54 protein-coding genes, 1 tRNA gene and 1 other RNA gene (2 of these 56 running past the window's edge) are annotated in these 56,241 nt (G+C 65.1%); 31 read left to right on the forward strand and 25 right to left on the reverse strand.

The window, feature by feature from the left end; translation table 11 throughout:
* The 4 genes from XI03_RS17305 to XI03_RS17320 form a co-directional block, all read right to left on the reverse strand.
* On the reverse strand, window positions 1–956 hold the 5' portion of the coding sequence (locus tag XI03_RS17305; RefSeq protein WP_271592773.1) for a hypothetical protein. Its footprint begins 604 nt before the window's first position; 956 of the gene's 1,560 nt are visible here — the first part of the coding sequence; it begins with the start codon at window positions 954–956; the stop codon falls past the left edge of the window.
* Window positions 957–1,039: 83 nt separating this feature from the next.
* Window positions 1,040–2,179 carry a glycoside hydrolase family 5 protein gene (locus tag XI03_RS17310; RefSeq protein WP_271592774.1) on the reverse strand — a complete coding sequence of 380 codons (1,140 nt, stop codon included), beginning with the start codon at window positions 2,177–2,179 and terminating at the stop codon, window positions 1,040–1,042.
* Between the two features lie 2 nt (window positions 2,180–2,181).
* The gene (locus XI03_RS17315; protein WP_271592775.1) at window positions 2,182–4,338 is read right to left on the reverse strand and encodes an exopolysaccharide transport family protein; all 2,157 of its coding nucleotides are present in this window, start codon (window positions 4,336–4,338) and stop codon (window positions 2,182–2,184) included.
* Window positions 4,339–4,465: 127 nt separating this feature from the next.
* Window positions 4,466–5,122: a LysR family transcriptional regulator gene (locus tag XI03_RS17320; protein WP_271592776.1), complete on the reverse strand. Its 657-nt coding sequence runs from the start codon at window positions 5,120–5,122 to the stop codon at window positions 4,466–4,468.
* Window positions 5,123–5,323: 201 nt separating this feature from the next.
* Here XI03_RS17320 and XI03_RS17325 point away from each other — a divergent pair, with 201 nt between their 5' ends.
* A complete protein-coding gene (locus XI03_RS17325) occupies window positions 5,324–6,499 on the forward strand; it encodes an MFS transporter (protein ID WP_271592820.1) in 1,176 nt (391 codons plus the stop codon).
* On the opposite strand, the gene XI03_RS17330 is transcribed toward XI03_RS17325, so the two are convergent.
* Window positions 6,492–7,535 carry a zinc-binding dehydrogenase gene (locus XI03_RS17330; RefSeq protein WP_038947359.1) on the reverse strand — a complete coding sequence of 348 codons (1,044 nt, stop codon included), beginning with the start codon at window positions 7,533–7,535 and terminating at the stop codon, window positions 6,492–6,494. The genes XI03_RS17325 and XI03_RS17330 overlap by 8 nt on opposite strands.
* 12 nt (window positions 7,536–7,547) lie before the next feature.
* On the reverse strand, window positions 7,548–8,213 hold the full coding sequence (locus tag XI03_RS17335; protein WP_028140817.1) for a class I SAM-dependent methyltransferase: 666 nt from the start codon (window positions 8,211–8,213) through the stop codon (window positions 7,548–7,550).
* Window positions 8,214–8,453: 240 nt separating this feature from the next.
* Here XI03_RS17335 and XI03_RS17340 point away from each other — a divergent pair, with 240 nt between their 5' ends.
* The 3 genes from XI03_RS17340 (at window position 8,454) to rnk (ending at window position 9,953) form a co-directional block, all read left to right on the forward strand.
* Window positions 8,454–8,780 (forward strand): hypothetical protein, encoded by a 327-nt coding sequence (locus tag XI03_RS17340; RefSeq protein ID WP_212475055.1) that lies wholly within the window; start codon window positions 8,454–8,456, stop codon window positions 8,778–8,780.
* Between the two features lie 284 nt (window positions 8,781–9,064).
* On the forward strand, window positions 9,065–9,529 hold the full coding sequence (locus XI03_RS17345) for a GreA/GreB family elongation factor (RefSeq protein ID WP_271592777.1): 465 nt from the start codon (window positions 9,065–9,067) through the stop codon (window positions 9,527–9,529).
* Window positions 9,530–9,539: 10 nt separating this feature from the next.
* On the forward strand, window positions 9,540–9,953 hold the full coding sequence (gene rnk, locus XI03_RS17350) for a nucleoside diphosphate kinase regulator (RefSeq protein WP_095425076.1): 414 nt from the start codon (window positions 9,540–9,542) through the stop codon (window positions 9,951–9,953).
* A gap of 99 nt (window positions 9,954–10,052) precedes the next feature.
* On the opposite strand, the gene XI03_RS17355 is transcribed toward rnk, so the two are convergent.
* From XI03_RS17355 to XI03_RS17365, 3 genes are read right to left on the reverse strand one after another with little or no spacing between them, the layout of a single operon-like run.
* Window positions 10,053–11,087: a tripartite tricarboxylate transporter substrate binding protein gene (locus XI03_RS17355; RefSeq protein ID WP_442869722.1), complete on the reverse strand. Its 1,035-nt coding sequence runs from the start codon at window positions 11,085–11,087 to the stop codon at window positions 10,053–10,055.
* Between the two features lie 22 nt (window positions 11,088–11,109).
* Window positions 11,110–13,197, reverse strand: coding sequence for an acetate--CoA ligase family protein (locus XI03_RS17360; RefSeq protein ID WP_271592779.1), 2,088 nt, complete (start codon window positions 13,195–13,197; stop codon window positions 11,110–11,112).
* A gap of 3 nt (window positions 13,198–13,200) precedes the next feature.
* Window positions 13,201–13,992, reverse strand: coding sequence for an enoyl-CoA hydratase/isomerase family protein (locus tag XI03_RS17365; RefSeq protein WP_271592780.1), 792 nt, complete (start codon window positions 13,990–13,992; stop codon window positions 13,201–13,203).
* 194 nt (window positions 13,993–14,186) lie between these two features.
* Here XI03_RS17365 and XI03_RS17370 point away from each other — a divergent pair, with 194 nt between their 5' ends.
* The 3 genes from XI03_RS17370 (at window position 14,187) to XI03_RS17380 (ending at window position 15,673) form a co-directional block, all read left to right on the forward strand.
* Window positions 14,187–14,957 (forward strand): IclR family transcriptional regulator, encoded by a 771-nt coding sequence (locus tag XI03_RS17370; RefSeq protein WP_271592781.1) that lies wholly within the window; start codon window positions 14,187–14,189, stop codon window positions 14,955–14,957.
* Between the two features lie 66 nt (window positions 14,958–15,023).
* The gene (locus XI03_RS17375; RefSeq protein WP_271592782.1) at window positions 15,024–15,311 is read left to right on the forward strand and encodes a type II toxin-antitoxin system ParD family antitoxin; all 288 of its coding nucleotides are present in this window, start codon (window positions 15,024–15,026) and stop codon (window positions 15,309–15,311) included.
* 5 nt (window positions 15,312–15,316) lie between these two features.
* On the forward strand, window positions 15,317–15,673 hold the full coding sequence (locus tag XI03_RS17380) for a type II toxin-antitoxin system RelE/ParE family toxin (RefSeq protein ID WP_271592783.1): 357 nt from the start codon (window positions 15,317–15,319) through the stop codon (window positions 15,671–15,673).
* Window positions 15,674–15,835: 162 nt separating this feature from the next.
* Here the strand turns inward: XI03_RS17380 and XI03_RS17385 are convergent, their stop codons facing one another.
* The 4 genes from XI03_RS17385 to XI03_RS17400 form a co-directional block, all read right to left on the reverse strand.
* Window positions 15,836–16,738 (reverse strand): hypothetical protein, encoded by a 903-nt coding sequence (locus XI03_RS17385; protein ID WP_271592784.1) that lies wholly within the window; start codon window positions 16,736–16,738, stop codon window positions 15,836–15,838.
* A 117-nt stretch (window positions 16,739–16,855) separates the two neighbouring features.
* Window positions 16,856–17,212: a 6-carboxytetrahydropterin synthase QueD gene (queD, locus tag XI03_RS17390; RefSeq protein ID WP_028140825.1), complete on the reverse strand. Its 357-nt coding sequence runs from the start codon at window positions 17,210–17,212 to the stop codon at window positions 16,856–16,858.
* An 84-nt stretch (window positions 17,213–17,296) separates the two neighbouring features.
* Window positions 17,297–17,373 (reverse strand) — tRNA-Arg (locus XI03_RS17395).
* Window positions 17,374–17,675: 302 nt separating this feature from the next.
* Entirely contained in the window at window positions 17,676–19,175 is a 1,500-nt protein-coding gene (locus XI03_RS17400; protein ID WP_038947352.1) for an ATP-binding protein, read from the reverse strand.
* 361 nt (window positions 19,176–19,536) lie between these two features.
* Here XI03_RS17400 and rpmH point away from each other — a divergent pair, with 361 nt between their 5' ends.
* From rpmH to dapE, 11 genes are all read left to right on the forward strand, one after another.
* On the forward strand, window positions 19,537–19,671 hold the full coding sequence (gene rpmH, locus XI03_RS17405) for a 50S ribosomal protein L34 (protein ID WP_008542748.1): 135 nt from the start codon (window positions 19,537–19,539) through the stop codon (window positions 19,669–19,671).
* Window positions 19,672–19,699: 28 nt separating this feature from the next.
* On the forward strand, window positions 19,700–20,113 hold the full coding sequence (rnpA, locus tag XI03_RS17410; protein ID WP_028140828.1) for a ribonuclease P protein component: 414 nt from the start codon (window positions 19,700–19,702) through the stop codon (window positions 20,111–20,113).
* A gap of 16 nt (window positions 20,114–20,129) precedes the next feature.
* Window positions 20,130–21,983, forward strand: coding sequence for a membrane protein insertase YidC (gene yidC, locus XI03_RS17415; protein WP_152102277.1), 1,854 nt, complete (start codon window positions 20,130–20,132; stop codon window positions 21,981–21,983).
* A gap of 183 nt (window positions 21,984–22,166) precedes the next feature.
* Entirely contained in the window at window positions 22,167–22,820 is a 654-nt protein-coding gene (yihA, locus tag XI03_RS17420; RefSeq protein WP_028140830.1) for a ribosome biogenesis GTP-binding protein YihA/YsxC, read from the forward strand.
* Window positions 22,820–23,185 (forward strand): DUF423 domain-containing protein, encoded by a 366-nt coding sequence (locus tag XI03_RS17425; RefSeq protein WP_038974805.1) that lies wholly within the window; start codon window positions 22,820–22,822, stop codon window positions 23,183–23,185. The genes yihA and XI03_RS17425 overlap by 1 nt, the downstream gene beginning before the upstream one ends.
* A 231-nt stretch (window positions 23,186–23,416) precedes the next feature.
* Window positions 23,417–24,304, forward strand: coding sequence for an acetylglutamate kinase (argB, locus tag XI03_RS17430; protein ID WP_028140832.1), 888 nt, complete (start codon window positions 23,417–23,419; stop codon window positions 24,302–24,304).
* A 146-nt stretch (window positions 24,305–24,450) separates the two neighbouring features.
* Window positions 24,451–25,437: a DUF1036 domain-containing protein gene (locus XI03_RS17435; RefSeq protein ID WP_271592785.1), complete on the forward strand. Its 987-nt coding sequence runs from the start codon at window positions 24,451–24,453 to the stop codon at window positions 25,435–25,437.
* 194 nt (window positions 25,438–25,631) lie between these two features.
* Window positions 25,632–26,324: a pyrimidine 5'-nucleotidase gene (locus tag XI03_RS17440; RefSeq protein WP_028140834.1), complete on the forward strand. Its 693-nt coding sequence runs from the start codon at window positions 25,632–25,634 to the stop codon at window positions 26,322–26,324.
* A 263-nt stretch (window positions 26,325–26,587) separates the two neighbouring features.
* The gene (gene dapD, locus XI03_RS17445; RefSeq protein WP_028140835.1) at window positions 26,588–27,433 is read left to right on the forward strand and encodes a 2,3,4,5-tetrahydropyridine-2,6-dicarboxylate N-succinyltransferase; all 846 of its coding nucleotides are present in this window, start codon (window positions 26,588–26,590) and stop codon (window positions 27,431–27,433) included.
* Between the two features lie 221 nt (window positions 27,434–27,654).
* Window positions 27,655–28,308, forward strand: coding sequence for a DUF805 domain-containing protein (locus XI03_RS17450; RefSeq protein WP_212475046.1), 654 nt, complete (start codon window positions 27,655–27,657; stop codon window positions 28,306–28,308).
* Entirely contained in the window at window positions 28,305–29,471 is a 1,167-nt protein-coding gene (dapE, locus tag XI03_RS17455) for a succinyl-diaminopimelate desuccinylase (RefSeq protein WP_271592786.1), read from the forward strand. The genes XI03_RS17450 and dapE overlap by 4 nt, the downstream gene beginning before the upstream one ends.
* Before the next feature lie 132 nt (window positions 29,472–29,603).
* On the opposite strand, the gene truA is transcribed toward dapE, so the two are convergent.
* The 3 genes from truA to def all read right to left on the reverse strand — a co-directional run bounded on the left by truA (window position 29,604) and on the right by def (window position 31,946).
* Window positions 29,604–30,341 (reverse strand): tRNA pseudouridine(38-40) synthase TruA, encoded by a 738-nt coding sequence (truA, locus tag XI03_RS17460; RefSeq protein WP_271592787.1) that lies wholly within the window; start codon window positions 30,339–30,341, stop codon window positions 29,604–29,606.
* A 6-nt stretch (window positions 30,342–30,347) separates the two neighbouring features.
* Window positions 30,348–31,283: a methionyl-tRNA formyltransferase gene (gene fmt / locus XI03_RS17465; protein WP_271592788.1), complete on the reverse strand. Its 936-nt coding sequence runs from the start codon at window positions 31,281–31,283 to the stop codon at window positions 30,348–30,350.
* A gap of 138 nt (window positions 31,284–31,421) precedes the next feature.
* Complete coding sequence (def, locus tag XI03_RS17470; RefSeq protein ID WP_028140840.1) at window positions 31,422–31,946, reverse strand: peptide deformylase; 525 nt, start codon at window positions 31,944–31,946, stop codon at window positions 31,422–31,424.
* Window positions 31,947–32,116: 170 nt separating this feature from the next.
* On the opposite strand from def, the gene XI03_RS17475 reads away from it, so the two are divergent.
* Both XI03_RS17475 and XI03_RS17480 read left to right on the forward strand, forming a co-directional pair.
* On the forward strand, window positions 32,117–33,316 hold the full coding sequence (locus XI03_RS17475) for a DNA recombination protein RmuC (protein ID WP_271592789.1): 1,200 nt from the start codon (window positions 32,117–32,119) through the stop codon (window positions 33,314–33,316).
* Window positions 33,317–33,464: 148 nt separating this feature from the next.
* Window positions 33,465–34,829 (forward strand): AmpG family muropeptide MFS transporter, encoded by a 1,365-nt coding sequence (locus XI03_RS17480; protein WP_271592790.1) that lies wholly within the window; start codon window positions 33,465–33,467, stop codon window positions 34,827–34,829.
* A 118-nt stretch (window positions 34,830–34,947) separates the two neighbouring features.
* On the opposite strand, the gene XI03_RS17485 is transcribed toward XI03_RS17480, so the two are convergent.
* The 5 genes from XI03_RS17485 to ffs all read right to left on the reverse strand — a co-directional run bounded on the left by XI03_RS17485 (window position 34,948) and on the right by ffs (window position 38,378).
* Window positions 34,948–35,385, reverse strand: a complete 438-nt coding sequence (locus XI03_RS17485; RefSeq protein ID WP_018320787.1) for a hypothetical protein — start codon at window positions 35,383–35,385, stop codon at window positions 34,948–34,950.
* 27 nt (window positions 35,386–35,412) lie between these two features.
* Window positions 35,413–36,015 (reverse strand): recombination mediator RecR, encoded by a 603-nt coding sequence (gene recR, locus XI03_RS17490; RefSeq protein ID WP_018320788.1) that lies wholly within the window; start codon window positions 36,013–36,015, stop codon window positions 35,413–35,415.
* 1 nt (window position 36,016) lies between these two features.
* On the reverse strand, window positions 36,017–36,337 hold the full coding sequence (locus XI03_RS17495) for a YbaB/EbfC family nucleoid-associated protein (RefSeq protein WP_028140843.1): 321 nt from the start codon (window positions 36,335–36,337) through the stop codon (window positions 36,017–36,019).
* A gap of 28 nt (window positions 36,338–36,365) precedes the next feature.
* Window positions 36,366–38,186 carry a DNA polymerase III subunit gamma/tau gene (locus XI03_RS17500; protein ID WP_271592791.1) on the reverse strand — a complete coding sequence of 607 codons (1,821 nt, stop codon included), beginning with the start codon at window positions 38,184–38,186 and terminating at the stop codon, window positions 36,366–36,368.
* Between the two features lie 95 nt (window positions 38,187–38,281).
* Window positions 38,282–38,378: signal recognition particle sRNA small type (gene ffs / locus XI03_RS17505), an RNA gene on the reverse strand.
* A 182-nt stretch (window positions 38,379–38,560) separates the two neighbouring features.
* On the opposite strand from ffs, the gene XI03_RS17510 reads away from it, so the two are divergent.
* The 9 genes from XI03_RS17510 (at window position 38,561) to XI03_RS17550 (ending at window position 46,027) form a co-directional block, all read left to right on the forward strand.
* Complete coding sequence (locus tag XI03_RS17510) at window positions 38,561–39,406, forward strand: transporter substrate-binding domain-containing protein (protein ID WP_028140845.1); 846 nt, start codon at window positions 38,561–38,563, stop codon at window positions 39,404–39,406.
* A gap of 128 nt (window positions 39,407–39,534) precedes the next feature.
* The gene (locus XI03_RS17515; RefSeq protein WP_271592792.1) at window positions 39,535–40,197 is read left to right on the forward strand and encodes an amino acid ABC transporter permease; all 663 of its coding nucleotides are present in this window, start codon (window positions 39,535–39,537) and stop codon (window positions 40,195–40,197) included.
* On the forward strand, window positions 40,194–40,988 hold the full coding sequence (locus tag XI03_RS17520; protein WP_028140847.1) for an amino acid ABC transporter ATP-binding protein: 795 nt from the start codon (window positions 40,194–40,196) through the stop codon (window positions 40,986–40,988). The genes XI03_RS17515 and XI03_RS17520 overlap by 4 nt, the downstream gene beginning before the upstream one ends.
* Complete coding sequence (locus XI03_RS17525; RefSeq protein WP_038947334.1) at window positions 40,988–41,743, forward strand: SDR family NAD(P)-dependent oxidoreductase; 756 nt, start codon at window positions 40,988–40,990, stop codon at window positions 41,741–41,743. Before XI03_RS17520 ends, XI03_RS17525 begins: the two co-directional genes overlap by 1 nt.
* Window positions 41,740–42,867, forward strand: a complete 1,128-nt coding sequence (locus XI03_RS17530; protein WP_038973187.1) for a muconate cycloisomerase family protein — start codon at window positions 41,740–41,742, stop codon at window positions 42,865–42,867. The genes XI03_RS17525 and XI03_RS17530 overlap by 4 nt, the downstream gene beginning before the upstream one ends.
* Before the next feature lie 255 nt (window positions 42,868–43,122).
* Window positions 43,123–43,542, forward strand: coding sequence for an HIT domain-containing protein (locus tag XI03_RS17535; RefSeq protein ID WP_028140850.1), 420 nt, complete (start codon window positions 43,123–43,125; stop codon window positions 43,540–43,542).
* 10 nt (window positions 43,543–43,552) lie between these two features.
* Window positions 43,553–44,491, forward strand: a complete 939-nt coding sequence (gene nudC, locus XI03_RS17540) for an NAD(+) diphosphatase (RefSeq protein ID WP_271592793.1) — start codon at window positions 43,553–43,555, stop codon at window positions 44,489–44,491.
* A gap of 5 nt (window positions 44,492–44,496) precedes the next feature.
* Window positions 44,497–45,420, forward strand: a complete 924-nt coding sequence (locus tag XI03_RS17545; protein ID WP_271592794.1) for a sugar kinase — start codon at window positions 44,497–44,499, stop codon at window positions 45,418–45,420.
* A 97-nt stretch (window positions 45,421–45,517) separates the two neighbouring features.
* Window positions 45,518–46,027, forward strand: coding sequence for an Lrp/AsnC family transcriptional regulator (locus XI03_RS17550; RefSeq protein WP_011090847.1), 510 nt, complete (start codon window positions 45,518–45,520; stop codon window positions 46,025–46,027).
* A 156-nt stretch (window positions 46,028–46,183) separates the two neighbouring features.
* Here XI03_RS17550 and XI03_RS17555 read toward each other — a convergent pair whose 3' ends face one another.
* From XI03_RS17555 to XI03_RS17570, 4 genes are all read right to left on the reverse strand, one after another.
* On the reverse strand, window positions 46,184–47,683 hold the full coding sequence (locus tag XI03_RS17555; RefSeq protein ID WP_271592795.1) for a phosphomannomutase/phosphoglucomutase: 1,500 nt from the start codon (window positions 47,681–47,683) through the stop codon (window positions 46,184–46,186).
* A 187-nt stretch (window positions 47,684–47,870) separates the two neighbouring features.
* Window positions 47,871–48,383, reverse strand: a complete 513-nt coding sequence (locus tag XI03_RS17560) for a TIGR02281 family clan AA aspartic protease (protein ID WP_271592796.1) — start codon at window positions 48,381–48,383, stop codon at window positions 47,871–47,873.
* Window positions 48,384–48,502: 119 nt separating this feature from the next.
* A complete protein-coding gene (gene hrpB / locus XI03_RS17565; RefSeq protein ID WP_271592797.1) occupies window positions 48,503–50,977 on the reverse strand; it encodes an ATP-dependent helicase HrpB in 2,475 nt (824 codons plus the stop codon).
* A gap of 130 nt (window positions 50,978–51,107) precedes the next feature.
* Window positions 51,108–52,424 carry a UDP-glucose dehydrogenase family protein gene (locus XI03_RS17570; RefSeq protein ID WP_028140857.1) on the reverse strand — a complete coding sequence of 439 codons (1,317 nt, stop codon included), beginning with the start codon at window positions 52,422–52,424 and terminating at the stop codon, window positions 51,108–51,110.
* A 195-nt stretch (window positions 52,425–52,619) separates the two neighbouring features.
* Between XI03_RS17570 and XI03_RS17575 the strand changes: the two genes are divergently transcribed.
* Window positions 52,620–53,687: an acyltransferase family protein gene (locus XI03_RS17575; protein ID WP_271592798.1), complete on the forward strand. Its 1,068-nt coding sequence runs from the start codon at window positions 52,620–52,622 to the stop codon at window positions 53,685–53,687.
* 262 nt (window positions 53,688–53,949) lie between these two features.
* Window positions 53,950–56,241, forward strand: the 5' portion of a protein-coding gene (gene polA, locus XI03_RS17580; RefSeq protein WP_271592799.1) for a DNA polymerase I. 756 nt of this gene lie beyond the right edge of the window; 2,292 of the gene's 3,048 nt are visible here — the first part of the coding sequence; it begins with the start codon at window positions 53,950–53,952; the stop codon falls past the right edge of the window.

Here is a 56,241-nt window from a genome sequence, read left to right on the forward strand (position 1 = left end):
AGTGCACCCTTCACGCTGCAAAAGATCAGCAGCGGCAGTGCTGCGAGGGCCAGCAGCGGCCGTCCCACCGAGAACAGGAACAGGGCGAGAAAGCCGACGCCGTAAGCGAAGCTGATCGGGTGCATGTTCGGACCGTTGATGCGCAGCATCTTCGACAGGCCGAACCCTTCGAGCAAGGGCGTGTTCAGAAAATCGAAGCTGAAGCGGTCCTTGAGGTCGACGGGCACGTTGCCGGTGGCCCGCATCTGGGCTTCCCAGACACCCGAATGGGTCGCCTTGAGCTCGTCGAACCCCCAGAACGTATAGCTGTTGGTGATGGCCAGCCAGAGATCGCGGAAGACGAGTTCGACATACCCGCACAGCAGAAGGATGACCGCGAGCGTCACCAGGAACGGGGTGATGCGCACCTCATAGGTCGCGGCGGTCAGAAGCGAGAGCTGGAACAGGAACAGCGGCAGCACGATATTGCGCAGATAGACCGCAGCCGGCTGTCCGTCCTGGATGAAGCCGATCGCGAAATACAGCGACACCACGGCGAGGGTGACGACACCCCAGCGCATGATCTGGTTCACCTCAGCCGAATGATTCCTCTGGCCCAGCACGTAAAGGCCGAACGTCGCCAGCCACATCACGGAGCAAACGAGGAAATTGTAGCCCTTGATGAAGTCGAGATCGGACGGCAGCGGGACCAGCGGCGACAGGATCGAGACGAACAGGTTCTGGAAGAACAGGACGAAGATGGCGATGGCCGGCGCGTAGGTCGGGACCGCCAGCACGATGGCGATACCGATGAGGACCTCGACCACGATGGCCAGGGCCGGATAGGCCAAATGCAGGACCGGAGCAAAGCCGATCGCCGCCACGGCGATGCAGAGGGTCGGAACCAGCTCGCGCCAGGCCGGCGGCGATGGCTCGGCCGGCACGGTCTGAACCTGGGTTAAGTCACCGACCCCCATCAATCGTCCTTTGGCAGCGCGCGTCGAGCACGATAGCGGGGCGATGTGAAAGGATTCCTTAACGATAGCGAACCGGTGCGATGTCAGCGCCGGCCGGGCCGGGGCGCGCCGAGCAGCGCCCGCATCACGTCGGGATCGGGCCTGCCGGTGCTGCGATCGACGAGGCCAAAGCCCTGCGCCAGCTCCCAATGCGTCCAGCCCCAGCAATGCTCCCTGGCATAAGCGGTGACGTCCGCCAGCCAGCGCAGCCGGCTTTGTCTCGGCGCGCCGGCTTTCAGCACGCCGAACTCGTTGACGATGATCGGTCGCTTGAACTGCTGCTGCCATGCGAGCGCCGGTGCGAGCCAGCGATCGGCCTGCGGCTTGTCCTTGGCGGCGGCGATTGCGACGTCGAGCATGCCGAGCGCATGGGTCGCGCCCCTCGCCTGCAGATCCTGGCGCAGCGCCTGCACTTTGGGATCGCCGGCATTGATCGGATAAGGCAGATCGATGATGTCGTGCAGCGGATCCTTCGCATCCCAGTGAGCCTGATGGGTGAACACCATGGGATCATAGAAGTGGATGGCATAGACGATGTCGGGATCCGCCAGCGGACGAAACCGCGGCAGCGAGTCCGCGCGCTGCCAGTTGACGGGGCCGACAATGAGGGTGGTGGCGGGAAGCAATCTGCGGACGAAGCCGGCGAGCGCCTCGACCTGCCTCTGCCATGTGTCGGCGTCGATATCAGGCTCGTTGAGCAGCTCGGCGAAGACGCGGTCGGCCGGATAGGAGCGAATGACCTCTGCAAGTCCGCTCCAGGCGTCCTGCATCTCGCGCAGCGCCGCATCCGGATCCTCCTTGTGCAGGCGATTGAAGCGCTCGCCGGGATGAAGATCGACTGACGTAGCGTAGCCGAGTGCGGCGAGCTGCTTCAGCGCCTTGTCGAGCACACGCAGCGTCTCGTCGCGCTCGGCCTTTGCAGCGAAACGCGGCATCACGCGCTCGGCCGGCACCGGCAGCCGGACATGGCTCATGCCCGCCCTACGCAATTGCTGCAGCAATTCGCGGCTTGGCACCTCACCGTTGATCCAGCCGTCGGCATTGAAGCCGCGCGACAATGCGGCGAGCCTCGCCGGCGCGACCGTCTGCGGCACGGGCACGCAAGTGTCGGCGAAGGCCGGCGCTCCGAATGAGATCGACAGCAGCATCGCAGCAGTCAGCCAACGACGGCGCGACGCTGTCATCGTCAAACCGCAAGACCCAATGCGCCGTCCTCGGGGTGCGGCGCCTGCGAACCCGCAGGCGCGTGATTGACGACCAGACCCGTCGGCACGGCCTCATACCGCGACAACGCCGCGGTCACCCGGCGCATCGCCGCCGAACCGAGCTCGCCGGCGCGCGCCACGAGGACGATCAGGTCCGCATGCGCCGCCAGCGCGATGGCGTCGGGCTGCAAGGCGAGATTGCCGGCATGGACGATGATCAGATCGAACTCCGAACGAATATCGTCCTCGGGCCTCGCATCTGCCTTTCGGCCGGCACTGAGAAGCTCGTCGATCGACTGAAGTCCCGCCGTGGTCGAGCCGTCGTTCCATTCGGTCACCGGCGGCTGGTGACCTGCGAACTCCGGCTGCAGCCGGATCAATACGCTCATCATGCCGCGGTTCACGGCGGCGCGATTGAGCGAGCGCGCAACGGTGTTGCCGCCGGCACTCTTGCCGACCGACAGCACGAGGGCGACCTTGCAACCGCGCACCGGCACGCGATCGATCCGCTCGAGCAGCGGCCGCAGATAGGCGCCGAGATCGAGTTCGACCGAGGCGGCGATCGGTCTTTGCCAGACGGTGTTGGTCGCAGTCCCGGACGCCAGATCAGGAATGCGGGCCCAGACGGGAAGGCGCGGCATCGCCTCGGGCCGGGGCGCGGCAGCGGCGGAAGGCTGGACTTGAGTTTGGGCCTGCTGCTGGACTTGCGTGTCCTGCGCCCCCGCATGCACGGCGGCCTCGGCAGGCCCAGGCCCGCCGGACATGCTCGTCATCGCCGCTGTGGCGGCGGTCGATGTCAGCAGCGAGCCGATCGCCAGCGCCGCCAGCAGCAAAGCGAGCGGCGGACGGGTCGAGCGCAGCGGCGGAATGGCGGGCGAAGCGATCTTGGTCTGGGAGTTTTGCAGCTGACGCTGCTCATTGGTCGTCTTGAACCGCGACAGGAACTGCTCGTAGATGTTCCTGTTGGCATCGGCGTCCCGCTGCAGCTCTTGCAGCTTCACCAGCGCCTGGCCGTCGACCAGCATCTGCGTCTCGACCGCCTTGAGCTGCTTTTCCAGCGCGTTCTGCTGCTCCAGCTGAGCCTCATATTCGGACTTGGCGGTGTCGATGTTCTTCTTCCGCTCGACCTCGATCTGCCGGTTGATATCGGCCAGCTGGCTGTAGGAGATCGCGAGGTCGGGATGGCGCTCGCCGTACACCGCCTTCTTCTGCGCGATCTGGTCGTTCAGCGTCGAGCGCTGCGCACGCAGCATGCTCAGCAGGTCCTGCTTCACGGGACCTTCGACATTGGCCTTGAGATCGCGTTGCACCTGCTCGTAGCGCGCCTTGGCTTCCTCGGTGCGAAGACGGGCGGCGGAGACCTGCTGATTGAGATCGGTCACCCGCAATTGCTGCGTGGTTGAATCCTTGCCGGCATTGAGGATCTTGTGCTCGAGCCTGAAGGCGGCGACGGCGTCTTCCGATGCGCGCAGCCGCTCGTTCAACGTCTTCAGCCGGTCCTTGAGCCAGTCGGCCGCCTCGTCCGTGGCCTCGGTGCGGACGCGGCCCTGGCTGGCAACGAACGCCGCGGCGATGGCGTTGGCGTAGTAGGCGGCGCGCTCGGAGCGGTTCGAGGTGAAGGAAATGGCAATGACGTAAGTGAGCCCGCGCCGCGTGATCTCGAGGCGGTTACGGAATTTCTCGAGCAGGCGCGTCATGTCGGTATGACCGCCCGCGATGTCATCGTCATCGGCGATCTTGAGCTGCTCGATCAGGGGGCGGAGAAAGCCGTCCGATTTGGCGATCTCGATCTGGCTCTGAAGCGCCGCGGCGTCCTGGCCGATGCCCGGCAGCACCTCCTGATCCGAGGTCACGCGCAGCTCCCGGGGATCGAGCACGACCAGGGCGGTCGCGGCGTACCGGACCGGCAGAATCATCAGAACGACGACGCCGAGGGCGAACAGCGCCACCGCCAGCGTCAGAATGCGCCGGCCGTTCTCGCGCAGGAAAGACAGCACACCGGTGACGGTCAGCGATCCCTTGATCAGCGCCGGCGCGGCGCCGTCAGGTTTCATCCGCGCAGCCCGCGGCGCTTCCCACGAAGCCGCAGGCTCCGTCGGGGCGATGCTTCGCGGAGTTGCGCGGCTACCGAACGCCATGGGCTCGACTCGAAATCAACTGACAGTCACAGTTCAGAGGCTTTCGACACCGTAAATATCCATGGTTAACCGGCGGTTACGGCCGGCGCGCGAAGCCGTCATGGCAAATGCCTGCGAACCGGCCCGTTCAGGCGGAAAAGAACGGCTTGGATGGTCTGCGTGCCGGGCCTGCCGCACTGGCGGCCAGCGGCGCCCTCGGCGCGGCCGTCCGCGCGCGCTCGACATCGCCAAGCAGGCAGGACCGCAAGGTTTCGATCTCCGGGCAATCGGCGGTGCCGAGCGGCCCGATCAGGAAGCCGCTCTGCAGGGGCTCGCACCTGTAGCCGGGACAGCGCTGCACCCTGTCCGCAATCACGACGTCGACCTTGCCTTCGAGCAGCTCGTGCAGCCCCGCTGGCTGGCTGATGCGAATGGCGAGCTGGGGCTCGGCCCGGCGGAACTGCGCCAGGCGCGCCCGCAACGCATCGATCGCAAAACTGGCGTGGAGCCCGATATGCAGCAGGCTTGTGGCGCCCTCGGGCTTGAGCTCGGCGGTGGCCTCGGCAAGACAGCGAAACGCCTCCCGGACCCGCGCCAGATAGGTTTCGCCGGCAGCAGTCAGAATGATCTGCCGTGTCCGTCGCTCGAACAGCTGCACCCCCAGCCGCTCCTCCAAGAGGCGGACTTGCTGGCTGACGGCACCGGCCGTGACGTGCAGCTCGTGAGCGGCCTGCTTGAAGCTGAGATGGCGGGCGGCGGCCTCGAAGGCGCGCAGGGCATTGAGTGGCGGCAGCAGATACGTCATGGCCGGCTCCGGGCGATGCGGGAAGCCGGCAGGATGCATGAGTTTCGCTCGCTCGACAAAAGAGAAATCCTGCTTTGTCGCCGCTGACGGCGAGCGATACCCCAGGGCCGATCCTAGCCCAGCCCGAGGAAACCTGTCGCAGTGCCACCCGAAACGCCGTCGATCGAAAACTTCTATTCCTGGATTCGCCTCACCGTCTCCATGGCACTCAGCACCCTGGGCTGCGTCGGTATGTGGTCGCTGGTCGTGGCATTGCCGGCGGTGCAGGCCGATTTCAACGCGCCCCGCGCCGAGGCAACGCTGCCCTACACGCTCGCCATCATCGGCTTCATGATCGGCGGCATCGTTATCGGCCGCCTGACAGATCGCTTCGGCATCCTGCCGCCGCTGGCCGGGGGCACGGTCCTGATGAGTCTCGGCTACGTCCTCACCGCCTTCGCACCAAGCCTGTTCGTGTTTGCGCTGATCTCAGGTCTCACGATCGGCCTCGGCGGCGCGGCCAGCTTCGCGCCTTTGGTCGCCGACGTCTCGCTGTGGTTCGACAAGCACCGCGGCCTTGCCATTTCCCTGGCGATGGCCGGCAGCTCTCTGGCCGGCGTGGTCTGGCCACCGATCGTCCAGCACGCCATCGCCGCGTATGGCTGGCGGCAGACCCATATCGGCATCGGCCTGTTCTGCCTGGCGACGATGCTGCCGCTGTCTCTGGTTTTGCTGCGGCGACCCGTCGTCCGCATGGCAGCACGCGAAGCGGCGGGCAGCGGCAGCACGATGCAGACCATCGGCCTGCCCCCTTCCGTCACCCAGGGCCTGCTGGCGTTAGCCGGCATCTGCTGCTGCGTCGCCATGGCGATGCCGCAGGTCCATCTGGTCGCCTATTGCGGCGACCTCGGCTACGGCTCTGCGCGCGGTGCCGAAATGCTGGCGGTCATGCTCGGCTTCAGCGTGGCGAGCCGCTTTGTTTTCGGCTGGCTGCTGAACCGCATCGGCGGCCTGCCGACCTTGCTGCTGGGCTCGGCGATGCAGGCCATGGCACTCGCGCTCTATCTGCCGTTCAACGGGCTGGTCTCACTCTACGTCGTATCCGCCATTTTCGGCCTGGCGCAGGGCGGCATCGTGCCGAGCTATGCGGTGATCGTCCGTGAGCTGTTCCCGGCGCGGGAAGCCGGCTTTCGCGTCAGCCTCGCCATCTCGGTCACGCTCGCCGGCATGGCGCTGGGGGCGTGGATGGCCGGCGCGATCTACGACTGGACCGGCTCTTACGCTTCGGCGCTGGTCAACGGCATCGCCTGGAACATCGTGAACATGGCGATCGCAGCCTGGCTGCTGCAGCGCCAGCGTCGGCATGTTGTCGGCGTCGTCGCCGCCGCGCTCAGCTGATGTTCAGCAGGATCCGCCCCGATGTGCCGCTGCGCATCAAATCCAGCGCGTCGTTGACGTCGTCGAGCGCGAACTCGTGGGTCACGATCCCGCGGTAGCTCACCTTGCCGGCATCGCTCAGGCGAACGAGACGCGGGATATCGCGCGCCGGCTGGCACTGCCCGCCTTCCGAGCCCTTCAGCACCTTCTCGAAATGTAACGGCAGCGTGTAGATCTCGGCCTTCTCGCGGGGAACGCCGACCAGGATGCAACGGCCTTTCTTGGCCGTGATCTCGTAGGCGAGCTCGATCAGATTCTTGACGCCCGTCGTCTCTACCACCTTGTCGGGCCCGTCCGAACCGGTGATGGCGCGAACCGCGGCAGCGACATCCTTGACCGCTTCGGAGTTGATGGTGTGGGTGGCGCCGAAATCCTTCGCCATCGCCAGCTTGTTGTCGAGGCGGTCGATCGCAATGACCGGATAGGCGCCGACCATCGCGGCGAATTGCACGATGTTCAACCCGACGCCGCCGACGCCGAACACGACGACGGCTTCGCCGATGGCGATCTGCGCGTCGTTGTTGACGACGCCGAGTGCGGTCGTCACCGCGCAGCCGAGCAGCGGCGCGCTGGTGCGGTCGATCGAGGCGGGAACGGGCGTGACACGGTTCTCCGAAACCACGGCATATTCATTGAAGGTGGTGACCCAGCCCGCATTGAGGCGCTTGCCGCGCCAGGAATAGGCCGGCGTATTGGACTGGATGCCCTTGCCGGGCCGCCAATGCATGACGACGGTGTCGCCCTGCTTGCAGGAGACGACGCCGGGTCCGGTTTCGACGATCGTGGCGAGCGCTTCATGCCCCAACAGGTGCGGCAGGAATTTGTCGACGCCTTTGACGGCGTCGATCTCGTTGATCTGCGCGCCGCAGATGCTCGACGTGTGCACGTGCGCGAGCACCTGGCCGTGTTCGAGCCTGTCGGGCAAGGTGAACTCGTCGACGATCAGCGGCTTGCCGGATTCGACGAGAATGGCCGCCTTGGCAGTCTTGATGTCCATGAGGAGCGCCGATCACTCGAAATAGATGAATTCGTAATCGCCGGTGTAACCGAGCTTGCCGTAGAGCCAGATCCATTCCGACGTATGCAGGATCGACTCCGCCGTCAGCGCCCAGCATTCGAGGTTGTGCAATTCGGCGACGTTCCGGTAGCCCTCGACCATGACGTATTTGTTCTTGCCGACCCGCTCGACCTCCTTGAGCGCCGCTTCGAGCTCGTACAGCCGAAGATTGTGCAGGGTGCCGAGCGAGATGACGAGATCGAAACTGTCGTCGCCATAGGGGTAGATGTCCTGGGCGCGATAGTTGAAGAGGTAGGGCTTCACCTGCTCGTGTGCATTTTCGAGGCCGTGCTTGGAGATATCGAAGCCGACGACCTTCAAACCCGGCAGGATCTTCTGCATCTCGTACAGCAGAAAGCCCTTGCCGCAGCCGACGTCGAGCACGCTGGAGCCGTTCTTCAGGCCATAGGTCTCGATCAGCGCCTTGGCGACCGGCGCCCAGCGCCCCTCGATGAAGCGGTAGCCGCCATAGCCGAAGCGGCGGTCGCCGTCCCAATAGTCGGCCTCGTATTCCCGCGCTTTCAGCGAGCAGCCGATCTTGTCGTCATTCATGCGGCCCATGTAGTCGCGCTTCGTCGCCGTATGCAGCGGCGTCACGATATTCAGTAGTCGTCCCATTGAGCCCTCAGATTCCAACACGCGCTGCGATTGCCGCGACTGGCTGGGGAGCCCTGAGTCGCGACTTGCGAGTCGTTCTAGCATTGGTGGTCGAGATCATCATTGCTTCAGATCAATGATGGGGAGTTCCTGCAGGGCGGCCGCGCCGGCAGCCGGCATCAGATTCTGTCGCCGGCAGCGACAGGAAGACGCATGGAACGAGACTGCGAAGCACGGCGTTCGCCTGAAAGGGAGTCCGCCATGCCGACCAGGCCGACCATCGCTCGCATCTGGCGCGGTCGCACCCGCCGCGACGTCGCTGATGCCTACCAGGCTTATCTGCAAGCCGAGGGCATTCCGCCGCTGCTAGGGACCGCGCTCGGTGTGCAGCAATTGCGCGAGGACCGCGACGAGGAGACGTGGTTCACGACCATCTCCTATTGGACGGACATCGCGGCCATGACGGCCTTCACCAAGGGCGAGCCGACCAAGGTCCATCATCTCGCGCGCGACGCGGAATTCCTGATCGAGCTGCCGGAGCGCATCGAGATCCACCGCATTTTGATCGACGAACAGGGCCTGCGGTGAACGTAAAACGAAGCTCACATCGCCGCTCAACCGCTGCCTGATGCAATGATCCAACCGCCCGCGGCTGTGCGGTTTCGCCGCAATGGTCGCCGTGAAATGAATCACTATAGTCAGGATGTCATGGCATATGTCGTCGACATAGATGCGCGCACCGCGCGCTTTGGTCTTCACGCCGGCCGCCTCCAAGCAGGCGGTTAGCCGGACGGTGCTTGCGCCGTCCGGGCTCTTTTCCAGCTTTCGTGACCTCGCCCTGAGAGGTCGTCTTGAAGCAGAAGGAGTGTGCCGTGCTGCCTCTTCCAAAAATCGCGCTCGCCGCATCGGACTATCCGCGACTCGAACGGCTTGCCCGCCTTGCCGCCCAAAAAGGCGACCTGGACGGGATATTCCTCATAAGTGAGATCAACCGCGCCGACATCGTGCCGAACGATTGGGACGATCTCCGTTCGCGCGTGACCGTGGGATCATGGGTCACCTGTTGCACGAACTGGGGCGTTCCGCGTCGCATCGTGCAATTGGCCTGGCCCGAGGAGTGTTGGTCGGATCCCGCCCGCATTTCGGTCCTGACACCATTGGGGGCAGCCTTGATCGGCCTGCAGGTCGGCGACCAAATGCCATACATCCTCGCCGGCTGCCTGAACGTCGTCAGGGTTCAGAACGTCACCCAATCAAGCCCCAACGTCGTCCCGCTCTTCCGGGCTCATCGGCGCAGCAAGCCGCGCGATGACGATCCCGGACCAACTGCAGCATAGGAGACATCAAATGCACAACTTCGAAACCGAGATTCGGCGAGACCAGCCGGCGTTGCCGCCGATCAAGATCACGGAAGACGAATCGCGACGTCTCAGCTCGCTGGCGAATTCGACCATGGATCTGTTTCCCCGTGTCGCGCAGTTTCTGGCGCGCGAACTGGAGCGCGCGTCGGTCGCCGCAGAGAACGATTTGCGCGGCGTAGTCAGGATGGGCTCCAAAGTAACCTATCGCGATGACGAGAAAGGTGCCAGCCGGGAGATCGTGCTGGTCTATCCGCACGAGGCGAACATCGAACTCAACCGGGTCTCGATTCTGACGCCTGTTGGCGCGGCCCTGATCGGCCTCTCGGTGGGGCAGCGGATCGAGTTCGAGACGCCGGACAAGCGCACCAGGGGGCTGACCGTTCTGGCCGTCTCCGAATGAGGGCTGTCATCCGACCGAGCAGAACACTCTAGCGAGGCCAGATAGAAGCGGAGCGTGCTTGCGCAATGTTTCGCAATGCGCAGGCACCCTCCTGCTGTCCTACTGCACCTCGATGTTGGCATCCTTGATCAGCTTGCGCCAGCGTTCCTCCTCCTGCGCGACATAGCGATCGAGCTGTTCCGGAGCGCCGCCGACCATGATGAGGCCTTCGTTGGCCTCCAGCTTCTTGAAAGCGCCGGACTGAACCGCCTTTGCGATGGCCTGATTGAGACGCGCAATCACCGGAGCGGGCGTCTTGGCCGGAGCGTACAATCCGTACCAGGATTCGGCGGCGTAGCCGGGCACTCCGGCCTCGGCGACAGCAGGCAATTGCGGAAATGCCGCCGAACGTTCGGCTGACGTGACAGCCAGCGCCCGGAGCTGGCCTGCAGCCACCAGCGACGCCGCGCTCGCCACCGTGGTGAACATCACGTCGATCTGTCCGCCTAAGAGATCGCTGATCGCAGGCGCCGCGCCCTTGTAGGGCACCGCCGTCATCTTGACCTTCGCCATCGCATTGAAAAGCTCGCCCGCGAGATGGGCCGAGGTGCCGGTGCCGAACGTCCCGAAATTGAGCTTGCCGGGATTGGCCTTGGCTTCAGTGATCAAATCGGAGATCGAGTTGATCTTGGATGCGGGGTTGACGACGACGATATTGAAGGATCGCGCGATCAGCGAGACCGCCGCGAAATCCTCGTGCGGATCGAACGGCAGCTTCTTGTACAGGCTCGGATTGACCGCGTGCGCGAAGGTCGCCATCAGCAGCGAATAGCCGTCGGGCTCGCTGGTCGCCACCGTCTGGGTCCCGATGATGGTCCCGGCGCCCGGCTTGTTCTCGATGATGACGGACTTGCCGAGATCCGTCTGGATTTCCTGCGCCGTCGTTCGCGCCATGATGTCGGTCCCGCCGCCGGCTGCGAAGGGCACCACGATCTTGATGATCTTGTCGGGATATTCCGCGCGCGCCGGCGAGGCGCCCAGCCCGGCGACCGCCAGCACGACGGCACAAGCGAGGATGGCGAGGTTCAGCCAGCGCCGCACGGCGAAGCCTTTCCTGCGCGCGCCGTCGTGATTGATGATTCCGCCGCTGGCCATCTGGAGCTCCATCCGATTTTGTTCAGACATCGAGAACAACCAATCCGTCTGCTGCCTTCACGCCCCGGCCCGCCGGCAGCACGAAGACCGGGTTGATTTCGGCCTCGACGAGGTGATCGCCGAATTGCGCAACCATGCGCGAGAAAGCGACGACCGCTTCCGCGAGCGCTTCGACATCGCATTTCGGCCGGCCGCGAAAACCGTCCAGCAATGGCCATGTGACGAGATCGCGCGCCATCGCGAGGGCGTCGGCATGGCTGAGGCCGGCACCCGTTGGCAGCAGGCGCATCGTCGTGTCCTTGAACAGTTCGGCGGTGACGCCGCCCATTCCGAAGAGGATGGCCGTTCCCAGGGGATCGCGATGCATTCCGAGAATGATCTCGACGCCGCCTGAAATCATCTCCTGAACCAGGAATTGGGCGGGCCGCGTCCCGACCTTGGCCTCGACCTCGTCCGCCATCTTCATCAGGCGGCTGCCGATGGCTTCGGCGGTCAGGTTGACCGCGACGCCGCCGACATCGCTCTTGTGCGCGATCTCGCGCGAGAGGATCTTGAGCACGACCCGGCCGCCGAGGTCGCGCGCCGCCTGCTCGGCTTCGCGCGCCGTCGCGACCACTTTCTCTGCCACGACCGGAACACCAAAGCGGGCGAACAGCGCTTTGGCCTGTGCTTCGTCGAGCGATCCCGCCGGGAAGTCGCTGACATCGACCGCCGTCAGGGGCGAGGTGGGTGTCTGGACCTGCTCCGGCGCTCCGGCCCGCAAGAGCCCGTCGAGCGCAGCCGTGCAGCTCTCGGCGGAGGTGTAGGCCGGGACGCCTCGGCGGGTGAGGACGGAAACCACCTTGGGCGCGTAGGGGCTCACATAGGCAATGACGGGCTTGTCGCTGAGCGGCAGGCAGTCGTGGATGGCGTCGGCCATCAGGCCCGGCGATCCCACGGCTGACGAGCCGGCAATGACGACCAGCGCATCGTAAGAGGGACTTGCGAGCAGGATGCGGATGGCGGCGCGCAGCAGATCGGGCTGCAGACCGGCCAGGGTCACATCGATCGGATTGCGATCGAGATTGGCTTGCGGACCCGACTGCAGGGCGCGCAATTGCGCGGCAGTCTCAGGGTCGGGGGCGGGCGTTGCAAAGCCGGCGACGCCGAGACTGTCTGATACGATCGTGCCGGCGCCGCCGGTCGAGGTGAGGATCGCAACACGCCGGCCGGACAGCTTCCATCCCGCGCCAAGGGCTGCGGGAATATCGAGCAGGTCTTCGAACGTCCTGGCGCGGATCACGCCGAGTTGCCTGAACAAGGCGTCATACATGCGGTCCGAGCCGGCAAGCGCGCCGGTGTGCGAGACGGCCGCTTGTGCGCCTGCCTCCGATCGTCCGATCTTGAAAGCGACGATTGACTTGCCGGCGCGTCGCGCTTTCAGAACCGACTCGCGAAAGCGAGATGGATTGCGGATCGCCTCGACATAGAGCGCAATGACGCTGGTTGCGCTGTCGCCGGCGAGAAAGTCGATGAAATCAGCGAGTTCGAGATCGGCTTCGTTGCTGGTCGACACCAGCTTCGACAGCCCGACCCCGCGCGCCGCAGCGCGCGACAGCAAGGCTCCGAGAATGCCCCCGCTCTGCGAGATCAACCCGATGGATCCCGCCGGGAAGTCAACCATCGCCAGCGCGCCCGACGCCGACAGCACGATATTGTCGGTGAGGTTGACGAGGCCGATCGTGTTCGGCCCGAGGATCCGCATGGAGCCGGCGGCTTGCATGAGCTGTTGCTGGCGCGCGGCGCCTTCCGCCCCGGCTTCGGTGAAACCGCTGGCGAGAACGATCGCGGCGGCAGCCCCCCGCTCGGACAATTCGCGCACCGCGATGTGCGCGCGCTCGGCGCCAAGCAGGACAAGACCGACATCAGGCACATCGGGCAGCGAGGCGACGTCGGGGTAGCAGGTCAGACCGCCGATGTCCGCGACCTTCGGATTGACGGGATAGATCGCACCCGCAAAGCCATGCTTCCGGAGATAGGACACCGGGCGCCCCGACGTCTTGCTCGGGTCCGCCGATGCACCGATGACAGCGACGCTACGCGGCCGGATCAGGCGTTCGATCGCATCCATGGCTCAATCCTTCGACGCGGATTGCGCAAGGAACGCCGTCACGGCGTCGCGATGCTCCGCGCTGGTGTAGCAGATGGCCTGCGCCTGGCTGCCGAGACTGAAAATGTCGTGCGCGGAATGCTCGAACGTCTCGTTCAGGATCTTCTTGCCCAACGCCAACGCGGTGGGAGAGCCCTGAGCCAGTTCGACCGCCCAGGCCTGCGCGGCCGACAGGAGCTCGCTCGAGGTCACCTTGCGATCGACGATGCCGAGCGCGAGCGCTTCGTCGGCCTCGACGACGCGTCCGGTGAAGATCAGCTCCTTCGCCTTGGGAAGCCCGACCCGGCGCGGCAGGAAATACAGGCCGCCGCCGTCGGGGATCAAGCCGCGCTTGATGTAGGACCAGGTGAACTTCGATCGCTCCGTGCCCATGACGAAGTCGCAGGCCAGCGCGGTGTCCGCACCGAGGCCCGCCGCAGCGCCGTTGACGGCGGCGATCGTCGGCTTCGGCAGCCCGAGCAGGAACGATTGCACGTGATGCACGCCCTGCTGACGGCTCCATCCGTTGAATGCAACTTCGCCCTGCGGCGCCGCGAGCCGGCGCTTCATTCCGCTGATGTCGCCGCCGGCGCAGAACGCACTGCCGCGCCCCGTCAGCACCAGGGCCTTGATCGCTTTGTCGCGAGCCACGGTTTCGAGCGCACCGACGAACTCTGAACGCATGTCGTCGCTCATGGCGTTGCGCCGGTCCGGCCGGTTGAATGCAATCGTCGCGACACCGGCCTCGACGGAAAATTCGATGAGCTGATAGGACATTGCAAGCTCCCTGGCTGGAGTCGGATCGATCGCCGCGACGCATTGCGGATGTCGAATGCCGATTTCAGGCCGTGCCGTTTCCTCGTTGAGCCCCAGCACGGCCGGGCGTTCTTCTTCCCTGGGCTGATAGCGGCTTGCGCCCGCCGTAACATCCCCCTAATTCCACTTAGTGGAAACGCTGAGCGGAGGCTGATGTGCCGCAGGTACGCAGATATGCGGGCGGGGTTGACGGCAACCGCTCACTCGAACGGGGCATCGAGATCCTCCGGTCGTTCTGGCCCGGCGTCGACACGCTTGGCAACGGCGAGATTTCGGAGCGAACAGGATTGCCGCGATCGACCGTCAGCCGGCTGACGCGAACGCTGGTCAATTCCGGGATGCTCGACGAGGTCCGTAACCAGCGGACCTACCGGCTTGCCGCATCCGTCATCAGCATCGGTCACGCGATGCGGACGGGATCACCGGTGCTCAACGCGATCGGACCGATGATGCGGGCCGAATCGGCCAAGCGCCGGCTCAACGTGGGGCTCGCGACCGCGGATCGCACCATGATGGTTTATCTGGAGTCGATCCGCTACAGCCCGCGCGCGGCACTGCGGAACGTGGTCGCCGGCCAGCAGGTCCCGATGGAGTTGACGTCGCTCGGTCGCGCTTATCTGGCCGGCATTGCCGAGGCCGAGCGCGAGCGATTGCTGAAACTGTTCAAGCGGCGCAGCACTGCGGCCACGAAGGCGCTGCTTGCGGACGTCAGGACATCGATACGCTCGGTCGAACGCAACGGCTATTGCGCGGTGTCGTGGCAACCCGGCGTTCTCGCCGTTGCCACGCCCATCGTGCTGGCCGGGCTTCCGGTCTACGCGCTCAACATGAGCCTGCAGAATGTCGATCGGTCCGAGGCGCTGGCCAGCGAGATCGGCGCGTATCTCAACGCCTTCGCGGCCAAGTGCAAGGAGGTGCTGGGTTGAGGAGATCACACGCCCATGGCATAATATGCCATAGGTAGCCTGGCTTTGAGCAACAGGGAAATGCCGATGCCCACCCGAAACGTCGTGCTGACAGAGCGTCAGGAAGAGCTCCTTGAGACCCTCGTCAAGTCTGGCCGCTACCAGAATGCCAGCGAGGTGCTGCGCGACGGGTTGCGGCTCGTGGAGCAACGCGAGGCGGAAGATGCAGGCAAGCTGAAAGCCCTGCGGGCCGCGGCGCGCGCCGGCGTCGGGGCATTGGACCAGGGAGACTTCAAGGAATTTGCAAGTGTCGAGGACCTGCAAACTTATCTGAACGATCTCTCGGAGAAGATCATCTCCCGAACCGCCGAATAGCCGTCATGGCCGGGCGGAGATGGCGCGTTCGTCTCGGCGCAGCTGCAGAGGTCGACTTCGCCAACATCCTCAGATGGACCACCGAGAATTTTGGCGCGCGACAATCTCGAATCTATCGCGATACCCTTGTTCAAACGATGGGCGAGCTTGCCGACGGTCCCAATGTTGCGGGCTCCAGGCCCCGAGACGAGATCATGGCAAACCTTCGCACGCTTCACGTGGCGCGGCATGGCCGTCGCGGAAGCCATTTCCTGATGTATCGGGCCGCGCCGGACAGCACGATCGAAATCGTGCGCATCCTTCACGACAGAATGGACTTTCGGCGCCACGTCCCACCCGTCAGCGACGAAGGCAAAGAGTAGGCTCGTGGCATTTCAGAGAGAGCTCGCGGGCCTCGGGAGACGGCAGCGTGCTCTGACGTGGAATCGCAAACTGCGCGTCCGGAACGCTTCGAACGTCCATCCTGCAGATTCCGACGCTCGATCCAGCCGAGCTACGGGCCGCTTGCGCCAGCAACGGCGCCGTTACAGTTTGCCATAGACCCGCCCCGCGACCATCTTCAGGCGCTCGACCGAGCCGGACTCCGGATGCGGCTTGACCGGCGCGAACAGGATCGAAGCCTGCCTGCCGTTCTTCCAGACATAGATGGTGACGGCGTTGCCGTTGCCCTTGGTGCAGGAATACTCGCCGAACGCTTCACTGCCGAGCTCTTGTATCGCCGTGTGCTTGCAGGGGCCTGCGCGTTTCATCATGCCGATGGCGGTGTCGCGCGAGGTCGCGATCACCGCGACGGTCATGGTGTTGGCCTCACGATCGAACATCATGCAGCTGCCCGCGCCGGTCCGCTGCACCGTAAGGGTACTCTTGTCGAGAAAGCCGTCGGCATCCGCGGCCGTGAGCCACTCGCAATTGCCGAACCGTTCGCTGCTCTTGTTCACGCTGTCTATGGCCACGCGCGCGGCTTCGGTGACCGGCCCGAGCAGCGCTTCATCAGCGCGCCGGCCGATCGGATAGACGGTGATCTGTAGAATGTAATCGCCTGACAAGGCGACGACCGAGGCTTCCTGGCGCTCGGCGCCGGCCGCGCTCGTTCCGCCCTGGCCTTCGTCGCCGATCCCCGCGACTGCGTTGAGCGGCATGCGCTCGCCAAGCGTCTTGACGAAGGTCGCGTACAATTCCCTGGCGCGGTCCTTGTCGGGATTGCGGAACACGGAGAGCATCATCGTGTCGCCGCGCCCGGCCTGGTAGATGCAGCCGCGGCCGTCCTGATTTGAAATCAGTGACCATTTGAGCGCCGGCATCGCACGGGCGAGCTCCTGGGCGCTGATGAACGGGCAGGTTTCGGCCGCGCGCGCGGGAAGCACCGGGACGGCTGCGATTGCAAGGAACAGAACGAGGCAGGAGAACAGGCGATCGATGGTACGCATGGGACGTACTTACTACCGAAACGGCGCGCCCGGAACAATTCGAACGTCCGCCCCTCAGATCCGTCGCCTGATGCTCTATCGAGCCGATGGCCCGGCCAAGTCAGCGCAGGGCCGTCGTCACTGCCCGTTATATTCGGCCCAGCAATCCGCCGTTTCATAGACCCGGACCGCCGACAGCTGTCGAAGGCTCGGCTTCAACCGGTCCCAGATCCAGATCGCAATATTCTCGGCGGTGGGGTTCTCGAGGCCTTTGACCTCGTTCAGGCAGTGGTGATCCAGCGCGCCCAGGATGTCGGCGAAGCATTTTTCGATGTCGAAGAAATCCGCGACGAAGCCGGTGTGCGGATCGACCGGCCCGTCCAGCTGGACCTCGACCCGGTAGGAATGACCGTGCAGCCGGCGGCATCGATGGGTCTCGGGCACGTTCGGCAGCCGATGCGCCGCCTCGAACTTGAACGCCTGCGATATCTTCATTCCGCTCCTCACACGGCATCGCCATCCGGTCTCGGGCCCGTCTGGCGACCAGATGCTGCTAGGTCCTGACCTTTCGGCGAAGAATGGCGCGCCCGGAACGATTCGAACGTCCGACCCTCAGATTCGTAGTCTGATGCTCTATCCAGCTGAGCTACGGGCGCGTTTTTCGCGAACAGTGCGGACCTAAGCCCGCAGGCAGCCTCCGGACAGCGCCGGAGGGGTGCGAAAGAGCGCTCTGACTAACCGCTCTTGCCCCGATTGGCAAGGTCCGGGATGGGGAGATTTTGCAAGGAAATGACGGGGTCGGTGTCATTCCGGGATGGCCCAATGGGCCAGGCCCGAAATCCATAACCCCGGCTGGCGGCTATGGATTCCGGGCCCGCGACTTCGTCGCGCCCCGGAATGACGGATAGATGAGTGCTCCAGACCCTGCAATGACGGAAGAACTCGGCCTTTGGCCGACTTACGCCCTCTGCCGCTCGTTGCGGATGGAGAGGAGCTCGACGGGGCGGTCGGGGATGACGATACGGAAGGTGGCGCCGATGGTGCCTTCGACCAGGTGGATGTCGCCGCCATGGGCGCGGACCAGCTCGGCGGCGATGGCGAGGCCAAGGCCGCTGCCGCCGGGGCGGCCGGAGGTCTGGAACGCCTCGAACAGGTGCTCCCGGGTCTTCTGGGGGACACCGGGGCCGGTGTCGGAAACCTCGAGAATTGCGACAGCACCCTCGCGTTTTCCCGTGATCCGGATCTGCTGCACCCCGCCCTCGCCGGAGGCGTGACTTTCCAGCGCCTGGGCGGCGTTGCGGACGAGGTTGAGCAGCACCCGGAACAGCTGATCGGGATCGGCATCGACCGCAAGCCCGCGATCGATCGCGGCGACCCAGGCGATCGAGGCGTCGGAGGCGAGGCCCGCGGTCTCCCGCACCTCCAGCACCACAGGCTCGATCAGGATCATGCGGCGGTCCGGTGCGGCCTCCTGGGCGCGGCCGTAGGACAGCGTCGACTGGCAGAAGGCGATGGCACGCTCGAGCGAGCGCACCAGCTTTGGCGCAAAGCGCTGCACCCGCGGATCCGGCACGCTGGCGAGCTGATCCGACAGCAGCTGGGCCGAGGCCAGCAGATTGCGCAGATCGTGGTTGATCTTGGACACGGCCAGGCCAAGGGCGGCGAGCCGGCTTTTCTGATGCAGCATCGACATCAAATCGCGCTGCATGTCCGACAATTCGCGCTCGGCGACCCCGATCTCGTCGCTGCGCTGGCTCGGCACGATGATCCCCGCCGAGCTTTCGGGGTTCTCGTGGAAGCCGACCAGGCTCGCGGTCAGCCGCCGCATCGGGCGGACGAAGAGATAATGAAGCGCCAGATAGACGAGGCCCGCGGTCAGCGCGGCGATGATCAGCGCGACCACCACGACGTTGCGGGAGAACCGGTACATCTGCTGCCGCAGCGGCAATTCGTCGGTCACGATCTCGATGAACTGGGCCGTGCCGACGCCGGGGCCGACGATGCGGATGGCCTGATTGCCGGTCTCCAGCATCATCCGGAACGAGCCGGTGATCGCGTCCCAGGCCGTCATGTCGCGCAGGTCGATGTCATGCTCGATGGCGGCCGGAATGTTGTCGCTGGCGAGCAATCGGCGCTGCTGGCCCATCTTGATGGCGACGGCGCGGGCATTGATGCTTTTCAGGATCTGGCGCGACAGCGAATCGGGAACCATGCCGAGCGGCGCCGCATCCAGCACCAGCGCCGCCGTGTTGGCGGCGGCGACGCGGTCGTTGAGCCGGTTGACCCAGAAGTTGGCAATGGCGGGCACATAGAGCAGCACGGCCGCGATCATCACCAGGGGGACGGTGAGCAGCAACAGCTTGCCTGACAGCCCGAGCCCGCGCGTCCCACGGGGGCGCATCGCCGGCGGGTCCGGCTGATCCTGATCCTGGACCGGCTGGAGGTCTGTCGTTGCCACGAAAGTCGCCCTCGCCTTTGGCGGATGAAGGATTGGCAGTATGAAGATGCGGCCCGACCTCGGTCCGGTCAAATTACGGATCGCTAATCTGCCGAGGTGGGATGTAAGCGCTGATATCGCGAGTCGCCACCTCAAGGGTTAAAAACCCCGCACAAACAGCGATATTCACCGGAATCGTGCGCTTGTGCGGCGTTGACGAAAACAAGGCGCTCGCTTATAAGCCGGCCAAATTGTCCGCGATGACCCGGTGCGACACCGGGAGCGGCTCTCTTGGGGCCGGAAACGGCCCGTTTTGGGCCGCATCTTCGGGACTTTACCATCAATTCTACAGGCAAATTGCCCGGTCAGCGGAGAAAAACCCGTGAAGCGGACTTATCAACCCAGCAAACTGGTGCGCAAGCGCCGTCACGGCTTCCGTGCCCGTCTCGCCACTGCCGGCGGCCGCAAGGTTCTCGCCGCCCGCCGCGCTCGCGGCCGCAAGCGTCTGAGCGCCTGAGCCGGACCCCCTTTTCCGGGATTTCATCATGGATCGGCTGAGGCAGCGGGCGGATTTCCTCGCCGTTGCCAATGGCGCGCGGGTGAACAGTCCCGCGTTCGTCCTGCAAAGCCGCCCCCGCGATGACGGCGGCCCGATCCGGATCGGCTTCACCGTTACCAAAAAGAACGGCAACGCCCCCGCGCGCAATCGTATCCGGCGCCGGCTTCGCGAACTGGTGAAGCGGCTCGATCCGGTGTCGATGCAGCCCCATCATGATTATGTCCTGGTCGGACGAAGCGGCGCGCTCTCGCGCGACTTCGCCACCATGCTCGACGATCTGCGCATGGCGTTCACGAAGCCGGCGCGGCATACGGCCAAGGGACCTGCGAATGGACGCAGCCCGAGGACTGACCGTACCGGGCCCCGCCCCGCTCCTGCTGCCAGCCGCAAACCGGAATGATGACGAGACCCCAGAGATGACCGACAATCGCAATACCATCCTCGCCGTCATTCTGTCGGGCCTCGTCCTGATCGCCTGGCAGTATTTCTACAATGTGCCGGCGATGGAGAAGCAGCGCGCCCAGCAGCAGACGCAGGCCGAGCTCCAGAAGACCACGCCGCAGCCGTCGGCCTCCGCGACGCCGGGCGCGGCGCCGCAGCAGCCGGGCAACGCCGCTCAGCCGGCAACGCCGGGCGCGAACCAGCAGGCCCAGCCCGTGGTGGCGCGTGAGGCCGCGATTGCAGCCAGCCCGCGCGTGAAGATCGACACGCCGCGGATTGCCGGCAGCATCGCGCTGAAGGGCGGCCGCATCGACGACATCGCGCTGGTGCAATTCCGCGAAACGGTCGATCCGAAGTCGCCGCCGATCATCCTCTATTCGCCCTCGGGCACCGCGGAGCCCTATTACGCCGAATTCGGCTGGGTGGCGGCGACGGGTGTGACGGCGAAGATGCCTGACGCCCAGACCGTCTGGCAGCAGGACGGCAGCGGCAGCCTGACGCCGACGACGCCGGTGGTGCTGAAATGGGAGAATGGCGATGGTCTCACCTTCCGCCGCACCATTGCGGTCGACGACCATTATCTCTTCACCATCAAGGACGAGGTGAGCAATGTCGGCAATGCGCCGGTTACGCTCTATCCGTTCGCGCTGATCTCGCGCCACGGTGCGCCGCAGGTCTCCGGCTACTACATCCTGCATGAAGGCCTGATCGGCTATCTCGGCGACCAGGGCCTGCAGGAATATGCCTACAAGAAGATCGACGAAAGCAAGAAGGTGGACTTCAAGGTCACCAACGGCTGGCTCGGCATCACCGACAAGTACTGGGCCTCGGCGCTGTTGCCGGATACCAATGCCCAGCTGCAGGCGCGCTTCTCGTCGAACCCATCCGGCAACGTCCACACCTACCAGACCGATTATCTGCTCGACCCCGTCACCGTCGCGATCGGCGGCACTGCGACTGCGAACGCGCGGCTGTTCGCCGGCGCCAAGGAAGCCGGCGTGGTCGGCGTGTTCCCGTTCGCCGGCCTCGGCGGCTACAACAAGGAGCTGGGGCTGAACCATTTCGATCTCTTGATCGACTGGGGCTGGTTCTACTTCATCACCAAGCCGATGTTCCTCGGCCTCGACTTCTTCTACCGCTTCTTCGGCAATTTCGGCATCTCGATCCTGCTCGTGACCGTGATCGTGAAGCTGCTGTTCTTCCCGCTGGCGAACAAGTCCTACGCCTCGATGGCGAAGATGAAGTCGGTTCAGCCGCAGCTGCAGGCGCTCAAGGAGCGTTATCCCGACGACAAGGTGAAGCAGCAGCAGGAGATGATGGAGATCTACCGCAAGGAGAAGATCAATCCGGTCGCCGGCTGTCTCCCCGTGCTGATCCAGATCCCGGTGTTCTTCTCGCTCTACAAGGTGCTGTTCGTCACCATCGAGATGCGGCACGCGCCGTTCTACGGCTGGATCAAGGACCTCTCAGCGCCGGATCCGACCAACCTGTTCAACCTGTTCGGGCTGATCCCGTTCGATCCGACCACGATCCCGGTGTTCGGCCATTACCTCGCGCTCGGCATCTGGCCGATCATCATGGGCATCACGATGTGGTTCCAGATGAAGCTGAACCCGACACCGCCGGACCCGACGCAGCAGATCATCTTCAACTGGATGCCGCTGATCTTCACCTTCATGCTGGCGGGCTTCCCGGCGGGCCTCGTGATCTACTGGGCCTGGAACAACCTGCTCTCGGTGATCCAGCAGAGCTACATCATGCGCCGCAACGGGGTGAAGGTGGAGCTGTTCGATAATCTCAAGGCGACGTTCGCGAAGAAGGCGACGTAGCTGCACACGAAGCGTGCCCGGTCATGCGGGCGCAAATGCCTCCACAGCGTCATGCCCGGGCTTGTCCCGGGCATCCACGTTTTGGAGGGTACCGCGCAGACAGACGTGGATGGCCGGGACATTTGAATGGGAAGACGCGCTTCGCGCTTTTGCCCGGCCAAGACGCGAGGATAGACTTTCCAGATGACCGATAAATCAGACGACAAGCTGATCGAGGCCGGGCGGAAGCTGTTCGCGCGCGACTGGCAGTTCATCTGGGCCTCGCCCTCGATCCAGACGCTGCCGCCGATGGCGGGGCTGGAGGTCGCCTTTGCCGGGCGCTCCAATGTCGGCAAGTCGAGCCTGATCAACGCGCTGACGGGGCGCAACGCGCTGGCGCGCACCTCGCATACGCCGGGACGCACCCAGGAGCTGATCTTCTTCGAGGTCCCCGGCAAGACCGACCTGCGCCTGGTCGACATGCCCGGCTACGGCTATGCCAAGGCGCCCAAGAGCCAGGTGGCGTCCTGGACCGAGCTGATCCACAAATTCCTGCTGGGACGCGCCTCGCTTGCGCGCGTCTACGTGCTGATCGACGCGCGGCATGGCCTCAAGGAGGTCGACCTCGAGGTCCTCAAGACGCTCGACCGCTCCGCGGTCAGCTACCAGATCGTGCTGACCAAGGCCGACCAGGTGAAGGCCTCCGAGCTGCAATCGCGCATCGCCGAAACCGAGGCGGCGCTGGCCAGGCATCCGGCCGCGTTCCCGAACGTGCTCGCGACCTCGTCACGCAGCTCGACCGGCATGGAGAGCTTGCGCGCCGCGATGGCGAAACTGCTGGAAGAGCGCGCTACGTGATGGTGGCGCAGCGCCTGCTGATCGGACTTGCCGGTTTGATGGGCGCCGCCGGCGTCGCGCTGGCCGCCGCCTCGGCGCATGGCGGCGATGCGAGCCGGCTGGCCTCGGCCAGCGCGATGCTGCTGTTTCATGCAACTGCCATACTTGCAGCTGTCGCCCTGCTGGCGCGCGGCCTTCTGCACGGCGGAATTGGCCTCATCGGTGCATTCGGCTTCGTGATCGGCGCCGTGCTGTTCGCGGGCGACCTCACCTTGCGGCAATATGCCGGGCACTCGCTGTTTCCATACGCAGCGCCGACGGGCGGGACGGTGATGATCGCGAGCTGGCTGGCCGTGACGCTGGCCGCGGTGGTGGCGCGGAAATAGGTCTCGTGTCCCGGACGCGGTGCGGCACCTAAAGCGCGTTTACGCGCGTCTTCGACGCGCTATGGTGACGCTCCGCAGAGCCGGGACCCAGCAAGCCGCATGGGCCCCGGCTCTGCAGCGCACCGCTGAAGAAGCGCTGCGCTGCGTCCGGGGCACGAAGACCACTTTGCGCCACGCCCGCCAATCGGATAGAACGCAGGCCGCTCCAGTCCCGCCAGCGAGATCCGCGACATGACCGACATCTCCCCGCTCGACCAGGCCCGCATCCTGTCGGAAGCGCTGCCGCACATGCAGCAGTATGACGAGGAAACCATCGTCATCAAATATGGCGGCCATGCCATGGGCGACGAGGAGACCGCGAAGAATTTTGCCCGCGACATCGTGCTGCTGGAGCAGACCGCCATCAATCCGGTGGTGGTGCATGGCGGCGGGCCGCAGATCGCGACCATGCTCAAGCGCCTCGGCATCGTCTCGGAATTCGCAGCCGGCCTGCGCATCACCGATGCGGCGACCATCGAGATCGTCGAGATGGTGCTCGCCGGCTCCGTCAACAAGCAGATCGTCGGCTACATCAACGAAGCCGGCGGCAAGGCCGTGGGGTTGTCCGGCAAGGACGGCAACATGGTGAAGGCGTCGAAGACGACGCGGACCATCATCGATCCGGGCTCGAACATCGAGAAGGCAATCGATCTCGGCTTCGTCGGCGATCCCGAGAAGGTGGACCTCACGCTGCTCAACCAGCTGATCGGCTACGAGCTGATCCCGGTGCTGGCGCCGCTCGCAACCTCGAAGGAAGGCCAGACGCTGAACGTCAACGCCGACACTTTTGCCGGTGCGGTTGCCGGCGCGCTGAAGGCCAAGCGCCTGTTGCTGCTCACCGACGTGCCTGGCGTGCTCGACAAGTCGAAGAAGCTGATCCCGCAATTGTCGGTCAAGGACGCGCGAAAGCTGATCGCCGACGGCACCATTTCCGGCGGCATGATCCCGAAGGTCGAGACCTGCATCTATGCGCTGGAGCAGGGCGTGGAGGGCGTCGTCATCATCGACGGCAAGATGCAGCACGCGGTGCTGCTTGAGCTCTTCACCAACCAGGGCACGGGAACGCTGATCCACAAGTGAGGGACGAGCGGACAAAGAAAACCGTCATGGCCGGGCTTGTCCCGCCTGCGAGGCCGAAGCCTCTTCGGCCTCGCAGGCGGGACAAGCCCGGGCATGACGGGCGGAGGGCTCAGCGCCCCCGCCGCTCACCCCTGACCCGCTTCCTGATGGCGCTGCCGGCCGCGGCCGTCTCGTTCGTCTTCTCCTCGGTGCCGGCCCTCGCCGATCTGAAGATCTGCAACCGCATGTCCTATGTCGTCGAGGCCGCGATCGGCATCGACGACAAGGCGGCGACCGCGACGCGCGGCTGGTTCAGGGTCGATCCCGCCACCTGCCGCGTGGTGGTGCAGGGCACGCTGACCGCCGACCGCATCCTGCTCAATGCCCGCGCGCTCGGCGTCTATGGCGCCTCGCCGATTCCGCAGAACGGCAGCGACATGCTCTGCGTCGCGCAGGACAATTTCGTCATCGCGGCGGCCCGGCAATGCCGCAGCGGCCAGACCCAGGCCGCGTTTACGCAAGTCACCCCGACGCAAAGCGCGGACGGCAACCTCATTGCCTATCTCGCCGAGGATTCCGAATATGACGACGAGCAGGCCCGCCTCGCCGGCATCCAGCGGCTTTTGGTCATTGCGGGCTACGACGCCGCGCCGATCGACGGCGTCGACGGGCCGAAGACGCAGGCAGCCCTGGCCGCGTTCCTGAAGAGCCGCGGCTTGTCCTCGGACATCGTGGGCTCGCAAAACTTCTTCAAGACCATGGTCGATGCGGTGCAGACGCCGTCCGCGACCGGCCTCACCTGGTGCAACGATACGCCGCACAAGGTGATGGCGGCGATCGCGACCGACGACGGCAAGTCCGTGACCAGCCGCGGCTGGTATCGCATCGATCCCAAGACCTGCCTGCATCCTGATGTGACCGGCCAGCCCAAGCAGATCTTCAGCTTCGCGGAAGCCGTCGACGCCGACAACCGCGCCGTCAAGCTGAAGGACCGGCCGCTGAACTGGGGCGGCGACAGGCAGCTCTGCACGCGCGAGACCAAGTTCGAGACCGTTGAGCAGACCGATTGCGGCGCGCGCGGATTCGCGGCGACGGGATTTGGTGCGGTGGACATGTCGAGCGGCGGCAAGACGCTGCGTTTTGCGGTGCCGTGAAATTGGCGTCATGATCAACACGCAAGCGCCTACAAGCTCCGCTGTCGTCCCCGCGAAGGCGGGGCCCCATAACCCCAGGGAGTGGTTATGGCGCGAAGCTGGCCACCCCGAATCTTCGCCGAACTCCTCACCGTGGTTATGGGTCCCGGGCTCGCGCTTCGCGCGCCCCGGGACGACGAGCTGAGAATGTTGATATGAACCAACCCCGCACCTTTGCTCATGTCGACACCTGGGTGTTCGACCTCGACAACACGCTGTATCCGCATCACGTCAATCTGTGGCAGCAGGTCGATGTGCGGATCACCGAGTTCGTGTCCAGCTGGCTGCAGGTGACGCCGGCGGAGGCGCGAAAACTGCAGAAGGATTATTACCTGCGCTTCGGCACCACGATGCGCGGCATGATGACCCTGCATGGCGTGTCCGCCGACGACTATCTCGCCTATGTCCACAAGATCGACCATTCACCGCTGCAGCCGAACCCGGCGCTCGGCGAAGCCATCGCAAACTTATCGGGGCGCAAGCTGATCCTGACCAATGGCTCGGTCGACCATGTCGATGCGGTGCTGGCGCGTCTCGGCCTGGCAACGCATTTCGACGGCGTGTTCGACATCATCGCCGCCCAGTTCGAGCCGAAGCCGGCGGCGCAGACCTATCAGAAATTCCTCGCCGACCACGCGGTCGATCCGACCAAAGCCGCGATGTTCGAGGACCTCGCCCGCAACCTCACCGTCCCGCACCAGCTCGGCATGACCACCGTGCTGGTGGTGCCTGACGGAACGAAGGAGGTGGTGCGGGAGGACTGGGAACTGGAAGGCCGGGATGCCGCCCATGTCGACCACGTCACGGATGATCTGACGGGGTTTTTGGCAGGGCTCTCGCCCCTATAACCGCCGTCGTCCCGGGCAAGCGTAAGCGCAGACCCGGGACCCATAGCCACAGGATTTGGTTGTCGCGCCGGATTGGTAACTCCGAATCTTCGTCAAACTACTCCCTTTGGCTATGGGTCCCGGATCGGCGCTCCGCTTCGCTGCGCTTGTCCGGGACGACAGCGGAGTATGGACGACGGCGGAGTATGCCTTGACTCCGCCCGCCCAAATCCCGAAAAAGCGCCCCAATCCGTCAAATTCCTGCTTCCCCAGAGGAAATCCCGATGTCCCTCCAAGCCCTCGAATCCACCATCAACAGCGCCTTCGACGCGCGCGACGGCATCTCGACCTCGACCAAGGGGGAGGTGCGCGAGGCCGTGGACCAAGCACTGGAGATTCTGGACAAGGGCGAGGCGCGCGTTGCCGAGCGCGGCAGCGACGGCAAGTGGAAGGTCAATCAGTGGCTGAAGAAGGCCGTGCTGCTGTCGTTCCGCCTCAACGACATGGGCGTCATTCCCGGCGGATCCGGCAAGGCGACCTGGTGGGACAAGGTGCCCTCGAAGTTCGAAGGCTGGGGCGAGAACCGTTTTCGCGACGCCGGTTTTCGTGCCGTGCCCGGCTCGGTGGTGCGCCGCTCGGCCTTCATCGCCAAGAACGTCGTCTTGATGCCGTCCTTCGTCAATCTCGGCGCCTATGTCGATGAGAGCACCATGGTCGACACCTGGGCCACCGTCGGCTCCTGTGCGCAAATCGGCAAGCGCGTGCACATCTCCGGCGGCGCCGGCATCGGCGGCGTGCTCGAGCCGCTGCAGGCCGAGCCCGTGATCGTCGAGGACGATTGCTTCATCGGCGCGCGCTCCGAGGTCGCTGAGGGCGTGATCGTGCGCAAGGGCGCGGTGCTGGCGATGGGCGTGTTCCTGGGCGCCTCGACCAAGATCGTGGACCGCGAGACCGGCGAGGTCTTCATCGGCGAAGTGCCCGAATATTCGGTCGTGGTGCCCGGCGCGCTGCCCGGCAAGCCGATGAAGAACGGCCAGATCGGCCCGAGCACCGCCTGCGCCGTCATCGTCAAGCGCGTCGACGAGCGCACGCGCTCCAAGACCAGCATCAACGAGCTGCTGCGGGATTGAGTTCGGCGCACACCGCTGTCGTCCCGGCGAAGGCCGGGACCCATACTCCGAGGCCGTGGTTTGGCGAAGACTCGTCGTTCGGTACGACTATCTTCTACTGTCGATAGATCACGCGGTATGGGTCCCGGCCTTCGCCGGGACGACACCGGAGCCCTATCGAACCCACCCCCTCTCCATCGCGACCAAATATCGGGCGGCCTCGACCGCCCGGAGCCGTTCGCATGGACTGGACCTGGTATCTGTTCCGCTTCGACGGCCGCATCAACCGCGCGTTGCTGTGGCAGGCGCTGCTGATGGTCGCGCTGCTGGCGGGCTTGCTGGAGATTGCCGGTCAAGTCATCGGGATCGTCGGAGGGACGAGGTCCACCCTGAAGCTCGGAATTGAGCTCGATTTCGACTTCGGTCTCGACGGCCTCTTCAAGCTGGTCGACCCCCGCGTCTCCCACGCGCTGGCATCGGCCGATCTCGCGGGCTCGATCCTCAAGGCGTCCGGCATGGCGCTGTTCTTCTGGATCTATCTCGCGACGGCGATCAAGCGACTCCATGACCGCGACAAGAGCGGCTGGTGGATCGTTCCGTTCTTCTTCTTGCCCGGCCTGTTCAGCCAGTTCGCGGACTTGCTGCCCAAATCAAGCTGGATATTTTCGCTCAACCTGACTGCCGCACTGCTGTGGCTGTGGGGCCTCGTCGAAATGTTCTGCCGGTCCGGCACCTCGGGCCACAACCGGTTCGGCCCTGATCCGCTCCTCGATATCGAGGACAGTTCGGCATCCGCCGCCTCCCCTGCGAAAGGCTGGGACCAGAGCCGCGAGATCGAAATTGTCCCGCCCCGCGCTAGCCCACCCGGCGGCATGCATGTTAAGCGGGGCGCATGACCGATGCTCTCTCCATTGCCCGCGATCTGATCCGCTGCCCCTCGGTAACCCCTGAAGATGCCGGTGCGCTCGGGGTGCTCGAAAAAGCCCTCACCGCCGCCGGCTTCGCCTGCCACCGCGTGACCTTCAGCGAGCCCGGCACCGCCGACGTCGACAATCTCTATGCGCGGATCGGCACCGAAGGCCCGCACATCACCTTTGCCGGCCATACCGACGTGGTGCCACCCGGTGACGAGAGCGCCTGGAGCATCGGTGCGTTCTCCGGAGAGGTGAAGGACGGCGTCCTGCACGGCCGCGGCGCGGTCGACATGAAGGGCGGCATCGCCTGCTCGGTCGCCGCGGTGCTGGAGCATCTCGCCGCCAATGACGGCAAGCCGCGCAACGACGGAAAGGGCTCGATCTCGTTCCTGATTACGGGCGACGAGGAAGACGTCTCCATCAACGGCACCATCAAGCTATTGAAATGGACGGCCGAGCGCGGCGAAAAATTCGACCATTGCGTGCTGGGCGAGCCCTCCAATGTCGAGACGCTCGGCGACACCATCAAGGTCGGCCGCCGCGGCTCGCAATCCGGCACGCTTTATGTCGACGGCGTGCAGGGCCACGTCGCCTATCCGCATCGGGCCTCCAATCCGGTGCCTGACATCTCCAGGCTGATTGTGGCGATCTCCGACGAGCCGCTCGACCATGGCAGCGCGCAATTCCAGGCCTCCAATCTCGAATTCACCTCGGTCGACGTCGGTAACAAAGCGAGCAACGTCATCCCCGGCGAGGCCCGCGCAAAATTCAACATCCGCTACAACGACAACCACACCCAGGCCTCGTTGCGCGAGCTGGTCGAGACGCGACTGACAAAAGCCTGCGGCAACCGCATCAAGGCCCGCATCGTCTGGGAGCCCTCGAACTCCAACGTGTTCGTCACCAAGCCCGGCCCGTTCACTGATCTCGCGGTGTCCTCGATCGAGGAGGTGACGGGGCGGAAGCCCGAGCTGTCGACGAGCGGTGGCACGTCGGACGCAAGGTTCATTTCCAGCTATTGCCCGGTGATCGAATTTGGTCTGGTCGGCCAGACCATGCATCAGGTCGACGAGCGGGTGCCCGTCAAGGATCTGGAGAAGCTGACGCAGGTCTATCGCGGGATTTTGACGCGGTATTTCGGGTAGGTGCGGTCATTGCCAAGTATTCCGCCGTCATGCCCGGGCTTGTCCCGGGCATCCACGTACTTCAGTCCCAGCAAGAAAGATCGTGGATGGCCGGGACAAGCCCGGCCATGACGGAAGTGGCGGCATCACGCGCTAATAATCCACCTTCATCAGATACAGCCCGTCCGGCGGGGCGACGATGCCGCAGGCGGCACGGTTGCGCGCCTCTAACGCTGCGGAGAGGTCGTCGGCGGTCCAGCGGCCCTCGCCGACCCAGATCAGCGAGCCCACCATCGAGCGCACCTGGCTGTGCAGGAACGAGCGCGCCGAGGTGACGATGGTGATCTCGCGGCCGTCACGCAGCACGTCGAGCTGGTCGAGCGTCTTCTCCGGTGACTTGGCCTGGCACTCGGTGTCGCGGAACGTGGTGAAATCGTGCTTGCCGAGCAGACGCTGTGCCGCCGCATGCATCGCCTCCGCATCGAGCCGGCGCGGCACGCGCCAGGCGTGGCCGATGTCGAGCGCGAGGTTGGCGCGGGTGTTGATCACGCGGTAGCGGTAGTGGCGCTTCACCGCGGAGAAGCGCGCCTCGAACGTGTCAGGCACGATCTCCGCCTCCAGCACCGCGATCGGATGCGGGCGCAGATGCGCGTTGAGCCCATCGCGAAAACGGCCCGGCGGAAACTGCTTGTCGATATCGACATGCGCGACCTGGCCACGCGCATGCACGCCGGCATCGGTGCGGCCGGCGCCATGCACCCGCAAATCCGCGCCGGTCATCGCCTTCACGGCCGCTTCCAGCGCGCCCTGCACCGAAGGCAGCGTGTCCTGCACCTGCCAGCCGAAAAACGGCGCGCCGTCATATTCGATGGTGAGCTTGTAGCGGGGCATCGCTGATCAGTTGAACCTCGCTCCCGCCTTCAGCGGCACGCCGCGCAGGAAGTCCGCGGCCTGCATCCGGCCCTTGCCTTCGCGCTGGATCTCGATGATGCGGATGGCGCCCTCACCGCAGGCGATGGTGAGGTTGTCATCGAGCACCTCGCCCGGCGCGCCCGACCCCTTTGCCAATTCACACCGCAGGATCTTGACGCGCGCATTCTCGCTGACGCCGGCAAGCTCGGCCCAGGCGCCGGGGAATGGCGACAGGCCGTGGATGTGACGCAGCACGGCACGCGCCGGCCTGGTCCAGTCGATGCGCGCCTCGGCCTTGTCGATCTTGGCGGCGTAGGTGACACCGTCCTCGCTCTGCTTCTTGAGCTGGAGCCCGCCGCGCCCGAGCGCGGCCATCGCGCGCACCATGAGATCGGCGCCGAGGCGAGAGAGACGATCGTGCAAATCGAGTGCAGTCATGTTGTCCGTGATCGCGAGGCGCTCGGCCATGGCGACGTCGCCGGTATCGAGACCGACATCCATCTTCATCACCATCACGCCGCTCTCGGCATCACCGTCCATGATCGCACGGTTGATCGGCGCTGCGCCGCGCCAGCGCGGCAGCAGCGAAGCGTGCAGATTGTAGCAGCCGAGTTTTGGCGCATCGAGGATCGCCTGCGGCAGGATCATGCCATAGGCGACGACCACGGCGGCATCGGCGTCGAACGCGCTGAACTCGTCGAGCGCTTCCTGGATCTTCAGCGTCTTCGGCGTCCGCACGGGAATGCCGAGCTTTCGCGCAGCTTCTTCGACCGGCGTCGGCTGCAATTGCAGGCCGCGCCGCCCGCCGGGCTTCGGCGCGCGGGTGTAGACGGCGACGATCTCGTGGCCATGCGCGACGAGCTCGAGCAGCGTCGGCACGGAGAAATCGGGCGTGCCCATGAAGATCAGGCGGAGGGGCATGTGGCGAGACAATCCTCGGAAACGAGCAACGTACTCGTCATGGCCGGGCTTGTCCCGGCCATCCACGTTCTTCCGGCCTGCGGCGGCACAGAACGTGGATGTCCGGCACAAGGCCGGGTATGACGGCGGAGAACGTGGTTACTCCGCGCGCTTGGCGGCCTTCTCGAACTTCTTCATCACGCGGTCGCGCTTGAGCTTCGACAGATAGTCGACGAACAGCACGCCGTTGAGATGGTCGATCTCGTGCTGGATGCAGGTGGCATAGAGGCCTTCGGCGTCCTCCTCGTGCACCTTGCCGTCGAGATCGGTGAAGCGCACGCGCACCTTCGCGGGGCGCTCGACCTCCTCGTAATATTCGGGGATCGAGAGACAGCCTTCCTCGTAGACCGACAGCTCCTCGGACGAGGCGATGATCTCGGGGTTGATGAAGACGCGCGGAAGCGGCGTGGTCTCGCCGTTCTCGTCGCGCTTGGCGAGGTCCATGGTGATCAGCCGCAGCGGCTGCGCGACCTGGATCGCGGCGAGGCCAATACCGGGCGCGTCGTACATGGTCTCGAACATGTCGTCGGCAAGCTTGCGAATCTCCGGCGTGACCTTCTCGATCGGCTTGGAGACCAGACGCAGCTGCCTGTCGGGCAGGATGATGATTTCTCTGAGGGCCATGGCCGCGATTTAAGCCGCGCGCCGGACGCGGTCAATCCGGCCGGGAACCCCGTTAACCCCTAGCTAACCATAAAACTTGAGGTTTCGTTAACCATAAAAATTAGGGGGCTATTAACCATAACCGTTCCCTCTTCGTTCGCTAAGGTCGGCGAATCGCGCTAGAAGGGCCCATGAACGAGATCATTTTCATGCTGGCCGACTGGCCGGTGCGCACGATTGATGCCCTGATCGGCTTCGGCGCCCTTGTCCTCACCCTGCTGGTGACGATCGCCGTCGTGATCGCCCGCTCGGGCCGGCGCGGCGCGGAACTCGCGATGGCGCATGCGATCCGGGCCGACGAGCTCGAGGAGCGCCTCAGCCAGGTGCTGCACGCCCAGAGCGAATCCTCAGGGAGGGTCGACGCCATGACCCAGGCGCTGGCGGGACGCCAGGCCGAGATGGCGCGCGCGGTCAACGAGCGGCTGGATTCGGTCACCCATCGCGTCGGCCAGTCGATGGAACATTCGACCCGCAACACCATGGAGAGCCTGCGCGCGCTGCACGAGCGGCTCGGCATCATCGACAGCGCCCACAAGAACCTCACCGATCTCACCACCCAGGTGACGACCCTGCGCGACGTGCTCGCCAACAAGCAGTCGCGCGGCGCCTTCGGCCAGGCGCGGATGGAGGCGATCGTCCAGGACGGTCTGCCGAAGGGCGCCTACGAGTTCCAGTTCACGCTCTCGACCGGCAAGCGGCCCGACTGCGTCGTGTTCCTGCCAGACCAGCGCCCGCTCTGCATCGACGCGAAGTTTCCGCTGGAGGCGATGACGGCGCTGCACGACGCCCGCACCGACGAGGAGAAGCGCGTTGCCACGCAGCGGCTGCGCGGCGACGTGATGAAGCATGTCAGCGACATCGCGGAAAAATATCTTGTCACCGGCGAGACCCAGGAGATGGCACTGATGTTCGTGCCGTCGGAATCGGTCTATGCGGAAATCCATGACGGTTTCGACGACGTGATCCAGAAGGCCTATCGCGCCCGCGTGGTGCTGGTGTCGCCCTCGCTCTTGATGCTGGCGATCCAGGTCATGCAGCAGATCATGAAGGACGCGCGCATGCGCGATGCCGCCGACCAGATTCAGACTGAAGTGATCAAGCTCGGCGACGATCTGGGTCGTCTCAGGGATCGCGTGGTCAAATTGCAGAAGCATTTTTCCGATGCGAACGAGGACGTCCGCCAGATCCTGATTTCCGCCGACAAGATCGAGAAGCGTGCAGGCCGGATCGAGGAACTCGATTTCAGCAAGGCGGACGCGCCGGCCGAGGGACCGCGGCTGATCGCGGGCGCGGGCGAGCTGTTTCCGCGGAAGCTCCAGGCGGGGGAGTGACACCGTTTCGTCATGGCCGGGCTTGTTGTTTGTCCCGGCCATCCACGGACTTTTCAACGGCACCAAGAACGTGGATGCCCGGGACAAGCCCGGGCATGACGGGATTTGTGGCAGAGGCATCACCCCCAGAATCTGCTAACACCGCCCCATGACCGCTCCCGACGTGACCTCCCCCGCCGCGACCTCCGTCCCTGCGCCCTCCTGGCGCGACAGCCTTGCCGTGTACCTGCAGCCCCGGGTGCTGATCGTGCTGTTCCTCGGCTTCTCCTCGGGGCTGCCGCTGGCGCTGTCGGGCTCCACGCTGCTGGTGTGGATGCGCGAGGCCGGGGTTGACCTGAAGACGATCGGGCTGTTCGCGCTGGTCGGCACGCCCTACACGCTGAAATTCCTTTGGGCGCCGCTGGTGGATGCGCTGCATGTGCCGCTGTTCACCCGCGCGTTCGGGCGGCGGCGCGGCTGGCTGGTGTTTTCGCAGCTGCTGCTGATCGTCGCGATCCTGCTGCTGGCGATGACCGACCCCGCGCGCTCGCCGTTCTACGTCGCGCTGGGCGCGCTGCTGGTGGCGACGACGTCGTCGACGCAGGACATCGTGGTCGACGCCTTCCGCGTCGAGAGCCTGCCGGAGAGCGAGCAGGCCGCCGGTATGGCGGCTTACGTTGCGGCCTACCGCATCGGCATGCTGGTCTCGACCGCGGGCGCGCTGTTCATCGTCTCGGGCTTCGAAGGCACCGGCATACCCCGCACCTCGGCGTGGATGTGGGGCTATGTGGTGATGGCCGCGATGGTGCTGATCGGCACGATCACCGCGCTGGCCGCGACCGAGCCGGCGCAATCCGCACAGGCGGAAGCTGCGACACAAACCGAGACCGCATTTGCGCGTGTGTTGAGCGCGGCGATCGGCGCGTTCTCCGAATTCCTGTCGCGCAAGGACGCACTCGCCGCGCTCGCCTTCGTCGTGCTATTCAAGTTCACCGATGCCTTCTCGGGCACGATGACGGCGCCGTTCGTGATCGACCTCGGCTTCACCCGCAACGATTATGCGGCGATCGTGAAGGGCGTCGGCCTCGCCGCCACCCTGATCGGCGGGTTTGCCGGTGGTTTCGTCGCGCGGCGCTATCCGCTGGCAATGTCGCTCTGGATCGGTGGCGTGGTGCAGGCGCTGGCCAATTTGTCCTTTGCCTGGCTCGCAGTGGTCGGCACCAATCAATGGGCGCTGGCGCTCGCGATCTGTGCCGAGAACTTCACCAGCGCCATCGGCACCGTGATCTTCGTGGCCTACCTCTCGGCGCTCTGCCAGAACCCGCTGCACACGGCGACGCAATATGCGCTGCTCACCGCGCTCGCGGCGGTGGGGCGAACATATCTGTCGTCGAGCGCGGGCTATGTCGCGGACACCACGGGCTGGCCGCTGTTCTTCGTGATCTGCGTGCTGGTGGCAATCCCGAGCCTGGTGCTGCTCGCATGGCTGCAGAAGCGCGGACATTTCGAGGCGCTGGGGCCGGTGAGGGTGTGACGCTCTGTAGGGTGGGCAAAGGCGCACTTGCACCGTGCCCACCATCGTTCCAAGCATTCGACACAGGCGGTGGGCACGCTTCGCTTTGCCCACCCTACGGCATCTCGATCTGATCCCCCTACTGCTTCTTGATCAAGCTCCACTTCGTGATCACGGCTTCGCTCATCTGGCCGGGATCGCTGGCGCAGGCGACTTCGTCGACCTTGACCGAGATTTCCTTGCCGACGAACGTCTTCAGCTGCGCGGCCTGCGCATCGCCGCTCGGAACGAGCTGGAACGTCTCGGGCCCGGTCTCGAGATTGCACAGCCCGTTCGGCGGCGGCAGGCGGCGCGGCTCGGACGTGATCTGGTAGGTCGCAACCCGCTTGCCGGCATTCTTGACGTCGCGCACTTTCAAGGCATTCAACTCGCCGGACAACACCTCGCCGGCGTTGATCGGCTTGCCGGGCTTGGACGGCGGCGGCGCCCCGTCGTCCTGCTGCGCTGAGATGGCCGGGCTCGCCAGCAGCATCATCGTCGCGACCAAAGCCAAGCGTGTGGCGAAAAGTTTCGTCATGTCGTCCGTTCCGTAAAGTCTGGATGGCTAGAACAGGGTACGCTGCCGCATCGCGGCCGATAGCGTACCTTCATCGAGATAATCAAGCTCGCCACCGACAGGCACACCATGGGCCAGCCGGGTTACTTTTACGTTGGCGTCCTGGAGCAGGTCGGTGATGTAGTGCGCCGTGGTCTGGCCGTCCACCGTGGCATTCAGCGCCAGGATGATTTCGTGCACCCGAGAATCATGCGCGCGCGCGACCAGCGCGTCGATGGTCAGATCCTGCGGGCCGACGCCGTCGAGCGGCGACAATGTCGCGCCCAGCACATGATAGCGACCCTGGGTCGCATTGGCCCGCTCCAGCGCCCAGAGATCGGCGACATCGGCGACGACGACGATGATGGCGTCATCGCGCTTGGGATCGGTGCAGACGGTGCAGGGATTTTGCGTATCGATGTTGCCGCAGGTCTTGCAGACCTGGACCTTGTCGAGCGCGACCTGCATGGCCGAGGCCAGCGGCATCATCAGCGCTTCGCGCTTCTTGATCAGATGCAGCGCCGCGCGCCGCGCCGAGCGCGGACCGAGGCCCGGCAGCCGCGCGAGAAGCTGCACCAGCCGCTCGATTTCGGGACCTGCAACCGCGCCCATCTTACTGGCCGAACAACCCCGGCGGCAGGCCGAGCCCGCCGGTCAGCGACTGCATCTTCTCCTGCATCGCGGTCTCCGCCTTGCGGCGCGCATCACCGAGCGCGGTGACGAGCAGATCTTCCAGCACTTCGCGCTCTTCCGGCTTCATCAGCGAGGGGTCGATCTTGATACCCTTGACGTCCATTTTCGCGGTCATGCGCACCGCGACGAGGCCGCCGCCGGAGATGCCCTCGACTTCCACGTTGGCCAGCTGCTCCTGCATCTCCTGCATCTTGGATTGCAGTTGCGCCGCCTGCTTCATCATGCCGAGAAAATCAGCCATCGGTGCTCGTCCTTGGAAAAAGATGGGCTCAGAGATCGTCGCCGTCGGAACCGTCGGGCGGATCGTCACTGCCATAGTCAGGGTTTATATTGGCTTCCGGCGTCTCGGGGGCAAGCCTGCGGACCTCGACAACCTTGGCGCCGGGGAAACGCGACATCACCTCCCGCACGCGCGGATCGGCCTCCGCGGTACGGGCATGCTCCTGCTTCGCCGCCTGGTTCACCGAGCGCAGCGTCGGCTGGCCCTGCTCGTTGGAGACGATCACCGTCCAGCGGCGGCCGGTCCACAGCTCGAATTTCTTGGCAAGCTCGGAGATCATGGTCTTGGAGGCGTTCGGCTCGAGCGCGACCTCCAGCCGGCCCTCCTCGAAACGGACGAGGCGCATGTCGCCCTCAAGCGCGCTCTTGGTCATGATGTCGCGCTTCTGCCCGGCGAGCGCGACGAGCTGGGTGAAGCTCGTGACGCGCAGCTGGGGCACCGCCCCTTGCGGATCCGGCGCGGGCGCCGCCATCTGCGGCCGCGCGCCGCCACCGCCGAACGAAGGCGGCGACGAGGTCGGCATGCGAACAGGCGCTGAGGAGGCCGTCGGCGCGGCCGGCGCGCTGCGTGCAGCACCGCCGCCGCTCGCGACCGGCGAGCCGCCGCCGTTCTGCTCCAGCATCCTGATCGCTTCGTCCGGCGTCGGCAGGTCGGCGACATAGGCGATGCGCACCAGCACCATCTCGGCGGCCGCAGCCGGGCGCGTCGCGGCCTGCACCTCGGCAATGCCCTTGAGCAGCATCTGCCACATCCGCGACAGCACGCGCATCGAGATCTTTGAGGCGAAATCCTTCGCACGCACGCGCTCAGTCTCACCATAGGCGACGTTGTCGGCAGTCGCCGGCACGATCTTCACGCGGGTGACGAAATTGACGAATTCGGCAAGGTCCGAAAGCACGACGATGGGATCGGCGCCGACATCATACTGGTCGCGGAACTCCTTGAACGCGGCGGCGATGTCGCCGCGCGCCAGCGAATCGAAGAGATCGATGATGCGGGTGCGATCGGCCAGCCCGAGCATCTGCCTGACCGCGTCGGCCTTCACGGCGCCTGCCGCATGCGCGATCGCCTGGTCGAGCAGCGACAGCGAATCACGCACCGAGCCTTCGGCGGCACGCGCGATGATGCCGAGCGCTTCGGGCTCGATCTCGACGTTTTCCTTCCCCGCGATATTGGCGAGGTGCTTCATCAGCACGTCAGCCTCGACCCGGCGCAGGTCGAAACGCTGGCAGCGCGACAGCACGGTGACGGGAACCTTGCGGATCTCGGTGGTTGCGAACACGAACTTGGCGTGCTCCGGCGGTTCCTCAAGCGTCTTCAGGAAGGCGTTGAACGCCGCCGTCGACAGCATGTGGACTTCGTCGATGATGTAGACCTTGTAGCGCGCGCTGGCCGGCGCGTAGCGCACGCTGTCATTGATCTGGCGGACGTCGTCAACGCCAGTGTGCGAGGCCGCGTCCATCTCCAGCACGTCCATGTGCCGGCTTTCCATGATCGCCTGGCAATGCACGCCCAGGGTCGGCATGTGGATGGTCGGACCCTTTACCGAACCATCAGGCATCTCGTAGTTGAGTGCACGGGCCAGAATGCGCGCGGTGGTGGTCTTGCCGACGCCGCGGACGCCGGTGAGGATCCAGGCCTGCGGAATGCGCCCGGTCTCGAACGCATTTGAGACGGTGCGGACCACCGCTTCCTGGCCGATCAGATCGTCGAAACTGGAGGGACGGTATTTGCGCGCCAGCACCCGGTACGGCGCATTGCCGGCCGGGCCGGCGCTGTCGGGGTTGGGAGGGGCGCCAGCGTCGTTCATCGGTCGATCCGCAATGAAATGTCTCTTGGCCGGCTTTTGCGGATAGGAGCGCGCTGGCGGCTGATGCCGCCGGCGCTGGTTCGCTCGAAAAACAGGTAGGAGACTGACGAGCGACCCGATCCGGACCTCGTTAGGGCTGCTTCCTTCCGGACCTGACCCGGTTGGCGAGTGGCTCGTCCACCGCCAATCTCCCGGTCCCTATTTGGGGCCAAAAGGGGCGGAAAGCAAGCGGCTATCGCCCCTGATCGACGGCGCCTGCCCAGCATCCGGGCAATTCCCGATCTGCCCAGCCGATAGGCTGTGCTTTCACTGAAAGTGCGACCTTGGTATGAACCTGACGGAACCTGTCCCAACCAGAAAAGCGATTGATCCCAATGGTTACACGTCGTGATGTTGCATCGATTGTCGGACTTGGCGCGATGACCGCGGCCGCGCTGGCTTCGCCGGCCGTGGCCCAGACCGCCGATCCGAACGAATCGACCTTCGCCCGCATCCGCCGCACCAAGAAGATGCGAATCGGCGCGGTCGGCGGCGGCGCGCCCTATTACATGAAGGATCTCTCCAGCGGCCAGTGGAAGGGCTTCTACATCGACATCGCCAAGGGGCTCGCCGACGACATGGAGGCCGAGCTCGAGATCACCGAGACGACCTGGGGCAATTCGGTGCTCGACCTGCAGGCCAACAAGATCGACATCTTCTTCGGCCTCAACCCGACCCCGAAGCGCGCGCTGGTGGTCGACTTCTCGGTGCCGGTCTTCAACAACGCCTTCGCCATCCTCTGCAAGAAGGACTTCAAGCCGAAGAGCTGGGCCGAGCTGAACTCGCCCGACATCAAGATCGCGGTCGACCAGGGCTCCTCGCACGATCAGGTCGTTAGCCGCCTGACGCCGAAGGCGCAGATCACGCGGCTGAAGACGGCGGACGACGCCACCGCCGCGCTGCAGACCGGCCGCGTCGATGCGCAGTGCCTGATCACCATGCTGTCGCTGACCGTGCTGAAGAAGAACCCCTCGCTCGGCCAGCTCGTGCTGCCGACGCCGATCTTCGCAACGACCTCGAATGCCGGCTTCCGCCGCGAGACCGACAAGACCTGGCGCGATTACGTCAACACCTGGATCGACTTCAACAAGGGCCTCGGCTTCATCCGCAACGCGATCATCACCAACATGGAGCTGGTGGGCGTGACCGAAGCGGACATTCCGCCGGGCGTTTCGTTGTAAGTTTCCACTTTCGTCATTCCGGGGCTCGCGAAGCGAGAACCCGGAATCTCGAGGTTCCGGGTTCGATGCTTCGCATCGCCCCGGAACGACAACGCCAGCGGCCAAGGCGTACGACGAGTAACATACGCATGTATCAGTGGGACTTCGGCATCCTCTGGAGCTATCGCTGGCTGTTTCTCAACGGACTCGGCGTCACCGTCGGCTTCACCGTCGTCATCGTCGTATGCGGGCTGCTGTTCGGCCTGTTCGGAGCATTCGGGACCCTGTCGCGCTTCAAGGCGCTGCGTCTTCTCGCGCTCACCTTCATCGAGGCGTTCCGCTGCACGCCGATCCTGGTGCAGCTGATCTGGTTCTATTACGCGCTGCCGATCCTCGCCGGCGTCGAGATGACGCCGATCACGGCCTCGGCGCTGGCGCTCTCGCTCTATGGCGGCTCGTTCTATTCGGAGATCATCCGCGGCGGCATCATCTCGATCGACCGCGGCCAGTCCGAAGCCGGCGCCGCGCTGGGCATGACGCCGATCCAGACCATGCGGCGCATCGTGCTGCCGCAGGCGATCAAGCGCATGATCCCGGCGCTGACGAACCAGTCGATCATCCAGTTCAAGAACACCTCGCTGGTCTCGGTGCTGGCGGTGCCCGACCTCGTCTATCAGAGCCAGGTCGCCGCCCATGACAGCTACCGGCCGCTGGAGACCTACACCGCGGTTGCGGTCGCCTATGCGGCGATCCTGATCCCGCTCACCATCCTCGTCCGCCGCGGCGAGAAGCGACTGGCGGTCAGCGAATGAGCGAGACGCAAAAGATCGAGATCCGCAGCCTTCGCAAGAGCTTTGGCAGCAACGAGGTTTTGAAGAACATCAATCTCGACGTCGCCAAGGGCGGCGTCGTGGCGTTGATCGGCCCGTCGGGCTCCGGCAAGTCGACTCTGCTCCGCTGCATCAATCTGCTGGTCGTGCCCGATGGCGGCAGCGTCCGCGTCGGCGACACGCGCTTTGCATTTGGTGAAGGTGCAAAACTGCCTGATGTGAAGACGCTGGCTAAATTTCGCGCTACCACCGGCATGGTGTTCCAGCATTTCAACCTGTTCCCGCACATGACGACGCTTGAGAACGTGATGGAGGGACCGGTTACGGTGCGGCGCATGGCCAAGGCGGACGCGGAGACGCTCGCGCGTGCCCAGCTCGCCAAGGTCGGTCTTGCCGAGAAGGCCGACCAATATCCGGCGACGCTGTCCGGCGGACAGAAGCAACGCGTCGCCATCGCCCGCGCGCTGGCGATGGAGCCCGATGTGATGCTGTTCGACGAGGCCACCTCTGCGCTCGATCCTGAATTGGTCGGCGAGGTGCTGAGCGTGATCCAGCAACTGGCCTCCGAAGGCATGACCATGGTGATCGTGACCCACGAGATCGCCTTTGCCCGTGAGGTCGCCGACCGCCTCATCTTCATGCGCGACGGTGTCGTGGTCGAGGAAGGCCCGGCGCGGCAGGTGATCGACAATCCCAGGGAAGCCGCCACGCGTGCCTTCCTCAGCCATTTCCACCGCACCGGCGCGCTGCCGACGGCCACAACGGCATCGTGATGTCCGATATCAACCGCGTCTATCTCGTCACCGGTGCCGCCAGCGGCATCGGCCGTGCCACCGCAAAGCTGCTCGCGGCGCCCGGCACCGCACTTCTGCTCCACACGCGATCGAACGCGGAAGGTCTTCAAGCCACCGCAGTGGACATTGAAGCGAAGGGCGCCGTGGCCGCAAAATGCCTCGGCGACCTCGCCGAGGAGAGCGCGGCCACCGTCGCCATCGCCGCCGCGAAAGCCGCCTTCGGCCGGCTCGACGGATTGATCCTGGTCGGCGGCCATGCCCGCCGCGGCAGCGCGATCGGCACGCCGGCCGATCAGTTCCGGCAGGCGATGGACGAGTCGGCGCTGGCCTTCACGCGTCTTGTTGATGCCGCGCTCCCACTGCTGCGCGCGGGGCATGATGCACGGATCGTCGCCGTGTCCTCCTTCGTCGCACATGCGATCCGGCCCGAATTCGCACCGTTCGCGGCAACGGCCGCGAGCCGTTCCGCGCTGGAAGCCTTGGTGAGGCTGACCGCGATCGAGCTCGCCAGCGACGGCATCACCGTCAACGCGGTGTCGCCGGGCCTCATCATCAAGGACAAGCCGGGCGAGAGCCGGCTGTCGCCCGAGCAGATCGCGGCGACCGAAGCGCTGATCCCGATGCGCCGCCGCGGGCGACCGGAAGAGGTCGCCGAGATCATCGCCTTCCTGGCATCCCCCAAAGCATCCTACGTCACCGGCCAGGTCTGGCACGTCAATGGAGGCCTGACATGAGCGAAGCGACCGTCGAACGTCTCAGGCTGTTCCTGATCGAAAGCCCGATCAAGATGGCGCGCCTGCAGGGCGTCGGCAACGTCAAGGGCACGGTGAAGCGCGTGCTGATCGAGCTCACCGCGAGCGATGGCGTGATCGGCTGGGGTGAAGCCGCGCCATGGGAGGTGTTCACGGGAACGCCGGAAGCCGCGTTCGCCGCGCTCGACATCTATCTGCGTCCCATCGTGCTCGGCAAGCCGGTGCGCCGGATCCGCGCGCTGATGACAGAGCTCGACCGCGCGCTGGTCGGCCATGCCGAGGCCAAAGTTGCCATCGAGATGGCGCTGCTCGACATCGTCGGCAAATCGTCGGGGCTGTCGGTTGCCGACCTGCTCGGTGGCCGCGTGCGCGACACGATTCCCCTCTCCTTCTCCATCGCCGATCCGGATTTCGCCGCCGACCTCGAGCGCATGCGAAAGATGGTTCCGGACGGCAATGTCATCTACAAGGTCAAGACCGGCGTGAAACCGCACCGCGAGGATCTCGATCATCTCGAGGCGATCCGGAAAGAATTCGGCGACAAGGTCGATCTGCGCGTCGACTACAACCAGGCACTCGCGCCATTCGGCGCCATCAAGATCTTGCGCGATGTCGAAGAGTTTGCGCCAACCTTCATCGAGCAGCCGGTGCCGCGCAAATACCTCGACGTGATGGCGCAGCTCACCGCCGCGCTGGAAACGCCCGTGCTCGCCGACGAAAGCTGCTTCGACCGCCGCGACATGATGGAAGTGGTGCGCCGCGAAGCCGCCGATGCCGTTTCGATCAAGCTGATGAAGGCCGGCGGCCTGTTCGAGGCGCAGGCGATCATGGCGATCGCCGACATCGCCGGGCTGCCCGGCTATGGCGGCACGCTGTGGGAAGGCGGCATTGGGCTAGCCGCCGGCACGCAGCTGATCGCGGCGACGCCGGGCATCTCGCTCGGCTGCGAATTCTACATGCCGCACCACGTGCTGACCGAGGACGTGCTGGAAGAGCGCGTCGCCAACCGCGCCGGCCATGTCGTGGTGCCCGACGGGCCCGGCCTTGGCATTCGCGTCAGCGAAGCCTCGGTCCGCGCCAATGCGCGGGTGCTGGCGGAGGCGTAGTTTCCGTCATTCCGGAGCGCGCGCAGCGCGAGCCCGGAATCCATAACCACAGGGCGAGGTTGGTGCGCGAGCCGGCAACCACGAGTCTTCGCCACACGACTGCCTGTGGTTATGGGTCCCGGATCTGCGCTTCGCTTGTCCGGGACGACGACCGCGTATGCGGTGACAGCGGGGCGCCATCCTTCCCCTCAGGGAATCCCTATCGTATGGTCGTGCCCAACACGCCCGAACCCACCGGGCCATCCGGAAACGCATATGCCCGAACCCGCCTGGTCGCTGCACTCCCGCCTGAAAGAGGACACCATCGACATCGGCGATCTGCCGCTGTCGAAGGTGCTGGTCATCAAGGACGCGCATTATCCCTGGCTGCTGCTGGTGCCACGGCGCGCTGACGCGGTCGAAATCATCGATCTCGACGAGGTGCAGCAGGCGCAGCTGATGACGGAGATCTCCCGCGTCTCGCGCGCGCTGAAGGAGATCACCAGATGCGACAAGCTCAATGTCGCGGCGCTCGGCAACCTCGTGCCGCAGCTTCACGTTCACATCATCGCGCGCCGCACCAGTGACGCGGCCTGGCCGCGGCCGGTCTGGGGCGTGATGCCGCCATTGGCGCATGACGCCGCAGAGGTTCAGAATTTCATCAGCGCGCTTCGCCGCAAGATCTGGTTGGGTTGAAAGAACGATAATGTCAGCATTCAACGCATTTCCGCTGGGACAGCCGGCCTTCGTCACCAACATCCTCGATCGCGCCGCGCATCTGCGCCGCGACGACCAGAAGCTGTTCGCGATGGAGCAGAAGCCGACCTCGCGCGCCTATGTCGTTTATCGCGACTCGCTCCTGGTCAAGCGCGAGGGCGACAAGATTCGCGCGCTGCTCTCGATCGACGAGGCGCTGAAGTGCGGCGCCAATCCCGGCACGATCTTCCTGGGGCTGCGGGACGGCGCCGCGATATTCGGCATGGGCCTGTCGCAGGCCGCCGCCGAGAAGCTGGTGGGACGCGAGGACTACACCGTGACCGAGCTGCGCGGCATGGCGATGCAGGGCGCGATTCCTCCCGACCAGCTGTCGGCGATCGCGATGGCGAAGTCTATGGTCGGCTGGCACCAGCGCCACGGCTATTGCGCCAATTGCGGCTCGCGCAGCGCGATGAAGGAAGGCGGCTGGAAGCGCGAGTGCCCGGCTTGCAAGGCCGAGCATTTTCCGCGGACCGACCCTGTCGTGATCATGCACGTCGCCTCCGGCGACAAGTGCCTGCTTGGCCGCCAGAAGCAGTTTCCGGCAGGGATGTATTCCTGCCTCGCCGGCTTCGTCGAGGCCGCCGAGACCATCGAGGACGCGGTGCGCCGCGAGATCCTGGAAGAATCCGGGATCCGCTGCACCGACGTGCAATATTACATGACGCAGCCCTGGCCCTATCCATCGTCGCTGATGATCGGCTGCAGCGCGCGAGCTGTGAGCGAGGACATCGTCGTCGATCACTCGGAGCTGGAGGATGCGCGCTGGTTCACGCGCGAGGAGGCAGCCCTGATGCTGACGCGGACGCATCCGGACGGGCTCGCCGGCCCGCATCCCTTCGCCATCGCCCATCATTTGCTCGGCCGCTGGGTGCACGACAAGAGCTGAGCCCGATGGCTGCATCCGGGATCGCGCCGCGCATGCTCTGCATCGGCATTCCCGTGCGCGACCTCACCTTTCGGGTCGAGTCCGTGCCGGCGCGCGGCAGCAAGGCCAACGCCAGCCACCTCGCCGAGATCTGCGGCGGCAACGCGCTCAATGCCGCGATCGCGATTGCGCGGCTTGGTGGTCACGTCTTCTTCGCTGGCCCCATGGGCGATGCACGGGAGACATCGAGCGGCTTCATCCTCGACCAAATGGCGCAGGAGGGCATCGACACCACGCATATCGTGCGCATGCCTGATATGACCACGCCGGTCTCGGCGATCATGATCGAGCCCTCGGGCGAGCGGACGCTCACGATCTATCGCGATCCCGGCCTGTGGCGCGTGAAGCTGCCCAATGCCGACGAATTGCTGGCCGATTGCCGTGCGGTCCTCGTCGAAAGCCGCTGTGCCTCATTCTGCGTTGATCTCTGCGCCGAGGCCCGGCGACGCGGCATTCCCGTCATCGTCGGCGTCGATCGCGCGATGTCGCTGCAGGACGGCCTGCTGACCGCCGCCTCGCATCTGCTGTTCGCCAGCGAGCAGGTGCAGGAGACCGCCGGCATCGCCGACGACGCCAAGGCGTTGCAACGCCTGGCCAGGCTGACGCCGGCCTTCCTTTCCGCGACCCGCGGTCCGCTCGGTACGATCTGGCTGAACGAGGCAGGCGAGCCGGAAGAGACGGCGGCCTTCCCGGTCCAGGCGGTCGATACGCTCGGCGCCGGCGACGTCTTTCATGGCGCCTTCGCGCTTGGCCTCGCCGAGGGTAAGGGGGTGCCGGAGGCGCTGCGATTCGCCGCGGCCGCTGCAGCACTGAAATGCACCCGCCATGGCGGCGGCATGGCTGCACCCCAACGTATTGAAGTTGAAGGGTTTTTGCGAGGGAGGCCCTAGAGCAATTCCATTAATGAGCCGAGATTATGGGCTTGCTGGGGAAAGATTTTCTCTATATCAGGGAAATCAGCCCCTGAAATGGAACAAAGTTCTTCAAATGACCGACCTCGCCGTCCAGATCCCCGAGACCAGCCGCCGCCTCGATGCCATCGACCGCAAGATCCTAATGGTGCTGCAGGAGGATGCCTCCCTGTCCGTCGCCGAGATCGGCGACCGCGTCGGCCTGTCCTCGACCCCCTGCTGGAAGCGCATCCAGCGCCTGGAGGCTGACGGCGTGATCCTGAAGCGGGTGGCCCTGGTCGACCAGAACAAGATCGGGCTCGGCATCTCCGTGTTCGTCTCGGTGGAGAGCTCCGACCATTCCGACGCCTGGCTGAAGAAATTCGCCGAAGCCGTCAGCGCGATGCCCGAGGTGATGGAGTTCTATCGCATGGCCGGCGACGTCGACTACATGCTGCGCGTCGTGGTCGCGGACATGCAGGCCTATGACGTGTTCTACAAGAAGCTGATCAGCGCCGTGCCGCTGAAGAACGTCACCTCGCGCTTCGCGATGGAGAAGATCAAGTCGGTGACGGCGCTGCCGATTCCGGCGGTGGTGGCGGCTTAGCTGCTCGACGGAGGACGACGCTCCTTCGGCAATCGTCATGGCCGGGCTTGTCCTGGCCATCCACGTCCTTGCATTCGCGCAAGAGGAGAGGCGTGGATGCCCGGGACAAGCCCGGGCATGACGGCGGAGATAGCGGCGTCCAGTATCTGAAACTGCTCAAATCGTCTGATTGTACTCGCCGACCTCGGGATGCGTACGCAGCACGCTGTTCACCATCTCGAACATGTCGTGCATGCGCTGCTCCGAGACCGGACTCTCGACCACGACGACGAGCTCGGGCTTGTTCGAGGAGGCGCGCACCAGGCCCCAGCTGCCGTCCTCGACCGTGACGCGCACGCCGTTGACGGTGACGAGATCGCGGATCGCCTGTCCCCCGATCCTGGCGCCCTTGGCCTGCAAGCCCTCGAAATGCTTCACCACCTGGTCGATGACGCCGTACTTGGTCTCGTCGGCGCAATGCGGCGACATGGTCGGCGACGACCATGTCTTCGGCAGCGCGTTCTTCAGGTCCGCCATCGACTTGCCCGGCGCGCGGTCGAGCATGTCGCAGATCGCGATCGCCGACACCAGGCCGTCGTCATAGCCGCGTCCATACGGCTTGTTGAAGAAGAAATGGCCGGACTTCTCGAAGCCCGCCAGCGCGCCGGTCTCGTTGGTGCGGCGCTTCATGTAGGAATGGCCGGTCTTCCAATAGGCGACCTTGGCGCCCTGCTTCTGCAGCACCGGATCGGTGACGAACAGGCCGGTCGACTTCACGTCGACGATGAACTGCGCGTCCTTGTGGATCGCCGACATGTCGCGCGCCAGCATCACGCCGACCTTGTCGGCAAAGATCTCCTCGCCGGTATTGTCGACGACGCCGCAGCGATCGCCGTCACCGTCGAAGCCGAGGCCGACATCGGCCTTGTGATGCAGCACCGCATCGCGGATCGCGTGCAGCATCTCCATGTCTTCGGGGTTCGGATTATATTTCGGGAAGGTGTGGTCGAGCTCGGTGTCGAGCGGGATCACTTCGCAGCCGATCGCCTCCAGCACCTGCGGCGCGAAGGCGCCGGCGGTGCCGTTGCCGCAGGCCGCGACGACCTTGAGCTTGCGCTTGAGCTTCGGCCGATTGGTGAGATCGGCGATGTAGCGCGCCGGGTAATTCTCGTGGAACTGGTAGGAGCCGCCGGCCTTGTTCTTGAAATCGGCATTGAGCACGATCTCCTTGAGCCGCGTCATCTCATCGGGGCCGAAGGTCAGCGGACGGTTGGCGCCCATCTTCACGCCGGTCCAGCCATTGTCGTTGTGCGAGGCCGTCACCATCGCAACAGCGGGCACATCGAGATCGAACTGGGCGAAATAGGCCATCGGCGTCACCGCGAGGCCGATGTCGTGCACCTTGCATCCCGCCGCCATCAGGCCGGAGATCAGCGCGTATTTGATCGAGGCCGAATAGCCACGGAAGTCGTGCCCGGTGACGATCTCCTGCTTGACGCCGAGCTCGGCGATCAGCGCGCCCAGCCCCATGCCGAGCGCCTGCACCCCCATCAGGTTGATTTCCTTCTGGAACAACCAGCGCGCGTCGTATTCGCGAAAGCCCGTGGGCTTCACCATCGGCTCGGATTCGAAGGCGTAGGTGTTGGGCAGAAGGACGGATTTCGGCTTCGGGAACATTGAGACGGTCTCGTGAAGGGCGGGAATTGAGGCAGCCTTAGCGAATGCAGGGCCGCAGCGGAAGGCGGGAATGAAGGCTTATGGCCGATAATTGCGGCAGTTTGGTAACGAAGAAACGTTACCGCGAGGGCGGTCGAGGCAAATAGCTATCTTGAAATGGACGGCGCTTGATCGCGAAAGGCTCCGCCTACTGCTCCAGCACCATCTGGCCGTTGGAATATTCGAAGCGCTTCAGGCGGGACAGGAAGGAGAGCCCGAGCAGGTTCTCCGACAGCGCCTCGTCGGGCAGCACCATGGCGTCGACGTCGCGCACGACCAGACCGCCAACCTCGAGCATCGCGATGCGGGTGCGCGCGGCCTTGATGGTGCCGTTGGCGGTGGAGACGGTGGCGTTGTAATCGCTGCGCGAAGGACGCAGGCCAAAGCGGGCCGCCGAGGTCTCATTCAGCGCAACCACGGAGGCGCCGGTGTCGAGCATGAAGCCGATGCGCTGACCCTCGATCCGGCCTTCGGTCTGGAAATGACCGCGGCCATCGCGGGAAATGGCGAGGCTGCGGCCCCCGGCGGGCGCAGTGGCCGCGACGGCGACCGTGGTGCGCGGCACCGAGCTTGCGGAGGCGGAGCTCATCTTGTCCGCCATCTGCGCCATGAACGTGCCGAGGCCGATCATGACGGCTGCGATGATCATAATGTTACGCATCACACCACTTCCGAGCCGGAAAGCTCGATTTCAACACGCGGTACGCCAGGCCGCGAGCATTGCTGCGGCCAGAGCGATGCTATTTTGACGAAAAGGATGAGCGGACGGTTAATGCGCCCTCACGTCCCGCGCGGCTTGGCCCGCCTGGTCGGCACCGCGCTGGCCGGATCGTCCGGCCAGGGATGGCGCGGATAGCGGCCGCGCAGGTCGGAACGGACCGCGGCGTAGCTGCCGCGCCAGAAACCGGGAAGGTCGCGCGTCACCTGCACCGGGCGCTGCGCCGGCGACAGCAATTCCAGGACCAGCGGCACCTTGCCGGCGGCGATCGAGGGATGGCTGTTGAGGCCGAACAATTCCTGCAGCCGCACCGCGATGGTCGGCCCCTGCTCGGCCTCGTAGTCGATCGCGAGCATGCTTCCGGTCGGCGCCTCGAAATGCGTCGGCGCCTCGCGCTCGAGCCGCGCGCGCATCTCCCACGGCAGCAGCGCCATCAGCGCGTCGGAGAGATCGCCGGGCGAAATGTCCTTGAGCGCGATCTTGTCGTAGAGCGCCGGCACCAGCCAGTCGTCGCGGCGCGCGATCAATCCCTCGTCGGACAGGTCGGGCCAGCTGTCGCCCTCGGCCTTGCGCAGGAACATCACCCGGTCGCGCCATTGCTTTGCAGCCTTCGACCAGGGCAGCCGATCGAGGCCGGCGGCGATCAATCCATCCGCGAAGATACGCGCGGTATCCTCGGAGGGCGAGACGGCAAGTGTCGCTTCGGCCAGTGTGATCGCATGCAGCACGCGCTTGCGCCGCGCGCGCAGCGCCATCGCGCCGCGGTCGAACGAAATCTCGTCGGCGCTCTCGATATGCTCGGCGAAATGCCGCTCGATCTCGCTCTCAGTGATCTGCGCGGCGAGCAGGATACGCCCGCTCGCCGCCGTCCCGGTCATCTCGCCGATCGCGATGTAGGGCGCGCGGGCGAGCGAGGAGGTCTGCTCGACGGCGGCGCCGCGGCCGTTGGCCAGCACGAAACTGCCATTGCCGCGATTGCGTGCGACGCGATCGGGGAAGGCATAGGCGAGCATCAAGCCGGTCGAGAGATCATCCTGCGGCCCGGCCTTCTCCGACGCCGCCACTTGCGAGGCCCAGCGCCGCGCCAGATCGCGCGCGCTGGCGGCGCGCGGCGAACGGTCGCGGCGAAACTGGTCGCGCCGCTGCTCGAGATCGACGCTGTCGCCGCCAAGCCCGCGCTCGGTGATGATGGCCGCGATCTCGGCGGCGGCTTCGCCCTCGCCTGCGCGATGCGAATCCACGATCATGCGCGCCAGCCGCGGCGGCAGCGCCAGTGCACGCAGGCTTTTTCCCTCTGCGGTGATGCGGCCATCGCCATCGAGTGCGTTGAGCTCGGAGAGGAGGCTTTTTGCCTCTTTCCACGCGGGCGCCGGCGGCGGATCGAGGAACGACAGCGCGGCGGGATCGCTCACGCCCCATTGCGCGAGATCGAGCACCAGCGAAGACAGGTCGGCGCTCAAAATTTCCGGCTGGGTGTAGGGCGCGAGCGAAGCCGTCTGCGGCTCGTCCCAGAGCCGGTAGCAGACACCCGGCTCGGTGCGGCCGGCGCGACCGCGGCGCTGATCCACTGCCGCACGCGCGGCGCGCACGGTCTCGAGCCGCGTCAGCCCGATGTCGGGCTCGTAGCGCGGCACGCGGGCAAGACCGGAATCGACCACGATGCGTACGCCTTCGATCGTCAGCGAGGTCTCCGCGATCGACGTCGCCAGCACCACCTTGCGCATGCCTTTGGGTGCAGGCGAAATGGCGCGATCCTGCACGGCGGCATCGAGCGCGCCGAACAGCGGCACGATCTCGATCGAGGCGTCTTGCACGCGCTCGCCGAGGAAATTCTGGGTGCGGCGGATTTCGGCGGCGCCCGGCAGGAACGCCAGCACCGAGCCGCTGTCGGCACGCAGCGCCGAAGCAATCGCATCCGCCATCTGCCGCTCGATGGGCGCATCCGCCTTGCGGCCGAGATAGCGCGTCTCGACGGGGAAGGCCCGCCCCTCGCTCTCGACGACGGGCGCTTCCCCAAGCAGCCTTGCGACGCGCGCGCCATCGAGCGTCGCCGACATCACGAGGATGCGCAGGTCTTCGCGCAGACCGGTCTGCGCATCGCGCGCCAGCGCGAGGCCCATATCGGCATCGAGCGAGCGCTCGTGGAATTCGTCGAACAGGATGGCGGCAACGCCTGACAGCTCGGGATCGTCGAGGATCTGGCGGGTGAAGATGCCTTCGGTCACCACCTCGATGCGCGTGGTGCGCGAGATCTTCGAGCCGAACCGGACGCGATAGCCGACGGTCTCGCCGGCGCGCTCGCCCAGCGATTTGGCCATGCGGTCGGCGCTGGCGCGCGCCGCGATACGCCGCGGCTCCAGCACGATGATCTTCTTGCCCTTCGCCCAGGGCGCATCGAGCAAGGCCAGCGGCACGCGCGTGGTCTTGCCGGCCCCGGGCGGCGCCACCAGCACGGCGGCATTGCTGGACTCCAGCGCGCGCGACAAATCGTCGAGCACGGCATCGATCGGGAGGGGTGTGTCGAAACTGCGGGGCAAGATCTCGCATCCGTCATCACCCGCCTTGCGCGCCGGGCGGGTGATCCAGTCAACTCAGATCCCGATCATCACGAAGATCGGGATTACTGGATACCCCGCCTTCGCGGGGTATGACAATCGTGTGTGGCGATCAGCCCTGCACAGGCGGGCGGCCGATGCTGTCATAGGTGAAGCCGGCGGCTTCCATGTCTTCGGGGCGGTAGATGTTGCGCAGGTCGACGACCACGGGCTGCGCCATGACGCTCTTCAGCCGGTCGAGATCGAGCGCACGGAACTGCACCCATTCGGTGACAATGACGAGCGCGTCGGCACCTTGCGCGCAGGAATAGGCGTCCTCGCAATAGGTGATATCGGGCAGCTCGCCCTTGGCCTGCTCCATGCCGACGGGATCGAACGCCTTGACCGTCGCGCCCATGTCGATCAGGCCTGTCACCAGCGGGATCGACGGCGCATCGCGCATGTCGTCGGTGTCGGGCTTGAAGGTGAGGCCGAGCACCGCAATGGTCTTGCCGCGCAGCGAGCCGCCGAGCGCCTGGCTGACCTTGCGCGCCATCGCGCGCTTGCGATTTTCGTTCACGGCCAGCACGGATTCGACGATGCGCAAGGAGACGTCGTAATCCTGCGCGATCTTGATCAGCGCCTTGGTGTCCTTCGGGAAGCACGAGCCGCCGAACCCGGGACCGGCATGCAGGAATTTGGTGCCGATGCGGTTGTCCAGGCCAATGCCGCGCGCGACCTCCTGGACGTTGGCGCCGGCCTTTTCCGAGAGATCGGCGATCTCGTTGATGAAGGTGATCTTGGTCGCGAGAAACGCGTTCGCGGCGTATTTGATCATCTCGGCGGTGCGACGCTCCGTGAACATCAGCGGCGCCTGGTTCAGCGACAGCGGACGGTAGATGTCGCCCATCACCTTGCGGCCGCGCTCGTCGGAGGTGCCGACCACGACCCGATCGGGAAATTTGAAGTCACGGATCGCCGCGCCCTCGCGCAGAAATTCTGGATTGGAGGCGACCACGACGTCGGCTTTGGGATTGGTCTCGCGGATGATGCGCTCGACCTCGTCGCCGGTGCCCACCGGCACGGTCGACTTCGTCACCACGACGGTGAAACCGGTGAGCGACCGCGCGATCTCCTTCGCTGCGGCGTAGACATAGGAGAGGTCGGCGTGGCCGTCGCCGCGCCGCGACGGCGTGCCGACCGCGATGAACACGGCATCGGCATCGGCGACCGGCTTGGACAAATCGGTGGTGAAGTCGAGCCGCTTGGCCTTGACGTTGGTCGCGACCAACTCGTCGAGGCCGGGCTCGTAGATCGGAATCTCGCCGCGATGGAGCGCCGCGATCTTCTTCTCGTCCTTGTCGACGCAGGTGACGTCGTGACCGAAATCAGCAAAGCAGGCTCCGGACACCAGTCCCACGTAACCCGTGCCGATCATCGCGATGCGCATGAAAATCCCTGTTTTAGATTGGTTAACGAAACCCCGACACGGGGCGGTTTAGCATTTTCCCGAGGGGAGGGAACAGTCCGCAGGCAAAAAAGCGGCATGGGAATTGAACCGGTAAAGAAGTCGGAAACCGTGCAGGCCCCACACTGCCTCGCACCCGAACAGGACAGGGCGGAACGCGCCTCGAAAAGAGACACCATGGCACCATCTGGCACAATTGCAGGGAGCGGAGGCAGCCAATCCCCTTCTGCCGCGCGTGTCGACTGGATCGACTACGCCAAGGGCATTTGCATCATCATGGTCGTGATGATGCATTCGGTGCTGGGGGTCGAACTCGCCGCCGGCGAGACCGGTTTCATGCATGTCGCCGTGGCCTTCGCAAAGCCGTTCCGGATGCCGGATTTCTTCCTGATCTCGGGCCTGTTCCTGCCACTGGTGATCGATCGGGACTGGCGAACCTATCTCGACCGCAAGGTGGTGCATTTCGCCTATTTCTATGTCGTCTGGGTGACAATCCAATTCGGCTTCAAGGCGCCCGCTTTCGCGGCGGAGACGAGCTGGCATCACGTTGGTCTCCTGTATCTCGAATCCTTCATCGAGCCGTTCGGCACGCTGTGGTTTATCTATCTGCTGCCGGTCTTCTTCGTCGTCACAAAACTGACACGCAAATTCCCGCCGCTCGCGATCTGGCTGGTCGCCGCCGCCCTGGAGACAGCCCGGATCTCGACCGGCTGGACCGCGATCGACGAGTTCTGCTCACGCTTCGTCTATTTCTATTCGGGCTATCTGTTCGCGCCCTACGTGTTCGCGCTGTCGGATCGCGCGCGGAAGCATCCCGTCCTTGCGCTCGCAGCGCTCGCGACCTGGGCACTGGTCAATGCCGGCCTCGTCGCGTCGGGGGCCAGCGAATGGAAGGTCGTCTCGCTCGTGCTCGGCTTTGCCGGTGCCTGCGCCATCATCACGATGGGCACGCTGCTCGCGCGCGCGCAGTGGCTGAACTTCTTCCGCTTCTGCGGCGAGCATTCGATCGTGATCTATCTCGCCTTCTTCCTGCCGATGGCGGCAACGCGGACGCTGCTGCTGCGCACCGGCATCATTCCCAATATCGGCACGGTATCGCTGATCGTCACCGTCGCCGGCGTACTCGGCGCACTCGCGATCTGGCGGGGCGCGTTACGGCTCAATGCGCACTTCCTGTTCGAGCGGCCGGAGGCGTTCTGGATTGCGCCGAAGAAGGCTGGGCCGGTGTTGCAGGCGGCGGAGTAGCAATCTGTCGTCCCTGCGAAAGCAGGGACCCATACCGCGTGATCTATCGATGGATCGTGGCTTCCGTACCAGGGCCTCGTCACCACCAGCCTTCGCCAAACTCCTCCCTGTGGCTATGGGTCCCGGATCGACGCTCCGCTCCCGGCAACGCTACGCGTTGCCAAGAGCTGCGCTTGTCCGGGACGACAATTGAGTGTGGGCTGAGGGCAAAAATCCCCTTCCCAAGGCTGTCAAAGCCCGCAAAAATTCATACATTGCGGCCATGCCAAAGACCTCCCCGAAGACCTCCGCCAAAGCCGATCCCCCCACTGCCGCGACAGCTGCTGCCAAACCGGTTGCAGCAAAGGCGGCCGGCAAGGGCGACCACATCTTCCTGGTCGACGGTTCCGGCTACATCTTCCGCGCCTACCACGCGCTGCCGCCGCTGAACCGCAAGTCCGACGGCCTGCAGGTCAACGCCGTGCTCGGTTTCTGCAACATGCTGTGGAAGCTGCTCCGCGACATGCCGGAAGACAACCGGCCGACGCACCTCGCGATCATCTTCGACAAGTCGGAGGTCACGTTCCGCAACAAGATCTACCCGGAATACAAGGCCCACCGGGCGCCGGCGCCTGACGATCTCATCCCGCAATTTGCGCTGATCCGCGAGGCGGTCCGCGCCTTCGACCTGCCCTGCCTGGAACAAGTGGGCTTCGAGGCCGACGACCTGATCGCAACCTATGTGCGGCAGGCCTGCGAGCGCGGCGCCAGCGCGACCATCGTGTCCTCCGACAAGGATTTGATGCAGCTCGTCACCGATTGCGTCACCATGTACGACACCATGAAGGATCGCCGCATCGGCATCCCAGAGGTGATCGAGAAATTCGGCGTGCCGCCGAACAAGGTCGTCGAGGTACAGGCTCTGGCCGGCGATTCCACCGACAACGTGCCCGGCGTGCCCGGCATCGGCATCAAGACCGCGGCGCAGCTGATCACCGAATATGGCGACCTCGATCAACTGTTGTTCCGCGCCGGCGAGATCAAGCAGCCCAAGCGGCGCGAGGCGCTGCTCGAGAATGCCGAGAAAGCGCGGATCTCGCGGCAGCTCGTGCTACTCGACGACAAGGTCGACCTCGATGTGCCGCTGGACGACCTCGCGGTCCACGAGCCCGACGCACGCAAGCTGATCGCCTTCCTGAAAGCCATGGAATTCACGACGCTGACGCGACGCGTCGCCGAATATTCGCAAATCGATCCCGCCAATGTCGATGCCGACCCTGGCTATGCCAGCGGCGCCAGCGTGTTCACGACGCTGCCGCCCTCCGATGTCGTGCCTGCGCCGGGCGGCGATACGTCGGCGCAAGCCCGGGCGAAAGAGCCCAACAAGTCAGCGGGCAAGGAGGACAAGGCTGCGAGCCCGAAGGGCGCGCCGATCTCGCTGGCCGCCGCGCGCGAAGAGGCGCTGCGCAAGCTTCCAGTCGATCGCGCCAAATATCAAACGATCAAGTCGCTCGAGGAGCTCAACGCCTTCATCGCCCGCATCCACGATACCGGTCATGTCGCGGTCGAGATCCGCGGAAATTCGATCGATCCGATGCAGGCCGATTTCTGCGGCATCGCGCTGGCGCTGGCGCCGAACGAGGCCTGCTATGTGCCGCTGGCGCACAAGCAAGCTGGCGGCGGGGCCGGCCTGTTCGACGCCGGCCTTGCACCTGATCAGGTCAAGCATGCCGATGCGATCGACGCCCTGCGGCCGGTGCTGGAATCGGCGGGCATTCTCAAGATCGGCTTCGATCTCAAATTCACCGCCGTCATGCTGGCGCAGCACGGCATCACCTTGCGCAACACCGACGATGCGCAGTTGATCTCCTACGTGCTCGATGCCGGCCGCGGGTCGCACGCGATCGAATCGCTGTCCGAGCGCTGGTTCGGACACGCCATGCTGAAGGAGAACGAGCTGCTCGGCAGCGGCAAGGGCAAGATCACCTTCGACCAGGTGCCGATCGACAAGGCCGCGGCACTGTCGGCGGAAGGCGCCGACGTCGCCTTGCGCGCCTGGCGCGTGCTGAAGCCGCGCCTGGTCGCCGAGCATATGACCGCGGTCTACGAGACGCTGGAGCGGCCGCTGGTTGCGGTGCTTGCGCGCATGGAGCGGCGCGGCATCTCGATCGACCGCCAGGTGCTGTCGCGCCTGTCCGGCGACTTCGCCCAGACCGCGGCCCGCGTCGAGGCCGAGATCCAGGAGATCGCGGGCGAGCCGGTCAATGTCGGCAGCCCCAAGCAGATCGGCGACATCCTGTTCGGCAAGATGGGACTGTCGGGCGGCACCAAGACCAAGACCGGCGCCTGGTCGACCACCGCGCAGGTGCTCGACGAGCTCGCCGAGCAGGGCCATGACTTCCCGAAGAAGATCCTGGAATGGCGCCAGGTCTCGAAGCTGAAATCGACCTACACCGACGCGCTGCCGACCTACGTCAATCCGCAGACCCATCGCGTGCACACGACCTACGCGCTGGCCGCGACCACGACGGGCCGGTTGTCGTCGAACGAGCCGAATTTGCAGAACATCCCGGTG

Origin of the sequence: Bradyrhizobium sp. CCBAU 65884, assembly GCF_028128835.1 — a bacterium.
Lineage (GTDB): Bacteria > Pseudomonadota > Alphaproteobacteria > Rhizobiales > Xanthobacteraceae > Bradyrhizobium > Bradyrhizobium ottawaense.

Bases quoted from the DNA above. Each gene is read 5' to 3' on its own strand.
- XI03_RS17310 (WP_271592774.1), bottom strand. From the start codon at position 2,179: ATGACAGCGTCGCGCCGTCGTTGGCTGACTGCTGCGATGCTGCTGTCG.
- XI03_RS17315 (WP_271592775.1), bottom strand. From the start codon at position 4,338: ATGGCGTTCGGTAGCCGCGCAACTCCGCGAAGCATCGCCCCGACGGAG.
- XI03_RS17320 (WP_271592776.1), bottom strand. From the start codon at position 5,122: ATGACGTATCTGCTGCCGCCACTCAATGCCCTGCGCGCCTTCGAGGCC.
- XI03_RS17325 (WP_271592820.1), top strand. From the start codon at position 5,324: ATGGCACTCAGCACCCTGGGCTGCGTCGGTATGTGGTCGCTGGTCGTG.
- XI03_RS17330 (WP_038947359.1), bottom strand. From the start codon at position 7,535: ATGGACATCAAGACTGCCAAGGCGGCCATTCTCGTCGAATCCGGCAAG.
- XI03_RS17335 (WP_028140817.1), bottom strand. From the start codon at position 8,213: ATGGGACGACTACTGAATATCGTGACGCCGCTGCATACGGCGACGAAG.
- XI03_RS17340 (WP_212475055.1), top strand. From the start codon at position 8,454: ATGCCGACCAGGCCGACCATCGCTCGCATCTGGCGCGGTCGCACCCGC.
- rnk (WP_095425076.1), top strand. From the start codon at position 9,540: ATGCACAACTTCGAAACCGAGATTCGGCGAGACCAGCCGGCGTTGCCG.
- XI03_RS17355 (WP_442869722.1), bottom strand. From the start codon at position 11,087: ATGGCCAGCGGCGGAATCATCAATCACGACGGCGCGCGCAGGAAAGGC.
- XI03_RS17360 (WP_271592779.1), bottom strand. From the start codon at position 13,197: ATGGATGCGATCGAACGCCTGATCCGGCCGCGTAGCGTCGCTGTCATC.
- XI03_RS17365 (WP_271592780.1), bottom strand. From the start codon at position 13,992: ATGTCCTATCAGCTCATCGAATTTTCCGTCGAGGCCGGTGTCGCGACG.
- XI03_RS17375 (WP_271592782.1), top strand. From the start codon at position 15,024: ATGCCCACCCGAAACGTCGTGCTGACAGAGCGTCAGGAAGAGCTCCTT.
- XI03_RS17380 (WP_271592783.1), top strand. From the start codon at position 15,317: ATGGCCGGGCGGAGATGGCGCGTTCGTCTCGGCGCAGCTGCAGAGGTC.
- XI03_RS17385 (WP_271592784.1), bottom strand. From the start codon at position 16,738: ATGCGTACCATCGATCGCCTGTTCTCCTGCCTCGTTCTGTTCCTTGCA.
- queD (WP_028140825.1), bottom strand. From the start codon at position 17,212: ATGAAGATATCGCAGGCGTTCAAGTTCGAGGCGGCGCATCGGCTGCCG.
- rnpA (WP_028140828.1), top strand. From the start codon at position 19,700: ATGGATCGGCTGAGGCAGCGGGCGGATTTCCTCGCCGTTGCCAATGGC.
- yidC (WP_152102277.1), top strand. From the start codon at position 20,130: ATGACCGACAATCGCAATACCATCCTCGCCGTCATTCTGTCGGGCCTC.
- yihA (WP_028140830.1), top strand. From the start codon at position 22,167: ATGACCGATAAATCAGACGACAAGCTGATCGAGGCCGGGCGGAAGCTG.
- XI03_RS17425 (WP_038974805.1), top strand. From the start codon at position 22,820: ATGGTGGCGCAGCGCCTGCTGATCGGACTTGCCGGTTTGATGGGCGCC.
- argB (WP_028140832.1), top strand. From the start codon at position 23,417: ATGACCGACATCTCCCCGCTCGACCAGGCCCGCATCCTGTCGGAAGCG.
- XI03_RS17435 (WP_271592785.1), top strand. From the start codon at position 24,451: ATGGCGCTGCCGGCCGCGGCCGTCTCGTTCGTCTTCTCCTCGGTGCCG.
- XI03_RS17440 (WP_028140834.1), top strand. From the start codon at position 25,632: ATGAACCAACCCCGCACCTTTGCTCATGTCGACACCTGGGTGTTCGAC.
- dapD (WP_028140835.1), top strand. From the start codon at position 26,588: ATGTCCCTCCAAGCCCTCGAATCCACCATCAACAGCGCCTTCGACGCG.
- XI03_RS17450 (WP_212475046.1), top strand. From the start codon at position 27,655: ATGGACTGGACCTGGTATCTGTTCCGCTTCGACGGCCGCATCAACCGC.
- dapE (WP_271592786.1), top strand. From the start codon at position 28,305: ATGACCGATGCTCTCTCCATTGCCCGCGATCTGATCCGCTGCCCCTCG.
- truA (WP_271592787.1), bottom strand. From the start codon at position 30,341: ATGCCCCGCTACAAGCTCACCATCGAATATGACGGCGCGCCGTTTTTC.
- fmt (WP_271592788.1), bottom strand. From the start codon at position 31,283: ATGCCCCTCCGCCTGATCTTCATGGGCACGCCCGATTTCTCCGTGCCG.
- def (WP_028140840.1), bottom strand. From the start codon at position 31,946: ATGGCCCTCAGAGAAATCATCATCCTGCCCGACAGGCAGCTGCGTCTG.
- XI03_RS17475 (WP_271592789.1), top strand. From the start codon at position 32,117: ATGAACGAGATCATTTTCATGCTGGCCGACTGGCCGGTGCGCACGATT.
- XI03_RS17480 (WP_271592790.1), top strand. From the start codon at position 33,465: ATGACCGCTCCCGACGTGACCTCCCCCGCCGCGACCTCCGTCCCTGCG.
- XI03_RS17485 (WP_018320787.1), bottom strand. From the start codon at position 35,385: ATGACGAAACTTTTCGCCACACGCTTGGCTTTGGTCGCGACGATGATG.
- recR (WP_018320788.1), bottom strand. From the start codon at position 36,015: ATGGGCGCGGTTGCAGGTCCCGAAATCGAGCGGCTGGTGCAGCTTCTC.
- XI03_RS17495 (WP_028140843.1), bottom strand. From the start codon at position 36,337: ATGGCTGATTTTCTCGGCATGATGAAGCAGGCGGCGCAACTGCAATCC.
- XI03_RS17500 (WP_271592791.1), bottom strand. From the start codon at position 38,186: ATGAACGACGCTGGCGCCCCTCCCAACCCCGACAGCGCCGGCCCGGCC.
- XI03_RS17510 (WP_028140845.1), top strand. From the start codon at position 38,561: ATGGTTACACGTCGTGATGTTGCATCGATTGTCGGACTTGGCGCGATG.
- XI03_RS17515 (WP_271592792.1), top strand. From the start codon at position 39,535: ATGTATCAGTGGGACTTCGGCATCCTCTGGAGCTATCGCTGGCTGTTT.
- XI03_RS17520 (WP_028140847.1), top strand. From the start codon at position 40,194: ATGAGCGAGACGCAAAAGATCGAGATCCGCAGCCTTCGCAAGAGCTTT.
- XI03_RS17525 (WP_038947334.1), top strand. From the start codon at position 40,988: ATGTCCGATATCAACCGCGTCTATCTCGTCACCGGTGCCGCCAGCGGC.
- XI03_RS17530 (WP_038973187.1), top strand. From the start codon at position 41,740: ATGAGCGAAGCGACCGTCGAACGTCTCAGGCTGTTCCTGATCGAAAGC.
- XI03_RS17535 (WP_028140850.1), top strand. From the start codon at position 43,123: ATGCCCGAACCCGCCTGGTCGCTGCACTCCCGCCTGAAAGAGGACACC.
- nudC (WP_271592793.1), top strand. From the start codon at position 43,553: ATGTCAGCATTCAACGCATTTCCGCTGGGACAGCCGGCCTTCGTCACC.
- XI03_RS17545 (WP_271592794.1), top strand. From the start codon at position 44,497: ATGGCTGCATCCGGGATCGCGCCGCGCATGCTCTGCATCGGCATTCCC.
- XI03_RS17550 (WP_011090847.1), top strand. From the start codon at position 45,518: ATGACCGACCTCGCCGTCCAGATCCCCGAGACCAGCCGCCGCCTCGAT.
- XI03_RS17555 (WP_271592795.1), bottom strand. From the start codon at position 47,683: ATGTTCCCGAAGCCGAAATCCGTCCTTCTGCCCAACACCTACGCCTTC.
- XI03_RS17560 (WP_271592796.1), bottom strand. From the start codon at position 48,383: ATGCGTAACATTATGATCATCGCAGCCGTCATGATCGGCCTCGGCACG.
- XI03_RS17570 (WP_028140857.1), bottom strand. From the start codon at position 52,424: ATGCGCATCGCGATGATCGGCACGGGTTACGTGGGACTGGTGTCCGGA.
- XI03_RS17575 (WP_271592798.1), top strand. From the start codon at position 52,620: ATGGCACCATCTGGCACAATTGCAGGGAGCGGAGGCAGCCAATCCCCT.